The sequence below is a fragment of the Pseudomonas sp. PAMC 26793 genome (assembly GCF_000313235.1).
Lineage (GTDB): Bacteria > Pseudomonadota > Gammaproteobacteria > Pseudomonadales > Pseudomonadaceae > Aquipseudomonas > Aquipseudomonas yamanorum.
In genome coordinates, this window is the sequence record NZ_AMXG01000015.1 from 337,524 (window position 1) to 391,939 (window position 54,416).

60 protein-coding genes and 2 pseudogenes (2 of these 62 cut by a window edge) are annotated in these 54,416 nt (G+C 60.7%); 36 read left to right on the forward strand and 26 right to left on the reverse strand.

Going from position 1 to position 54,416, the window contains the following annotated elements:
- The 3 genes from D109_RS0104765 to D109_RS0104775 all read left to right on the forward strand — a co-directional run.
- A protein-coding gene (locus tag D109_RS0104765) for a Bro-N domain-containing protein (protein WP_017475904.1) crosses the window boundary here: on the forward strand, window positions 1-157 show its 3' portion. 374 nt of this gene lie to the left of the window's left edge; 157 of the gene's 531 nt are visible here — the last part of the coding sequence; its start codon lies off the left edge, out of view; it ends in the stop codon at window positions 155-157.
- A gap of 99 nt (window positions 158-256) precedes the next feature.
- On the forward strand, window positions 257-1,012 hold the full coding sequence (locus D109_RS1000000132550) for an HNH endonuclease (protein WP_081585318.1): 756 nt from the start codon (window positions 257-259) through the stop codon (window positions 1,010-1,012).
- 34 nt (window positions 1,013-1,046) lie between these two features.
- Window positions 1,047-1,688, forward strand: coding sequence for an HAD-IB family hydrolase (locus tag D109_RS0104775; RefSeq protein WP_017475906.1), 642 nt, complete (start codon window positions 1,047-1,049; stop codon window positions 1,686-1,688).
- A 41-nt stretch (window positions 1,689-1,729) separates the two neighbouring features.
- Here the strand turns inward: D109_RS0104775 and D109_RS0104780 are convergent, their stop codons facing one another.
- The 3 genes from D109_RS0104780 to D109_RS0104790 all read right to left on the reverse strand — a co-directional run bounded on the left by D109_RS0104780 (window position 1,730) and on the right by D109_RS0104790 (window position 3,610).
- Window positions 1,730-2,134: a type II toxin-antitoxin system VapC family toxin gene (locus D109_RS0104780; RefSeq protein WP_026077784.1), complete on the reverse strand. Its 405-nt coding sequence runs from the start codon at window positions 2,132-2,134 to the stop codon at window positions 1,730-1,732.
- A complete protein-coding gene (gene vapB, locus D109_RS0104785; RefSeq protein WP_008432930.1) occupies window positions 2,127-2,366 on the reverse strand; it encodes a type II toxin-antitoxin system VapB family antitoxin in 240 nt (79 codons plus the stop codon). Before vapB ends, D109_RS0104780 begins: the two co-directional genes overlap by 8 nt.
- Window positions 2,367-2,650: 284 nt before the next feature.
- Window positions 2,651-3,610 (reverse strand): LysR family transcriptional regulator, encoded by a 960-nt coding sequence (locus tag D109_RS0104790; RefSeq protein ID WP_017475908.1) that lies wholly within the window; start codon window positions 3,608-3,610, stop codon window positions 2,651-2,653.
- Window positions 3,611-3,872: 262 nt separating this feature from the next.
- Here D109_RS0104790 and argH point away from each other — a divergent pair, with 262 nt between their 5' ends.
- The 6 genes from argH (at window position 3,873) to D109_RS0104820 (ending at window position 10,282) form a co-directional block, all read left to right on the forward strand.
- Window positions 3,873-5,300 carry an argininosuccinate lyase gene (gene argH / locus D109_RS0104795; RefSeq protein WP_017475909.1) on the forward strand — a complete coding sequence of 476 codons (1,428 nt, stop codon included), beginning with the start codon at window positions 3,873-3,875 and terminating at the stop codon, window positions 5,298-5,300.
- Between the two features lie 138 nt (window positions 5,301-5,438).
- A complete protein-coding gene (locus D109_RS0104800; RefSeq protein WP_017475910.1) occupies window positions 5,439-6,317 on the forward strand; it encodes an amino acid ABC transporter permease in 879 nt (292 codons plus the stop codon).
- A 23-nt stretch (window positions 6,318-6,340) separates the two neighbouring features.
- A complete protein-coding gene (locus tag D109_RS0104805; protein WP_003211502.1) occupies window positions 6,341-7,105 on the forward strand; it encodes an amino acid ABC transporter ATP-binding protein in 765 nt (254 codons plus the stop codon).
- Window positions 7,106-7,130: 25 nt separating this feature from the next.
- Complete coding sequence (locus tag D109_RS0104810; RefSeq protein WP_017475911.1) at window positions 7,131-7,952, forward strand: ABC transporter substrate-binding protein; 822 nt, start codon at window positions 7,131-7,133, stop codon at window positions 7,950-7,952.
- A 148-nt stretch (window positions 7,953-8,100) separates the two neighbouring features.
- Window positions 8,101-9,270, forward strand: coding sequence for an MFS transporter (locus D109_RS0104815; protein WP_003211499.1), 1,170 nt, complete (start codon window positions 8,101-8,103; stop codon window positions 9,268-9,270).
- A 64-nt stretch (window positions 9,271-9,334) separates the two neighbouring features.
- Complete coding sequence (locus D109_RS0104820; RefSeq protein WP_017475912.1) at window positions 9,335-10,282, forward strand: hypothetical protein; 948 nt, start codon at window positions 9,335-9,337, stop codon at window positions 10,280-10,282.
- Here the strand turns inward: D109_RS0104820 and D109_RS0104825 are convergent.
- Window positions 10,279-11,085, reverse strand: coding sequence for a sulfite exporter TauE/SafE family protein (locus D109_RS0104825; RefSeq protein WP_017475913.1), 807 nt, complete (start codon window positions 11,083-11,085; stop codon window positions 10,279-10,281). The two genes, D109_RS0104820 and D109_RS0104825, sit on opposite strands and share 4 nt — an antisense overlap.
- A gap of 115 nt (window positions 11,086-11,200) precedes the next feature.
- Here D109_RS0104825 and D109_RS0104830 point away from each other — a divergent pair, with 115 nt between their 5' ends.
- Together D109_RS0104830 and D109_RS0104835 are read left to right on the forward strand one after the other, a co-directional pair.
- On the forward strand, window positions 11,201-11,971 hold the full coding sequence (locus D109_RS0104830) for a helix-turn-helix domain-containing protein (protein ID WP_017475914.1): 771 nt from the start codon (window positions 11,201-11,203) through the stop codon (window positions 11,969-11,971).
- 103 nt (window positions 11,972-12,074) lie between these two features.
- Complete coding sequence (locus D109_RS0104835) at window positions 12,075-12,455, forward strand: helix-turn-helix transcriptional regulator (protein ID WP_026077785.1); 381 nt, start codon at window positions 12,075-12,077, stop codon at window positions 12,453-12,455.
- A 17-nt stretch (window positions 12,456-12,472) separates the two neighbouring features.
- On the opposite strand, the pseudogene D109_RS0104840 reads toward D109_RS0104835, so the two are convergent.
- The 3 genes and pseudogenes from D109_RS0104840 to D109_RS0104850 all read right to left on the reverse strand — a co-directional run.
- Window positions 12,473-12,706 (reverse strand): annotated as a pseudogene (locus tag D109_RS0104840) (helix-turn-helix domain-containing protein); the annotation flags it as partial.
- Between the two features lie 34 nt (window positions 12,707-12,740).
- Window positions 12,741-13,514, reverse strand: coding sequence for a hypothetical protein (locus tag D109_RS1000000132555; RefSeq protein WP_081585319.1), 774 nt, complete (start codon window positions 13,512-13,514; stop codon window positions 12,741-12,743).
- 113 nt (window positions 13,515-13,627) lie between these two features.
- Window positions 13,628-14,686, reverse strand: a complete 1,059-nt coding sequence (locus D109_RS0104850) for an MBL fold metallo-hydrolase (protein WP_017475918.1) — start codon at window positions 14,684-14,686, stop codon at window positions 13,628-13,630.
- 124 nt (window positions 14,687-14,810) lie between these two features.
- Between D109_RS0104850 and D109_RS0104855 the strand changes: the two genes are divergently transcribed.
- The 4 genes from D109_RS0104855 to D109_RS0104870 all read left to right on the forward strand — a co-directional run bounded on the left by D109_RS0104855 (window position 14,811) and on the right by D109_RS0104870 (window position 18,832).
- Window positions 14,811-15,431: a TetR/AcrR family transcriptional regulator gene (locus tag D109_RS0104855; protein ID WP_017475919.1), complete on the forward strand. Its 621-nt coding sequence runs from the start codon at window positions 14,811-14,813 to the stop codon at window positions 15,429-15,431.
- A 188-nt stretch (window positions 15,432-15,619) separates the two neighbouring features.
- The gene (locus D109_RS0104860; RefSeq protein WP_017475920.1) at window positions 15,620-16,678 is read left to right on the forward strand and encodes a diguanylate cyclase; all 1,059 of its coding nucleotides are present in this window, start codon (window positions 15,620-15,622) and stop codon (window positions 16,676-16,678) included.
- 238 nt (window positions 16,679-16,916) lie between these two features.
- A complete protein-coding gene (locus tag D109_RS0104865) occupies window positions 16,917-18,236 on the forward strand; it encodes a PAS domain-containing methyl-accepting chemotaxis protein (protein WP_017475921.1) in 1,320 nt (439 codons plus the stop codon).
- An 80-nt stretch (window positions 18,237-18,316) separates the two neighbouring features.
- Complete coding sequence (locus D109_RS0104870; protein ID WP_017475922.1) at window positions 18,317-18,832, forward strand: DUF1003 domain-containing protein; 516 nt, start codon at window positions 18,317-18,319, stop codon at window positions 18,830-18,832.
- 89 nt (window positions 18,833-18,921) lie between these two features.
- Here the strand turns inward: D109_RS0104870 and D109_RS0104875 are convergent, their stop codons facing one another.
- A complete protein-coding gene (locus D109_RS0104875; RefSeq protein WP_017475923.1) occupies window positions 18,922-19,806 on the reverse strand; it encodes a LysR family transcriptional regulator in 885 nt (294 codons plus the stop codon).
- A gap of 79 nt (window positions 19,807-19,885) precedes the next feature.
- On the opposite strand from D109_RS0104875, the gene D109_RS0104880 reads away from it, so the two are divergent.
- Window positions 19,886-20,581, forward strand: a complete 696-nt coding sequence (locus tag D109_RS0104880; protein WP_017475924.1) for a CTP synthase — start codon at window positions 19,886-19,888, stop codon at window positions 20,579-20,581.
- Window positions 20,578-20,901, forward strand: coding sequence for an antibiotic biosynthesis monooxygenase (locus tag D109_RS0104885; protein WP_017475925.1), 324 nt, complete (start codon window positions 20,578-20,580; stop codon window positions 20,899-20,901). The genes D109_RS0104880 and D109_RS0104885 overlap by 4 nt, the downstream gene beginning before the upstream one ends.
- Before the next feature lie 205 nt (window positions 20,902-21,106).
- Here the strand turns inward: D109_RS0104885 and D109_RS0104890 are convergent, their stop codons facing one another.
- The gene (locus D109_RS0104890; protein WP_017475926.1) at window positions 21,107-21,430 is read right to left on the reverse strand and encodes a DUF2025 family protein; all 324 of its coding nucleotides are present in this window, start codon (window positions 21,428-21,430) and stop codon (window positions 21,107-21,109) included.
- 231 nt (window positions 21,431-21,661) lie between these two features.
- Here D109_RS0104890 and D109_RS0104895 point away from each other — a divergent pair, with 231 nt between their 5' ends.
- Both D109_RS0104895 and D109_RS0104900 read left to right on the forward strand, forming a co-directional pair.
- Window positions 21,662-22,789 carry a glycerophosphodiester phosphodiesterase gene (locus tag D109_RS0104895; RefSeq protein WP_017475927.1) on the forward strand — a complete coding sequence of 376 codons (1,128 nt, stop codon included), beginning with the start codon at window positions 21,662-21,664 and terminating at the stop codon, window positions 22,787-22,789.
- On the forward strand, window positions 22,790-23,467 hold the full coding sequence (locus D109_RS0104900; RefSeq protein ID WP_017475928.1) for an AraC family transcriptional regulator: 678 nt from the start codon (window positions 22,790-22,792) through the stop codon (window positions 23,465-23,467).
- Here D109_RS0104900 and D109_RS0104905 read toward each other — a convergent pair.
- Window positions 23,408-24,337, reverse strand: coding sequence for a sterol desaturase family protein (locus D109_RS0104905; protein WP_017475929.1), 930 nt, complete (start codon window positions 24,335-24,337; stop codon window positions 23,408-23,410). The genes D109_RS0104900 and D109_RS0104905 overlap by 60 nt on opposite strands.
- Before the next feature lie 140 nt (window positions 24,338-24,477).
- Between D109_RS0104905 and D109_RS0104910 the strand changes: the two genes are divergently transcribed.
- Both D109_RS0104910 and D109_RS0104915 read left to right on the forward strand, forming a co-directional pair.
- Window positions 24,478-24,783: a PepSY domain-containing protein gene (locus D109_RS0104910; RefSeq protein ID WP_017475930.1), complete on the forward strand. Its 306-nt coding sequence runs from the start codon at window positions 24,478-24,480 to the stop codon at window positions 24,781-24,783.
- 185 nt (window positions 24,784-24,968) lie between these two features.
- A complete protein-coding gene (locus tag D109_RS0104915; protein WP_017475931.1) occupies window positions 24,969-26,141 on the forward strand; it encodes a GAF domain-containing sensor histidine kinase in 1,173 nt (390 codons plus the stop codon).
- Here D109_RS0104915 and D109_RS0104920 read toward each other — a convergent pair whose 3' ends face one another.
- Complete coding sequence (locus tag D109_RS0104920) at window positions 26,142-27,770, reverse strand: methyl-accepting chemotaxis protein (RefSeq protein ID WP_026077786.1); 1,629 nt, start codon at window positions 27,768-27,770, stop codon at window positions 26,142-26,144.
- A 279-nt stretch (window positions 27,771-28,049) separates the two neighbouring features.
- Between D109_RS0104920 and D109_RS0104925 the strand changes: the two genes are divergently transcribed.
- Entirely contained in the window at window positions 28,050-29,072 is a 1,023-nt protein-coding gene (locus D109_RS0104925) for a transporter (protein WP_017475933.1), read from the forward strand.
- A 214-nt stretch (window positions 29,073-29,286) separates the two neighbouring features.
- Window positions 29,287-30,903, forward strand: coding sequence for an inorganic phosphate transporter (locus D109_RS0104930; RefSeq protein ID WP_017475934.1), 1,617 nt, complete (start codon window positions 29,287-29,289; stop codon window positions 30,901-30,903).
- Window positions 30,904-31,028: 125 nt separating this feature from the next.
- Here the strand turns inward: D109_RS0104930 and D109_RS0104935 are convergent, their stop codons facing one another.
- The 3 genes from D109_RS0104935 to D109_RS0104945 form a co-directional block, all read right to left on the reverse strand.
- Entirely contained in the window at window positions 31,029-32,003 is a 975-nt protein-coding gene (locus D109_RS0104935; protein WP_017475935.1) for a biotin-dependent carboxyltransferase family protein, read from the reverse strand.
- Window positions 32,000-32,878: an allophanate hydrolase subunit 1 gene (locus tag D109_RS0104940; RefSeq protein WP_017475936.1), complete on the reverse strand. Its 879-nt coding sequence runs from the start codon at window positions 32,876-32,878 to the stop codon at window positions 32,000-32,002. Before D109_RS0104940 ends, D109_RS0104935 begins: the two co-directional genes overlap by 4 nt.
- 76 nt (window positions 32,879-32,954) lie before the next feature.
- Window positions 32,955-33,713 carry a 5-oxoprolinase subunit PxpA gene (locus D109_RS0104945; protein WP_017475937.1) on the reverse strand — a complete coding sequence of 253 codons (759 nt, stop codon included), beginning with the start codon at window positions 33,711-33,713 and terminating at the stop codon, window positions 32,955-32,957.
- Between the two features lie 433 nt (window positions 33,714-34,146).
- Between D109_RS0104945 and D109_RS0104950 the strand changes: the two genes are divergently transcribed.
- Window positions 34,147-35,064: a LysR family transcriptional regulator gene (locus tag D109_RS0104950; RefSeq protein ID WP_017475938.1), complete on the forward strand. Its 918-nt coding sequence runs from the start codon at window positions 34,147-34,149 to the stop codon at window positions 35,062-35,064.
- Here the strand turns inward: D109_RS0104950 and D109_RS0104955 are convergent.
- The gene (locus tag D109_RS0104955) at window positions 35,061-35,957 is read right to left on the reverse strand and encodes a LysR family transcriptional regulator (RefSeq protein WP_017475939.1); all 897 of its coding nucleotides are present in this window, start codon (window positions 35,955-35,957) and stop codon (window positions 35,061-35,063) included. The genes D109_RS0104950 and D109_RS0104955 overlap by 4 nt on opposite strands.
- A 112-nt stretch (window positions 35,958-36,069) precedes the next feature.
- Here D109_RS0104955 and D109_RS0104960 point away from each other — a divergent pair, with 112 nt between their 5' ends.
- Window positions 36,070-36,828 (forward strand): SDR family NAD(P)-dependent oxidoreductase, encoded by a 759-nt coding sequence (locus D109_RS0104960; protein ID WP_017475940.1) that lies wholly within the window; start codon window positions 36,070-36,072, stop codon window positions 36,826-36,828.
- Window positions 36,829-36,885: 57 nt separating this feature from the next.
- Entirely contained in the window at window positions 36,886-37,794 is a 909-nt protein-coding gene (locus tag D109_RS0104965) for a LysR family transcriptional regulator (RefSeq protein WP_017475941.1), read from the forward strand.
- Here the strand turns inward: D109_RS0104965 and D109_RS0104970 are convergent.
- The gene (locus D109_RS0104970; RefSeq protein ID WP_017475942.1) at window positions 37,781-38,221 is read right to left on the reverse strand and encodes a multidrug/biocide efflux PACE transporter; all 441 of its coding nucleotides are present in this window, start codon (window positions 38,219-38,221) and stop codon (window positions 37,781-37,783) included. The genes D109_RS0104965 and D109_RS0104970 overlap by 14 nt on opposite strands.
- Window positions 38,222-38,310: 89 nt before the next feature.
- Between D109_RS0104970 and D109_RS0104975 the strand changes: the two genes are divergently transcribed.
- Complete coding sequence (locus tag D109_RS0104975; protein ID WP_017475943.1) at window positions 38,311-39,165, forward strand: LysR family transcriptional regulator; 855 nt, start codon at window positions 38,311-38,313, stop codon at window positions 39,163-39,165.
- Window positions 39,166-39,310: 145 nt separating this feature from the next.
- Here the strand turns inward: D109_RS0104975 and D109_RS0104980 are convergent, their stop codons facing one another.
- Genes D109_RS0104980 through D109_RS0104995 form a run of 4 tightly spaced genes read right to left on the reverse strand, consistent with a single transcriptional unit; the run spans window position 39,311 to window position 41,864 of the window.
- Entirely contained in the window at window positions 39,311-40,537 is a 1,227-nt protein-coding gene (locus D109_RS0104980; RefSeq protein ID WP_017475944.1) for an RNA polymerase sigma factor, read from the reverse strand.
- Entirely contained in the window at window positions 40,534-41,016 is a 483-nt protein-coding gene (locus D109_RS0104985) for an SRPBCC family protein (protein ID WP_017475945.1), read from the reverse strand. Before D109_RS0104985 ends, D109_RS0104980 begins: the two co-directional genes overlap by 4 nt.
- Window positions 41,017-41,045: 29 nt before the next feature.
- Complete coding sequence (locus D109_RS0104990; RefSeq protein ID WP_017475946.1) at window positions 41,046-41,390, reverse strand: YciI family protein; 345 nt, start codon at window positions 41,388-41,390, stop codon at window positions 41,046-41,048.
- Between the two features lie 42 nt (window positions 41,391-41,432).
- A complete protein-coding gene (locus D109_RS0104995; RefSeq protein WP_017475947.1) occupies window positions 41,433-41,864 on the reverse strand; it encodes a nuclear transport factor 2 family protein in 432 nt (143 codons plus the stop codon).
- Between the two features lie 146 nt (window positions 41,865-42,010).
- Here D109_RS0104995 and D109_RS0105000 point away from each other — a divergent pair, with 146 nt between their 5' ends.
- Complete coding sequence (locus D109_RS0105000) at window positions 42,011-42,496, forward strand: N-acetyltransferase (protein ID WP_017475948.1); 486 nt, start codon at window positions 42,011-42,013, stop codon at window positions 42,494-42,496.
- Window positions 42,497-42,516: 20 nt separating this feature from the next.
- Complete coding sequence (locus tag D109_RS0105005; RefSeq protein ID WP_017475949.1) at window positions 42,517-43,122, forward strand: pyridoxamine 5'-phosphate oxidase family protein; 606 nt, start codon at window positions 42,517-42,519, stop codon at window positions 43,120-43,122.
- A gap of 46 nt (window positions 43,123-43,168) precedes the next feature.
- Here the strand turns inward: D109_RS0105005 and D109_RS0105010 are convergent, their stop codons facing one another.
- Complete coding sequence (locus D109_RS0105010) at window positions 43,169-43,654, reverse strand: GyrI-like domain-containing protein (RefSeq protein ID WP_017475950.1); 486 nt, start codon at window positions 43,652-43,654, stop codon at window positions 43,169-43,171.
- A gap of 196 nt (window positions 43,655-43,850) precedes the next feature.
- Between D109_RS0105010 and alaC the strand changes: the two genes are divergently transcribed.
- The gene (gene alaC / locus D109_RS0105015; protein ID WP_017475951.1) at window positions 43,851-45,068 is read left to right on the forward strand and encodes an alanine transaminase; all 1,218 of its coding nucleotides are present in this window, start codon (window positions 43,851-43,853) and stop codon (window positions 45,066-45,068) included.
- 120 nt (window positions 45,069-45,188) lie between these two features.
- Here the strand turns inward: alaC and D109_RS0105020 are convergent, their stop codons facing one another.
- Together D109_RS0105020 and D109_RS0105025 are read right to left on the reverse strand one after the other, a co-directional pair.
- A complete protein-coding gene (locus D109_RS0105020; protein ID WP_017475952.1) occupies window positions 45,189-46,544 on the reverse strand; it encodes a GntP family permease in 1,356 nt (451 codons plus the stop codon).
- Between the two features lie 84 nt (window positions 46,545-46,628).
- Window positions 46,629-47,162 (reverse strand): gluconokinase, encoded by a 534-nt coding sequence (locus D109_RS0105025; protein ID WP_017475953.1) that lies wholly within the window; start codon window positions 47,160-47,162, stop codon window positions 46,629-46,631.
- 212 nt (window positions 47,163-47,374) lie between these two features.
- Between D109_RS0105025 and D109_RS0105030 the strand changes: the two genes are divergently transcribed.
- From D109_RS0105030 to D109_RS0105055, 6 genes are all read left to right on the forward strand, one after another.
- Window positions 47,375-48,406: a LacI family DNA-binding transcriptional regulator gene (locus D109_RS0105030; protein ID WP_177325501.1), complete on the forward strand. Its 1,032-nt coding sequence runs from the start codon at window positions 47,375-47,377 to the stop codon at window positions 48,404-48,406.
- Window positions 48,407-48,748: 342 nt separating this feature from the next.
- A complete protein-coding gene (locus tag D109_RS0105035) occupies window positions 48,749-48,985 on the forward strand; it encodes a DUF6124 family protein (RefSeq protein ID WP_017475955.1) in 237 nt (78 codons plus the stop codon).
- A 198-nt stretch (window positions 48,986-49,183) separates the two neighbouring features.
- On the forward strand, window positions 49,184-49,816 hold the full coding sequence (locus D109_RS0105040) for a glutathione S-transferase family protein (RefSeq protein WP_017475956.1): 633 nt from the start codon (window positions 49,184-49,186) through the stop codon (window positions 49,814-49,816).
- A gap of 16 nt (window positions 49,817-49,832) precedes the next feature.
- Window positions 49,833-50,570, forward strand: coding sequence for an NAD(P)-dependent oxidoreductase (locus D109_RS0105045; protein ID WP_017475957.1), 738 nt, complete (start codon window positions 49,833-49,835; stop codon window positions 50,568-50,570).
- An 11-nt stretch (window positions 50,571-50,581) separates the two neighbouring features.
- The gene (locus D109_RS0105050; protein WP_017475958.1) at window positions 50,582-51,991 is read left to right on the forward strand and encodes an MFS transporter; all 1,410 of its coding nucleotides are present in this window, start codon (window positions 50,582-50,584) and stop codon (window positions 51,989-51,991) included.
- 135 nt (window positions 51,992-52,126) lie between these two features.
- A complete protein-coding gene (locus D109_RS0105055) occupies window positions 52,127-52,639 on the forward strand; it encodes a hypothetical protein (RefSeq protein WP_017475959.1) in 513 nt (170 codons plus the stop codon).
- Window positions 52,640-52,777: 138 nt separating this feature from the next.
- On the opposite strand, the gene D109_RS1000000135195 is transcribed toward D109_RS0105055, so the two are convergent.
- The 3 genes and pseudogenes from D109_RS1000000135195 to D109_RS0105065 all read right to left on the reverse strand — a co-directional run.
- Entirely contained in the window at window positions 52,778-53,350 is a 573-nt protein-coding gene (locus D109_RS1000000135195) for a methyl-accepting chemotaxis protein (protein WP_256219477.1), read from the reverse strand.
- 18 nt (window positions 53,351-53,368) lie between these two features.
- Window positions 53,369-54,097 (reverse strand): annotated as a pseudogene (locus D109_RS1000000135200) (PAS domain-containing protein); the annotation flags it as partial.
- A gap of 167 nt (window positions 54,098-54,264) precedes the next feature.
- On the reverse strand, window positions 54,265-54,416 hold the final stretch of the coding sequence (locus D109_RS0105065; RefSeq protein WP_017475961.1) for a LysR family transcriptional regulator. Its footprint extends 718 nt past the window's final position; 152 of the gene's 870 nt are visible here — the last part of the coding sequence; its start codon lies off the right edge, out of view — the gene reads right to left on this strand; its stop codon occupies window positions 54,265-54,267.

Below are 54,416 nucleotides of genomic sequence, written 5' to 3' on the forward strand. Positions count from 1 at the left end.
GTCGTTAAATCTGCTGCACTGGCAAGATGAGGGCTGGATACGGCTTCGGGATATGCCGCATATGTTGGTGAATCCCACCTACCGAAAGGCGTCAGCAAGGACTCCGTGGTGGCGAAAGTTCACTCAGGCGCTCCGAATGAGGCAGCGAACTTCCTGATATTGGCGACACCACAATCCCAGTGAGCCGTAGGAAATTTCATAGACGTAATAATGGCCACTCAGTATCGTCCGAGGGTTTTCTACCCTCGGCGGCTGTATGGACACACAAAAAGGCAATATCGGATGGACCGATGAGGAGCTTGAAGCTTCCGTCGACGCTTATCTAAAAATGTTAAAGCTGGAGAACGCTGGCCAGCCGTTTAAAAAGTCAGCGGAGCACGAGCTTTTGCTGGCTGGTGCTCTGAGCGCTCGTTCCAAAGCGTCGGTCGATTACCGTATGCGCAATATTTCTGCCGTGGTTGAGACGCTGAATCAAAAGCCGATTACTGGCTACACTGCTGCACATAATGTCGGCTCGAGAATAGTTTCTCGTATTCGTCGAATGCTCGCAGAGCGGGGAATCGTTGAATCTGAAGACAATGCCCCAACGTTTGATGAAGAGACACTTGAGTGGCGTGCGGCAAAGCTTCAAAGCAAACCCATCAAGACTAAACCTGAAGGCATCGCAATGCCGCAACAGGTCAGCACCACCAGCACATCCTACGTACGCGATCCGGTGGTGCGGGCGTGGGTACGTCAGCAGGCGGAAGGCAAATGCGAAGGTTGCGGCTCGGATGCCCCATTTAAGCTAGATAACGGTCAGCCATTTCTCGAAGTACATCACGTCAGGCACCTCGCCCAGAAGGGTTCGGATTGCACTAGCAATGCTGTAGCCTTGTGTCCCAATTGCCATCAGCGTTGTCACCGGTCGAGTGACCGGGATGCTTTTACCGAAGGGCTTTACTCGAAAATCGGAAGATTGATACGAGAGCAAAATCCTGAGGTCACAGCAAATGCACCTTCCAAAAAATAGTAGATAGGACCGAGACCCGCCCGTGAACCCAGACATGCTCGAATCCGGCCCCTTGGATGCCAAAGTACTCTCCGTCTTTGACTTCGACGGCACCCTGACCCACCACGACAGCTTCGTGCCGTTCCTGAAGTTCGCCTTTGGTAAAGGCGAGTTCATGCGCAGGATGGTGAAGCTGGCGGTGCCTGGCGCGCAATTTCTGTTGCGGGTCATTAGCCGTGATGAGCTCAAGGCGCAGTTGATCCGCACCTTTATGACCGGCGTGGACAAGGCGTGGGTTCAGCAGAAAGCTGAAGCGTACTGCCAGGCGTATTGGAACAAGTTGATGCGCCCAACCGGGCTGCAATCGGTGGCCGATGAGGTGAAGTCCGGGGCGGTGGTGACGCTGTGTTCGGCGTCGCCGGCGTTGGTGTTGCAGCCGTTTGCGGATCGGCTTGGGATCCGGTTGATTGGTACTGAGCTTGAGGTGGTGGACGGGGTGTTGACGGGCAAGCTCACAGGGAATAATTGCCGGTGTGAGAATAAGGTGCTTCGGCTTGAGGCGGTTTATGGGGATCTGGGGGAGTATCGGCTCAGGGCCTGGGGTGATACGCGCGGGGATCGGGAGTTGTTGGCGGCGGCGCAGGATGCGCATTTTCGGCATTTTCATGCGAAGAAGAAACGAATCAAGCAACGCTGAATCACCTGGACGATCTATCTGTGTGCCCTGGATTGACCGCCCTAGGCGGCGATCCAGTTTTCCACGATCAAGCCATTCACTCGCTTGAACTCACCTTCGTTGTTTGTCACCAAGACCAATCCTGAGCTTCTGGCGTGGCCCGCAATGTGCAGGTCATTTACGCCGATTGGAGTGCCCTTCTTTTCGAGATCGGAACGGATCGAGCCGTAGTGAAAAGCGGCCTTGTCATCGTAGTGAATGACGTCAAGCCGGGAGATGAAGTCCTCCACCGCTCGAGTATTTTTCTCAACAAACTGGCTCTTTTCGGCACCGTGCATCAATTCTGCAAGGGTGATCGAAGAGATCACCATACGCCCTACATTCGCATTGAATTTTTCCAGTATTTCCATAGGCCGACGCTTGATGATGTAGATCACGATGTTCGTATCAAGCATGTACTTAATCATCAAAGGACTCTCGCTCTTGCTGGGTTTGGTCGGCGCGCTCCTCCATAAAGTCATCAGATACCGATTCGCTTGCAAGGAAAAAGCTGTCCCACGTGTTTTCAACCGGCGAAATAATCAGTTCGCGCCCCACGGCACGCACCTCGACAGTTTTCACCCCGGCGGGAAAACGCATGTCAGCAGGGATGCGGATATTTTGTGTACGGTTGTTGGTGAAGATCGTTCCAGTAGACATAAGGAACACCTCTCTAGGCTTGGAAAGACAGGTAAGAATGATAGTTTGCAGATGCTCTATTGCATAGCTCTATAGCAGCTACCCGACGAGCGTAGCCGAACAGGTAGCTGTTGGTAGCGGCGCAGGAAGCGCATTTTCATGCGAAGAAGAAGTTGGGCAAGTTGCGGCGGTGATGCGGGTGGATAGGGGCTGCGGGTAGACCGAGTTGATCCCATCGCAGCCTCGCTGGGGCTCGACAGCTCCCACAGGGGATCTCTGTAGGTTCTAAGGGTGGTGGGAGTTCGTTAGATTGGCGCTTTGAGATCCACGCCTAGTGCCGTTGCGAAGGCTTTGACCAGCGGGCTTCGTGGGGCGTTGTGGCGCAGGATGAGGTTGAACGGTGTGCTCAGGTGGATCTGCTCCGGGCATAACACGCGCAGGCGCCCTTCCCTCACCAGCGGCGCGGCGTAGTGTTCCGGGAGGAAGCCCAGGAAGCGGCCGGTGAGGATGAGGATGGCGACGGCTTCTACCTGGGAGGCCGAGGCGGACTGGCTGTCGTAGCTGACGAAGTTGGCCTTGTCGCTGTGGATCGCGTAACGATGGTTGACCACTTCGTGCTGGCGCAACACATCTGCGTTGATGTCACTCGCTTCAAACAGCGGATGTCCGACGGCGCAGTACGCGTGGGACCTTTCTTCGTACAGCGGGAAATAATCGAATTCTTCCCGCCGCTGGTACACCGGGACGATGCCGACAATCAGCCGCCCTTCCACCACGCCCCGTTCAACTTCGTCCAATTGCGAGGCATGTAGGCGTAATCTTATTTTTGGCGCTTCTGTATGTAATTTTCCCAGTGCTTTAATCAGCGGCGAATTAACGTCAGAGACGGTGTTATCAATAACACCCACACTAAGGTCGCCAATCAGTTCGTTCTGTGCCGAACTAAGCTTGTCTCTGAAACTGTCTACCGAGGCAAATAATTCAATGGACGCTTGATAGACTAATTTGCCTTCTTCGGTCAGGCCAAATCCTTCGCGCCCTCGCGTACACAGACGCATGCCGATGCGAATTTCCAGGTCGGAAATCTGTTTGCTGATTGCCGCCAGGCCCACGTTCAGCTCATTCTGCGCCGCGCTGAAGCCGCCCGCTTCGACCACAGCCTTGAACACCCGCAGCAATTTGAAGTCCAGGCCGCTGAGTTGCAGGGGCGGTCTTGTGCCGGGTTTGGGCGGTATGTTTCCAGAATTGGAAAGTGGGGTTTCCATAATACGTGTTGACCTCAAGTGCCATATTCAACAGGCTTTGACCTACTCCATGAACATCGCCGGGCGGCAATAATGAACATACTTAACCGCCCTTGGCAACCTTGAATATAGCGGGTTGAACAGCTCTTACCGGCTGATTTAACGCCCATAAGAACCTGACACTTCGATCAGGACTTTTCGTTTTGCTACTGCCCTCCGAATCCATAAGGCCAAGCCACGTCCACCGGGCTTGTCACTTCTAAAAACAAGCGTGAGGAATACCATGTCTCAGCCCACCGATCGCCTCTGGGGTGCTCGTTTCAAGTCCGGCCCGTCCGCTGCTTTGGCGGCGCTGTCCCGTTGCCCCGAGCGCTATTTTCGCCTGACGCCCTACGACCTGGCCGGCTCCCGGGCCCATGCCCGTGAGTTGCAGCGGGCCGGGTTGCTGGATGAGTCGGAAACCTTGCGCACCCTGGAAGCGCTGGACCGCATCGGTGAGGACTTCGCCGCAGGCCGCCTGCACCCGACGCTGGATGACGAGGATGTGCACACCTTCATCGAGCGGGTGTTGACCGAGCGTTTGGGCGCCTTGGGCGGCAAGTTGCGCGCCGGGCGTTCGCGCAATGACCAGACGGCCAACGATTTGCGCCTGTTCCTGCGGGATCACGCGCGCACCATCACCACCGAGGTGTTGGGGTTGCAGCAGGCGCTGGTGGACCAGGCCGAGCAGCATATCGAGAGCCTCTGCCCGGGCTTCACCCATTTGCAGCAGGCGCAGCCGATTGTGTTCGCCCATCACTTGCTGGCTCATGCGCAATCGATGCTGCGGGATGTGCAGCGCCTGGTGGATTGGGATGCGCGTACGGCGTTGTCGCCGTTGGGTGCTGCGGCGATGGCGGGCTCGGCGATTGCGCGCCAGCCGGAGCATTCGGCCAAGGAGATGGGTTACACCGGGCCATGCGAAAACTCGATTGATGCTGTAGCCAGTCGTGACCACGTGGCGGAATTTCTGTTTGTGGCGGGCATGCTCGGGGTGAATATTTCACGGCTGTCGGAGGAGTTTTGCCTGTGGTCGTCTCGGCAGTTTCGCTGGGTGCAGTTGGATGATGCCTACGCCACTGGTAGCTCGATCATGCCGCAGAAGAAGAACCCGGACATTGCCGAATTGGCGCGGGGTAAAGCTGGGCGCTTGATTGGCAACCTGACCGGGTTGATGTCGACGCTCAAGTCGTTGCCGCTGTCGTACAACCGCGACTTGAGTGAAGACAAGCACAGCGTGTTGGACAGCGTGGATACCTTGCTGCTGGTGCTGCCGGCGATGGCCGGGATGGTCGCGACGATGAAGGTGCAGGTGGAAGAGCTGCGGCGCCAGGCGCCGATGGGTTTCACCCTGGCGACGGAGGTGGCGGATTGGTTGGCCACTCGTGGTGTGCCGTTCAAGGAAGCCCATGAGATTACCGGCGCCTTGGTGCAGGCCTGTGAGAAGCATGAGATTGAATTGTGGGAAGCCTCGCCGGCGTTGCTGGCGGAGGTGGATACACGGCTGACGCCGGAAGTGCGTGAGTGCCTGACCCTGGAAGCGGCGATTGCGGCGCGCAGTGGTTGGGGGGGGACGGCGCCGGAGCGGGTCAGAGAGCAGATTGGGCGGTTGAAGGTGGCGTTGGCTGCGCAACAGAAGTGGGCAGAAACCTACACCGGCTTTCGAATTTAAAGATCGTTCCCACGCTCTGCGTGGGAACGCCTCTTGTGACGCTCCGCGTCACGCTTTTGGGACGCAGAGCATCCCTTGCTGCATTCCCACGCAGAGCGTGGGAACGATCAGTGTATTCAGTTGTTTTGGAGAGTCACCATGAAACAAACCCCGGCAGAGCGCTTGCAAGCCGAGCGCCAGCAGACCGAGAACCAGTTCGATATCACGAAGTACGAGCATGTGCCCCGTCGCTATTACGGTCGGATGGTGTTCGCCACTTTGATCGTGCTCGCACTGGCCGCCTTGTTGCGGGCATTCGCCAATGGTCAGATCGAATGGTCCTACATCGGTCAGTTCCTCACGTCCGAGGCGATCATCTGGGGCCTGGTGAACACCATCATCATGTCGATCCTGGCCATGGCGCTGGGTGTGGTGATCGGGGTGATCACGGCGATCATGCGCATGTCGGCAAACCCGATCCTGCGCTACGTGGCCATCACCTACACCTGGCTGTTTCGTGGCACGCCGCTGATTCTGCAGCTGCTGCTGTGGTTCAACCTGGCGCTGATTTTCCCGGTGATCGCGATTCCCGGCCTGTTCAGCATCGACACCGTAGACCTGATGACGCCGTTCGTGGCCGCCCTCCTCGGCCTGAGCATCAACCAGGGCGCCTACACCGCTGAAGTGGTGCGCGCCGGCCTGTTGTCGGTGGACACCGGCCAGTACGAAGCCGCCAAGTCGATCGGCATGCCGAGCCTTCAGGCGCTGCGTAGGGTGATTCTGCCCCAGGCGATGCGGGTGATCATTCCGCCTGTAGGCAATGAGTTCATCAGCATGGTGAAAATGACCAGCCTGGCGAGTGTGATCCAGTACTCGGAGCTGCTGCACAACGCGCAAAACATCTACTACGCCAACGCCCGGGTCATGGAGCTGCTGATTGTTGCCGGCATCTGGTACCTGGCGGTGGTGACTGTTCTTTCATTCGGTCAGAGCCGCCTCGAGCGTCGTTTTGCCCGCGGCGCCGGCAAGCGTTCGTAAGCCCTGACTGAGGAGATTTGCCCATGAGAAGCATCGTCAAGGCCGTGAACCTGAACAAGTATTACGACCAGTATCACGCGCTGCAGGACATCAACCTGGAAGTCGAACAAGGCGAAGTGCTGTGCATTATCGGCCCGTCTGGTTCCGGCAAAAGTACCCTGCTGCGCTGCGTCAATCAGCTGGAAAAAATCGACAAGGGCGGCCTGTGGGTCGACGGCGAACTGGTGGGTTACCGGGTGGTCGGCAACAAGCTGCATGAGTTGAATGAATCACAGATCGCCCGTCAGCGCCTGGCCACCGGCATGGTGTTTCAGCGCTTCAATCTGTTCCCGCACATGACCGTGTTGCAGAACATCATCGAGGGCCCGTGCCAAGTGCTTAAGCGCTCGCCCAAGGAAGCCACCGAGGACGCCCTGGAGTTGCTGGCCCGCGTTGGCCTGGCGGACAAGCGCAATGCCTACCCGGTGGAATTGTCCGGCGGCCAGCAACAGCGTGTGGCGATTGCCCGTGCGTTGGCGATGCGTCCCAAACTGATGCTGTTTGACGAACCCACGTCAGCCCTCGACCCGGAGCTGGTAGGAGAAGTGCTGTCGGTGATGCGCGATTTGGCCACCACCGGCATGACCATGATTGTGGTCACCCATGAATTGGGCTTCGCCCGCGAAGTGTCCAACCGCATGGTGTTTATGGATGCCGGCCAGATTGTGGAAGCCGGCAGCCCTGAAGAAATTCTAATAAGCCCACAAAACCCGCGTACCCAAAGCTTTATTTCTGCCGTTCGCACTTAACTAAAAAACTAACGAGAACGCCCCCATGAAAAATCTGTTTCTTCCAAGTTTGCTCGTAGGCCTGATGGCCTCCACTTCGGTTTTGGCGGCATTGCCGGCAGCGATCAAGGACAAGGGTGAGATCAGCGCGGCCATCGTGCCGAACTACCCGCCGATGGATTTCAAGGACACCGCCACCAACAAACTCACCGGCCTGGACTTTGACCTGGGCAACGCCCTGGCCGAGCGCCTGGGGGTGAAGATCAAGTGGCAGGAAACCGGCTTCGAACAGATGCTCAGCGGCCTGACCACCAAGCGTGTGGACATTGTGCTGTCGGGCATGACCGACACCGCCGAGCGCCAGAAGTCGGTGACCTTCATCGATTACTTCACCAGCGGCCCGCAGCTGTACACCCTGGCCAAGCGCGAAGACCTCAAGGAATTGACTGACCTGTGCGGTAAAAAAGTCGGCACCAGCCGACGTACCACCTGGCCGTCGGAAATTGCCGCGTGGAGCAAGGAAAACTGCGAAAAGGCCGGTAAGCCAGCCATCGTGGTGATTGGCACCGAGGGCTCGGCGGATGCGCGGGCACAGTTGCAGCAGAACCGTCTGGATGCGGCGATGCAGGGCAGTGAAACCATTCCTTACCTGATGTCGCTGGACAAGGGTAAGTACAAGCCGGTGGGCCTGGCGATTTCCAAGCAGTTCACGGGGCTTGGGATTGAGAAGAGCAATACTGAGTTGGTCACGGCCATCAGTGAGGCACTGCAGGGCATGATCGATGATGGGACCTACGGCAAGATCCTGAAGAAGTGGGACCTGGAGCAGGGTGCGGTTGAGAAGATCAGCATCAATGCCGGCCAGTAACTCGATCTAAATGTGGGAGCGGGCTTGCTCGCGAATGCGGTGGATCAGCCGGTACAGTTGGCACTGACACACCGCATTCGCGAGCAAGCCCGCTCCCACACTGGATCTTCATCGCTTTGAAAAAAAGAATAAGGACATCCGCCCCATCGTGGCCACGTACTCCCTGGTAATCCGCCGCCTGATGATCTGCTCGGTGACCATCGTCGTCAGCCGCGCCATGACCAGCCCGTTGCTCGCCCTGTTGCTCAGCACCCGCCTGGGCCTCAACCAGCAGGACATCGGCTTGCTGATGGGCATCGCCGTGTTCATCGCCACCCTGCTGGGCCTCTACGGTGGCTACATCATCGACCGCCTGGAAAAGCGCAAGCTGCTGATCCTGGCGATGCTCTCCAGCTCCATCGGTTTTCTGTTGCTGACCTTTGCCAGCAACCTCTACCTGACCACCCTGACCCTGGTGATCACCGAAGCTGCTTCGGCGCTGTTCCTGATCGGCTCCAAGGCGATCATCAGCGAGAACCTGCCGGTGGGCCAGCGGGCCAAGGTGTTTTCCCTGCGCTACACCCTGACCAATGTCGGCTACGCCACCGGCCCGATGCTCGGCGTGGTGATTGCCGGCCAGATGCCCCTGGCACCGTTCCTGATCGCCAGCGCGATTGCCTTTGGCAGCCTGTTCCTGATGATCGGCATCCCGCCGACCCAACGCGACGACAGCAACAAACCCTTAAGTTTTCTCAGCACCCTGCGGACCCTGCGCAGCGATCGCACCTTGATCCTGTTTACCAGCGGCAGCCTGTTGAGCACCATTGTCCACGGGCGCTACACCCTGTATCTGTCGCAGTTTCTGCTGGTGGCCTACAAGCCGGAAAACGCGCTGAAAATTCTCTCTGCGGTGCTGGCGTGCAACGCCATTACGGTGATCCTGATGCAGTACCAGATCGGCCGCTTCCTCAAGCGCGAACAACTGCGCTACTGGATCGTGCTCGGCACCTCGCTGTTTATTGCCGGGTTGATCGGCTTCAGCATGGCGGACGGCTTGGTGTCGTGGTGTGTCGCGATGTTTGTGTTCACCCTCGGGGAAATGATCATCTACCCCTCCGAATTCCTGTTTATCGACACCATCGCCCCGGACGCCCTGCGCGGCAGTTATTACGGCGCACAAAACCTGGCGGCATTTGGCGGCGCCTTGAGCCCGGTGATCTGCGGCTACCTGCTGATCAATGCATCGCCCGCCTCGATGTTCTATGTACTCAGCGGGCTGACGGCGGTGGGAGGCACCTTGTGTTTCCTGAGTGGCCGGCGTGTGGTGGTCCGTGCGTAATTTCTACTGATATTTGCTCGATATCCCGCTATTAATAGCGAAATCTCTCACGGACCCGAGCCCCATGAAATTCGACACGGCCTACAGCCTGAGTCTCGACGACAAGCTGTCGATCTATGACGTGCGCGACCTGAATTTCGACGAAACCGCCGCCTTCGACTCCGACAAGGACAGTTTCCTGTGCCCCAACGATGAATGCCGGGCAGCGTTCCAAGCGGGCAATGTGTTGGGCACCTTCAACGCAAAAAACGTCAATTACCTGCGCACGCCCCACTTCAAGAACATCCCCAGTACCCGGCATATCGAGGGCTGCCGTTACGCCAGCCGCCATGCCGGAAAAGGTGAAGCAGAGGATGGGCCGGAGGAAAATTTCCCGTCGGAATTTGTCCTGACGCGACGCCAGTACGAACGCAAAACCCCGGTCATCGGTGCCGAGGGCGGCACCCCACAAGAACCACCGAAAACGCCGGCAACCCGCAATGCCTTGTCTCACAGCTCAACTGACACCACCCCGGACAAGACCAGCGTCTTCGCCCACCCGGTGGAATGCTACGTATCGAATATCGACGACAAGGACAAGCTGAAAAGCATGCCCTTGAAGATCGGCGATCACACCGCGACCTACTGGACGTTTTTCAAGAAGATCGAATACCTGCAAGACAACAAAGGCCTGATCTACTGGGGCAAGATCAAGGAGATCAAGGACTACACCAGCAGCTTTCGCATCGACTTCGAAAAGAAGGCCTGGCTCGACAAGAAGCCCTACTCCATCAATGTTTACCTGAGCAAAAAACTGATCGAAAACTACCGCAAGCGCAAGGCGTTCCTGGAGCAGATCAAGGCGGCGGTGGACAGTGATCGAACGTTGTATTGCTTCTTCTACGGGGTGACGCCGGAGCTGAAACAGGTGCCAAGCAAGAAAAACCCCGAGCAGACGTTCGGGGTGTTCAGTGCCAATATCGAGAACCTGGATCACCTGATTATCCGCGAGGCGCCGGGGTTGGAAACCTAGAGCGGCATGCTCACCATCACCACGCCCAACAACCCGATATACACCCGCGCATGCAGTGCATCCGGGATGCGGCCGATCCACGGTGTGGCCAGGCGAATGCCCAGCAACGAACCCACGGTGAGGATGGCAAACGCCAGCAAGTCGACATAGCCGACAAACCACGCGCCCAATTCCACCTTGGCGAATCCTGCCATGAGCATGTAGGTAAACGTACCGGCCAACGCCACCGGAACACTCAAGGGGTTGGCCATGGACGTGGACTGGGACATGCTCAAGCCGCAACGGCGCAACAGTGGCACGGTCATCACGCTGCCGCCCACCCCGAGGAAGGTGGCGATCACACCAATGGCGATGCCGCCGCCCGTCACTTCCGTGCCGCTCAGGCGTCGTGGCTGGAGCCTGTCGTCCTGGCTGAGAAAGCCCCTGCGCAGCAGGCAATCGACGATGGTGACGGCCAGGTAGGCGATAAAGGCGTACCGCATGAAATCGCCACTGGCGAACATCGCAGCACCGGCGCCCAGCACGGCGCCGATCCCAATGTACCCGCCCAACGGCCACAGGTAATGGCGAATCAGATTACCTTTGCGACGGTGTTTTCCGGTGGCGATCAGCGCGTTGACGATCATCACGCAGGTGGAGGTGGCGACTGCGATATGCATCGCCGATGCACTCACGCCCGCGTCGTGGCTGAGCTTGAGCATGCCGTACAGCAACGGCACCACTACGAACCCGCCGCCGAAGCCGAACAGCACCGCCGTCACGCCGGTCATGCAGCCGAACAGTGCCAGTAATAGATAGAACATCGAGAATCGCCTTCAGCCTCAGGGAGAGCCGTCGACGATAAAGATTCAAGGCTTGGCCCGCTTGCGCAAGTCGGCCAATAATGTGCTAGATATTGCCACTTCCGGAATCAGCTCCATGCGCAACGTTTCCATCGCTCAACTCGACCTGACGCCGCGAACGGTGGTGGCAATCGGCACCGATTATCCCCACGGCTATCTGCTCAAGCGCCACAGCCACCGGCGCGGGCAGTTGTTGTATGGCGCCACCGGGGTGATGCAAGTCAGCACCCAGCAAGGCAACTGGGTTGTGCCGCCCCAGCGTGCGGTGTGGATTCCCGCCCAGGTGCCCCATGAAGTGCTGATGATCGGTGTGTCGACGCGCAGCCTGTATATCGAACCGCACGCGGTCACCGACTTGGGCGCCAGCTGCCACGTCATCAACGTTTCACCTCTGATGCGCCAGTTGCTGATGGAGGCGGTGGAGTTGCCGCGGGAATACGACGAGACTGGGCGCGACGGTACGCTGGTCAACCTGCTGTTGCATGAACTGGCCCGCGCCACGCACTTGCCCTTGCATATCCCGCTGCCGGAGGACCCACGCCTGCTTGCCCTATGCCTGGCGTTCCTGCAGCGGCCGGACGTGCACCAGTCACCGATTCAGTGGGCTGAACAATCGCACCTGAGCCTGCGCACCTTCAGCCGGCATTTTCGCCAACACACCGGCTTGAGTTTCGTGCAATGGCGCCAACGAGCCTGCGTGGTGCAGGCCCTGGCACGCCTGGCCAGCGGCGAGACCGTCACCCGGATCGCCCTGGACCTGGGCTATGAAAACCCGGCGGCGTTTTCCAGCATGTTTCGGCGAGTGCTTGGCCAGTCGCCGAGCACCTACCTGGACGGGGCGAAATAGACCGGCGGCGACCCTGTCAAAACAATCCAGTTGATGAGCGGTAGAAACAACTGTACAAAAACACAGTATAGTTTGCCTTCCCCGTCGAACCTGGAGAAAGCCCATGTCCTCTCTGGCAATGAGCAACACCGTAGAACAGCAGATCGTCCTTCATCAATTCACCCCACGGCACAGCGTCCAGGCCCGCCTGATGCTGGGCTGGAGCCGGGAAGACCTGGCCCGGGAAGCGGATGTGGAAGTGGACGCCCTTCAACGTTTTGAAAGCCATGGCGATGTGGACGATGAAGTCCGCCTGAGTGTGGCGTTTCGTCTGGAGGCTGAAGGGTTGGTGTTTTTCCCGGGGTTTGCGCCGGGTTGGGGGATGAATGTGCGGGGCCGCGCCAGCACTCCGGCACAACCTGCCACCAAAGGAATCATCTCCCGGTTTCTGGATTCAACAGCGGCATCCATTGACCCAACAACACCTCAGCCCAATGGTGCGTAGCGCGCAAGGCCATCAACTTACGCCTGCAACTGCAACGCCCGACGGATCATTTGTGGCCGCTGGCCAAACGCCCGCAAAAAGGCCCGACGCATGCGCTCCGGGTCACCGAATCCCGTCTCCCGGGCGACGACGTCGATGGAGTGGCTGCCGGATTCCAGCATCAAGCGCGCAGCTTCAATGCGCAGGTGTTCCACCGCCTTGGCCGGGGATTGGCCGGTTTCGGCGCGGAACAGTCGGCTGAATTGGTGTAAACGCAGGCTTCTGATTGCCTGGGAGGCCTGTTCATCATCGCGGCGTCTGCGCCGACAATACCAACCGACAGCCTTGCGCCAGCGCTGCCAGACCATCGCCGGCCCAATAAGCGCCATAGAACCACACAAACGTTGAAACCCCATCCGGGCCAGTACCGGTGGGTAGACGTATCCTTGGGTTACCCGCAGTGGCTGCTTGATGAAAGGCGGCACTTTGCGCATCGGACACCAACCCATCGAGCCGATTTTCCGTAACCCTATCGTTAATTTCGTTGCCAGGGTCCAGGGTGAAATGACGCGTGTCATCCGTCAGCCGAGCATGCACGGGCACCAACTCCGCACCGGCTGTACGCAGTACGTTCAGTACCTGAGCAAAGTGCGCGCTGTGTTCGATCGTTTCCCGAACATCACCTGCAACATATTCACTGGCAAAACCAATGCGGCTGCCCGCCAACGGCCGTGTGTTGATCAGATGACCCGCATCGGCGACTGGCGGGACCTCCACCATCACCGGCCCCTCAGGGTCGACACCGCTGAGGGCGATCAGTGATAACGAAGGGTCGCGCACGGTGCGCATCATGGGGCCGGGGATATCGAACCGGGGGCCGTAGCCGCTCGGGGAGTCAAACTCCAGGCCGCTCGGGTGATCGATGGAGCTGACGATTGCACCGCCCATATCAGCGCCAAACACGACGCCCTTGCTGACGGTCGGAGCGCAAGCCGGGGAAACAGAACGGTCCCCCGAGACTGTCTGTTTAAACAGACAGAACACGCCCGACGCCGTGACCTTCCTACTCTTGTCGTCCATATACGCCCACGCCTCGAAACTGATCTTCGAAGGATGATTGCATCCTTTTATCGAGACGGCTGTAGGTCGGAAACAACCTGCAACTCAGCAGTGGGACTGCATCTAAATAGCTATCACCCGCCGACGTGTTGCTCGTTACCTGCGTGCTCGACTTCCAGCCACCAGGCCTGACCGCGCTCCGGCTGATTGAGCATGAACGCCTGCCCCATCGCCGGCGTGGTGATCGACACATTACGCTCCCACGCCAGCGCCATGATCCGGTCGAACGGTTCGTGCCACGCATGAAACGCCAGGTCAAAGGTGCCGTTGTGGATCGGCAGCAACCAGCGGCCCTTCAGGTCGATATGCGCCTGCAGGGTTTCTTCCGGTTGCATGTGAACGTGGGGCCAGTCGACGTTGTAAGCACCGGTTTCCATCAGGGTCAGATCAAACGGACCGTACTGCTCGCCGATGCGCTTGAAGCCTTCGAAATAGCCGGTATCGCCGCTGAAGAAAATCCGCCGCGGACCGTCGATCATCACCCACGAACACCATAGCGTCTGGTTGCCATCGAACAGGCCACGCCCGGAAAAGTGCTGGGCCGGCGTGGCAACAAAGCGAATCCCGTCCACTTCAGTGCCCTGCCACCAATCCAGTTGCCGCACCTTGCTGGCATCCACGCCCCACTTGACCAACGTATCGCCCACGCCCAGCGGCGCGAGGAAAAAGCGGGTCTTGTCCGCCAGTTGCACTACTGCCTTATGGTCCAGGTGGTCGTAGTGATTGTGGGAAAGGATAACCGCCTCGATCGGCGGCAGGTCTTCAAGACTGATCGGCGGTTGGTGGAAACGCTTGGGGCCGGCCCAACTGAACGGCGAAGCACGCTCGGCGAACACCGGGTCGGTCAGCCAGAACTTGCCGCGCATTTTCAGCAGGACGGTGGAGTGCCCAAGGCGGAACACGCTGTGGTCGGGGGCGGCGAACAGTTGCTCACGGGTCAGCGGCTGCACCGGGATCTCACCCACCGGCCGCGTGCTGCGGGGCTTCTGGAAAAGCATCTTCCACATGATGCCCAAGGTCTTGCCCAAGCCGCCATGCTGGATGGGCTTCTGATTGGTGAAGTGACCTTGCTGTTGTTCGGAAGACTTGGGCGCTGAAGAAGAACTGTCGAGACGGGTTGAGATCGTGGCCATTACCGAGGAACTCCTGCAGACTGCTCTTTAAATTACACTGCACAGTGTAGTTTCTAGATTGCAACAAAACCCGGAGCAAGTAAACTACCGAGTGTAATTTTCCCTTCAGAGCCGAAATCCCCCCATGACTGCACCTCAGCGCCTCACCGACCGTAAACGCGAAGCCATCGTGGCAGCCGCCATCGCCGAGTTTCGTGACAACGGTTTCGAGGTCACCAGCATGGACAAGATCGCCGCCACCGCGGGGGTTTCCAAACGCACGGTGTACAACCATTTTCCCAGCAAGGAAGAACTGTTCGCCGAGATCCTGCATCAACTGTGGGCCAGCAGCGTGGCGCAACTGGACGTCAGCTACGCCAGCGACCGCCCGCTGCGTGAGCAACTGCGCGGGTTGCTGCAGGCCAAGATGGCGATGATGTCGGACGCCAACTTCCTCGACCTGGCCCGCGTGGCGATTGCCGCCACTATCCACTCGCCGGAACGCGCCCAGGACATGGTCAACCGCCTGAGCAAGCGCGAAGAAGGGTTCACCCAATGGGTGCGCGCCGCCCAGGAAGACGGCCGGCTGCGTTGCACCGACCCGTGCTTCGCCGCCCACCAGGTGCAAAGCCTGCTCAAGGCTTTTGCCTTCTGGCCACAGATTACCCTCGGCCAGCCAACCCTGGACGCCGACGCCCAGGCGAACGTCATCGAGTCGGCCATCGACCTGTTCCTGGCGGGCTATGAGGTCGTGCCGCAGCACTGACCTGTTGCAGGAACGACATCCAAGGTCGTTTTTTGTCAGATTCGCCCTGTGCCCTTTGCAAATGGCTTGGAAGGACACTGATTATTCCCACGCGAATAACTGACAATATTCACACGTATTATCCGACCAGTGGTTTTCCCGATCACGTGTGCCGTCGTACCTGCAAAAAAGAATCGACCCAGGAATTTATGGAAAACCAACGAGGCAAAGGGCTGTCATTTGCCAGACGTATCTACAGGCCAAGGATCATCGGCCTGGGCATCGGCTGCATCAGCGTCATCGCTGCGCTTTACCCACTGCACATGCCTGGCTGGGTCTGGGCGTTGCTGCTGTTCAATGGTTTTGGTTGGGCGCACCTGGCGTATCAACTGTCCACTCGCTCCGACTTCCCCTACAAGGCGGAACGACGAAACCTGCTGTACGACTCGTTGCTCGGCGGATTCTGGGCGGCCACCACCCAATTCACGCCCCTCACCGCCGTGACCATCCTGTCGATGATGACCATGAACAACGTCGCCGCCGGCGGCAAACGCCTGTTCCTCCACGGGATAGTCGCGCAGCTGGTGGGCATCGGCGTGTCATGGCTGTTATTCGGCATCACGTTCAACCCCGACGTCAGCCTGGTCCAGGTCTACGCCTGCCTGCCCATGCTGACGCTGTATCCCATGGCGCTGGGCATGGTCTGCTACCGCCTGGCGATCAAGTTGTCGGAACACAAACGTGCCCTGAGCGCCCTGAGCCGCACCGACAGCCTTACCGGCCTGCTCAATCACGGTTCGTGGAAAGACCTGCTGCACCTGAAGTTTCACAAGTGCCAGCAACAACAGGTCCACGCCACTATTGCGCTGATCGACATCGATCATTTCAAGCAAATCAACGACAGCTACGGGCACATCATCGGCGACCAGGTTCTGCGCCAACTGAGCCTGGAGCTGCGCCGCAACCTGCGGGAAAACGACCTGGCCGGGCGTTACGGCGGCGACGAATTCTGTGTGATTCTTCCGGACATGCCCATGGAACAGGCGGCGCAAGTCATGGAACGCATGCGCGAGGTGTTCAGTAATTACCGTAACCCGGAAATCCCGGAGTTGCGGGTCAGCCTGAGCATTGGCCTGGCATCTTTTCAAAGCACCTTCACCGACGCGGCCATGTGGCTCAACGCAGCGGACCGCGCGCTGTATGCGGCCAAGGACACTGGCCGTAACCGCGTGAATATCAGCGACTATGTGGTCGCTCATAGCGCTTGAATCCCGCGAACTGCACCTCGTCTGAATTAAGCGCAGCTACCACCGACCGATAGCATAATGCCGCCATTGGTCGGTCGCCGTAGAACTTCTTGCCGACCATACGACTCAGAACCCGCTGTTCCACCCTCTGTCAGCACAAGGAAGCTGGCAATGAGCACGTTCGCCGTAGGCTTGAGCCATACGGTGGCAGGCGCCCCCATGGATACCCCTGACGCTTGCTTCCCCCGAGCACACGACCATGCTATTCAACGCCCATAAAAAAACCATCAGTACCTTGCAAGCCACCCTTGCCCAGCAAGCCAGCCTTCTCGACGCCATCGACCGCTCCATGGCAGTGATCGAATTCGACCTGCAAGGCACGGTCCTGCGAGCCAATGAGAACTTTCTCAAGGCCATGGGTTACACCGCCGATCAAGTGGTGGGCCAGTCCCACCGGCTGTTCTGTCCCCCGGCCTTTGCCCGCAGCGCCGAGTACGGCCAATTGTGGACACAACTGCGCAACGGCCAATTCCAGTCCGGCACCTTCGAACGGGTGACCAGCAGCGGCCAGCCGATCTGGCTGGAAGCCAGTTACAACCCGGTGCGCGACAAATCCGGCAACGTGGTGAAAGTGGTGAAGTACGCCATGGACGTCACCTCGAAAATGCAGGCGGAGAGCGAAGCCAACGCCAAGTTGCAGGCCATCGACCGCGCCATGGCGGTGATCGAGTTCAACCTCGACGGCACCATCATCAGCGCCAACCAGAATTTCCTGCAGCGCATGGGCTACAGCCTGGCGCAGGTCCAGGGCAAGCATCACCGCATGTTCTGCACACCGGAGCTGGCCAACAGCAGCGCCTACAGCGATTTCTGGCAACGGCTGAACCAGGGCGAGCTGTTCAACGGGCAGTTCGAACGCATTGACAAAAACGGCCATGTGGTGTGGCTGGAAGCCAACTACAACCCGGTGTACGACGCCAGCGGGCGCCTGTGCAAGGTGGTGAAGTACGCTTCCGACGTCACGGCCATGGTGGAAAAACACGCCGCCGACGCCCAAAGCGCGACCCAGGCTTATCACATCTCGCTGCAAACCCGGGACTTCGCCGAAAAGGGCGCCGAGGTGATCCAGCAGACCGCCACGGGCATGCGCGAGATTGCCGCCAACATCGACGGCTCTTCCGCGCTGATCGCCAAGCTGGGCGAGCGTTCGCAGCAGATCACCGCCATCGTCAACACCATTCGCGGGATCGCCGACCAGACCAACTTGCTGGCCTTGAACGCCGCCATCGAAGCCGCCCGCGCCGGCGAGCAAGGGCGCGGCTTTGCGGTGGTAGCCGATGAAGTGCGGCAGTTGGCGGCGCGCACCAGCGGCTCAACGGCGGAGATTTCGTCGATGATCGAGATGATCCAGAGCGAAACCCGCCAGGCCATCGACAGCATGGACGGCACCCGCGACCGCGCCGCCCAGGGCGTGGACCTGGCGAACCAGGCCGGCACCGTGATCCTGCAGATTCGCGAAGGCGCCAGCGAGGCGGTGCAGGCGGTGAGTGCGTTTGCCAATGAACGGGGCAACAGGTAAGCGACAGGCTTCTTCATGTGCCTGGTGGAGGGCTCGGTCTATAGTGGTGGCTTGTCTTACACCACGGATTCGAGCCCGCCATGACCCCGGACAAACCTGACGCCAAAGTTGACCACCTGCGTTTTCATCGTAAACACGCCCATCTCGAACCGACCTTCGGTAATGACACCTTTGCGCTGAAAGCCGAAGCCTTCGCGCGCTTCTTTGGCACCCCGACATTCCTGGGGGCGCAAACGGCAATCGTGATTCTGTGGGTCGTGCTTAACGTGACCGGCATCACGCACTTTGACGTGTATCCGTTCATTCTCTTGAACCTGGCGTTCAGCCTGCAATCGGCCTATGCCGCGCCGCTGATCCTGCTGGCACAGACCCGCCAGGCCGCACGGGACAAGGCCCAGTCCGACGCCGACGCCCAGCACCGCGAAGCCCTGGCCGTGGCCAACACCGAACGCCAGGCCCAGGCAGCGCAAACCACCAAGCAATTGCTGGAACTGCTGGAGCAGAACACCAAACTCACCGAGATGACCAAGCAACTGACCGAACGCATCGAAGGGTTGACCACCGAGATGCACGAGCACTTCGTGCGCAAAACCTGACCCTGCCACACATCCAATGTGGGAGCTGGCTTGCCTGCGATTGCATCACCGCGGTATGCCTGATGCACCGCAGCGCCTGTATCGCACAGTTAGTGATCCGGCAAGCGCACATGCTGGCCCAACTGATCGAATAACGTGACCACCGAGCGCAGCGCCCGGCAATCGGGGCGTGTCAGCAGCCACAGGGCCGTGTCATGCCCTACCAGCGGCGGGCTCAACGGTTGCAGGCCTGCGCCCAGCAAGTAATCCGGTAACGCCGCCACACCGAGTCCCGCGCGAACCAGCTCGGTCACCGAGACCATGCTGTTGCAGCGATAGGCCGGCATCACCCCGGGCAAGTGCTGGCGCCGCCAGGTGACGGTGGGATGGTCCGGCAGAAAGTCATCCGGCGCGATCCAGCTCAGGGCGGCCAGCTCCTTGCCTGCATGCTGGCGGGCATAGTCGGCACTGGCACACACCCGATACGACACTGTGCCCAGGCAACGTCCTACCAGATGCTCGGGCGGAGTCTTGGTCAGGCGCAGGGCGATATCCGCATCGCGGCGGCTGAGATTGGCAAAGTCATTGGAGGTGCTCAGTTCCAGGGTCAGCGCCGGGTAACCAGGCATAAACTGCGCCAGGGCCGGCAACAACAGTGACTGCAACACCGAATCCGTACAGGTCAGGCGTACCGTGCCGCTGATGACTTCACCGCCCTGCTCCACCCCCACACGCGCCGCCTCCAGTGCTTGTTCGGCACGTTCGGCCTGCTCGGCGAGCGTGGTGGCCAAGGTGGTGGGCAGGTAGCCGGCGCGGCTTTTTTCGAACAGCGGCTGGCCCAGCGCCGCCTCCAACCGCCGCACCGCGCGAAACACCGTAGACACATCCACCCGCAGCAACGCCGCCGCCCGTGCGAGCGTGCCACCCCGCACCAGGGCGAGAATCAGGGAAAGGTCGGGGTAGTCGATCTGATAGTGCGTGACTGCATTGAACATGTGGGCTAACGCCAATATTGATTGCGTGAACGCCAATCTATAGTGAGCGCCAGGACTCAACAAGCCACGGATACCCTTGATGAATAAAACCACCCTGCACTTGGCCCTGATCGGCGACTACGATCCACACGTCACCGCCCACCAAGCCATTCCCTTGGCGTTGCAACAGGCCGGCGCGGCGTTGGGCCTGACGGTGCGGTTCGACTGGCTGGCCACCGACACGATCAAATCCACCGAACACGTGCAGCATTACGATGGCTTCTGGTGCGTCCCCGCCAGCCCTTACCGTGATCTGGACGGCGCCCTGCTGGCCATCCGTTATGCCCGCGAACAGCGGCGCCCGTTCCTCGGCACCTGCGGCGGTTTTCAACACGCAGTGCTGGAATATGCCCGCAACGTGCTGGGCTGGGCCGACGCCGAACACGGCGAACTGGCCCCCGATTCGCCCCGTGCAGTGCTCACGCCCCTGACCTGTGCGCTGGTGGAAGCGACTGACACCCTCCGCTTGATGGCCTTTACCCGCATCGCCGAGGCCTACGCCACCCTGGATATCCATGAAGGCTACCGTTGCCGCTATGGCATCAATCCAGACTTCGAAAGCGCATTGCTGGAAGCCGACCTGATTGCCAGCGGCCATGACTCGGCGGGCGACCTGCGGGCGGTGGAGCTGCTGGACCATCCGTTTTTTGTCGCCACCCTGTTCCAGCCGGAACGTGCGGCCCTCAAAGGCATCACACCGCCGCTGGCAATTGCACTGCTGAAGGCCTGCGCATGATCGCCAACACGCCCAAGCCGCCGTACTACGCGGTGGTGTTCAGTTCCCTGCGCACTGAAGGCGACAACGGCTACGGGCAAGCCGCAGACCGCATGCTGGAACTGGCCCGGCAACAACCTGGTTTTCTCGGCGTGGAATCGGCGCGAGGGGAAGATGGCCTGGGCATCACGGTGTCCTACTGGAGCAGCGAAGCCGCGATCCTGGCCTGGAAGCAGCACGCCGAGCACACCGAGGTGCGCGAACAGGGGCGCTCCACCTGGTACTCGGCGTGCCATACACGGGTGTGCAAGGTGGAGCGGTCTTACGCGTTCGAGCGCTGAAACATCAGCCTGTGTAAAACACTCAATGTGGACAAGGGAGGCTCTGTGGTGAGGGAGCTTGTGTGGCGAGGGAGCTTGCTCCCGCTGGAGTGCGCAGCGCTCCCAAGATTTCGGGGCCGCTACGCAGCCCAGCGGGAGCAAGCTCCCTCGCCACAGCAAGCTCCCTCGCCACAAAAAGCGCTCCAGCCGCAGGGCTATGCGGCACTCAACTGACCAGACTGCGCACCGCGCTGATCTGCGGAATCTCCACCCGGCGCATGTACACCCGCAGCGGTTCCGTGATGTTGATGCGATCGTCGATGTTCTGGTCCAGCAGCAATTGGATCCGCTCGCGGGACAGGGTCATGGCCTGCTCGTCAACCGGCTGCCAGACAAACTCGGCGGTCGGGATGATGCCGTCGTCGGCCACGTCCATGCCGAAGGCGTCTTCGCTGAAACGGACGATGTACTGGTGGGTCTTGCGGTTCAGGCCGACAAAACCGTGCAGTTGGTCGGCGGCCTGGCAGATAAGCTCGGAGGTGATGCGCATGGTAAACCTCACTGAAAAGTCCTGTTTGGACTGGAAAGATGGTTTACACGCATGGCAGAAAGTCTGCCCTCTGATGGGGCAGCTGAGGGCAAGAGTACTGCATGGCACCGCACAAAAGTGCAGAAAAATGGCCCGTTAACACGTTAATGTCGGTTTGGTGATAGCGCCATTCGCAAGCAATTGTTAAAAAGGAGCCCTTCTCAAAGTTACCTCCACGAAAGGACTTCGCTTATGCCTGTCACGTTTACCAAGAGTGCCCTGCTGCTGGCCCTGATGCTGGGCCTTGGCCACGCACAGGCGGCAAGCCCGATCAGCCCTACCGAACTCGCGGCCAACGAAGGCATTCCAAACCCTGCCGTCATTGCCCACCGTGGCGCGTCCTACGACGCACCGGAATCCACCGCCGCCGCCTACAAAGTCGCGCGCGACCTGGGTGCCGACTACCTGGAAATGGACCTGCAACGCAGCAAGGACGGCGTGCTGTTTGCCCTGCATGACAACAACCTGCAACGCACCACCGACGTCGCCACCAAGTTCCCCGAGCGCAAGGACAGCCCGGCCAACGAATTCACCTGGGCCGAGCTTAAAACCCTGGACGCCGGCAGTTGGTTCAACGCCGCCTACCCGGATCGCGCACGCCCTGGCTTCGTGGGCTTGAAAATCCTCAGCCTGGACGAAATCATCAAGATTGCCGAAGGCAACCCGCAGCACAAACCCGGCCTGTACATCGAAACCAAAGAGCCGAAGCAATTCCCGGGTATCGAAGCCGACCTGAAGAACAAGCTGTTGGACAAAGGCTGGTTGAGCTCCACGGGCTCCAACCAGGCCCAGAAAAACATCGGCGTCGGCCAGGGCAAGGGCCGCGTCGTGCTGCAAACCTTTGAAAAGGACAGCCTGAAAGAACTGCAAAAAGAGATGCCCAACACCCCGAAAATCCTGCTGTTGTGGGTAGGTGAAGGCAGCATCGAGCCGAAATCCAAGGTGACCTTCGCCGAGTCCGGCGAGCCGAGCAAAGCCGCCTACTACGCCAAGCAGGAGCCGAAGGACGCCGCCGAGTTCGAAAAATGGGTCGACGAGGCCAAGAGCCTGGGCGCCATCGGTACCGGCCCTTCGGCACAGCTGACCAACCTGGGCGACCAGAGCTACTCCGACCTGGTCAAACCCGAGATGAACCAGTTGACCCACGACAAAGGCATGCTGGTGCACGTGTACACCGTGGATGAACCGGTGGACTTCGACAAGGTGATGAAAGCTGGCGTCGATGGCATCTTCACCAACCGCGCCGCCGAACTGCTGAAGTACTACAAGCGCTGGCCGTCCTCGAGTGTGGCCGACCTGCTGAAGGACAACGGTTACTGAGTGAGCCCCGAATGGTCAGGCCGCCTGTGGCTGGGGCCTGACTACGGGCTGATCCTGGGCATACCGGGGCGCACCACGCCCCATGCACACTATGCCCACCAGCTGATGTTCTCCCCGGGCGGGCCGATCACGGCCAGCCTCGATGGCCGTGTCACCACGGCCCATCGCCTGTTTATCCCCTCACGAATGCCCCACGCCCTCCTCCACACCCATAGTGAGGTGTTGATGGTGTATGCCGAACCCGGCGCGTTTGACCTCGACCTTTTGCAGGCCGCCCTGACCGACAGTGAACTGTCCCTGGAAGCACTCGAGCGCACACTGCGCCAATTGCCGAGACGCGCACTGGATGACGCCCGCGTGGAGCGCGCACTGTTGGCGCTGGATCAGCAACTGAGTGGCAAGGTCTCCGCTCACGCCCTGGCTCAGGCGGCGCATGTGTCGTTGAGCCAGTTGGAACGTTTGTTCGCCAATCAACTGGGTTTGCCCGTGCGCCGCCTGGTACTGTGGCGGCGCTTGCGGGTGGCACTGGGACTCGCGCTCGGCGGCAGCACCTTGACCGAGGCCGCCCATGGCGCCGGGTTCGCCGATTCGGCGCATTTTTCCCGGACCATGAAACAACTATTTGGCGTCACGGCAGGGGCGTCGTTGCGCAACCTGCGTGTACGAATCCTGGACTAGACCGACGGGCACCGGCGGCTCCTTGCTCAATCGCACCGTCCTGAACGGATCACGCAACTGCGCCACATACTCCCGCGGAAAATCCGGCCGGCTGCCAATCCCCAGGTCGCCCTGGCCCATTCGATAGTCAAGGCTGTAAAACGCCGTGCCCAACAGCCAGTCCCACAGATTGAAAAACAACCCGAAATTCACATCCCCTGCCCGACCATATTTCATGTGATGAAATCGATGCACCGGCGCCCAGGCGAACACCCAGCGCAGCGGCCCCAGGCGCATGTCGACATTGGAATGCTGCAACAGCAACTGAACGGCAATCGCCAGGGCCAGCAGCAGCGCAACGTCCGTGGGAATGCCCAGCAGGATCAGCGGCAACAAACCCGCCGTGGCCTCGAGCATCTGGTGCAACGGATGCTTCATCAAGCCATTGAAACCGTACAACCGCTGCACGCTGTGATGCACCGCATGCAGGCGCCACAAGGCCGCGACTCGGTGACTGGCGTAGTGCATCAGGGTGATGCCCGCATCGGCGATGAAGATCGCCAGCAGCAATTGCTCCCAGAGCGGCCACGCCCGCGGCCATACACCATCAACGGCCAGCAGCGCGGTCAATACCGGCAAGATCAACAAGCCCGCGGCATTGAGACCTTCGTTGACCACCCCATGAATCAGGTCGCGACGACGGTCACCCTGGTTGCGATTCCACTGCGGCTCGTAGGGCAACCACCACTCCGCAATAAACGACACCACCACCGCACAGACAACTACCAGCCCCAGCCACTGCGGCTCATCCACCTGCACCAGCCAGAGCGCCCACCCGATAAATCCCACCCAGAACAAGGGCGCGTACACCCAGGCCAATAACTGTTTCATCTGTGCCTCCCATGATTGAGACGCCAGCATGAAACCCCGCACTCGCCGCCGATTGAACAAACGGCGCAATGTTAAGGGTGAGTTAAGTTGCGCTGGTTAACCTGATCCCACTTAAACAGCTCACCCCAAAGGATCACACCATGAAAAACTTGACTGCTCTGTTCGCCGCTGCCGCCTTGACCCTTACCGCTGGCTTGGCCCAGGCCGATGTTCGCCCGGACCACATTCCGAGCCTGCTCAAGTCCGGCGCCATCATGGATTTTGAAAAGCTCAACGCCAAGGCAGTGGCCCAGCACAAAGGCGCGACCATCGTTGACACTGAACTGGAAGACAAAGCCGGCCGCCTGGTCTACGAGACCGAACTGCGTGACACCAGCAACGTGAAGTGGGACGTGAAGCTGGATGCGAAGACCGGCGAAGTCCTGGAAAACAAGCAAGACACCTGAGTCGAACCGCAAAAACGCCGCGCCGCCTTCGGGCCGCGCGGCTTTTTTATGCGCGCTCGTCGCCCGGAAGAGCAAATAGTCTAATTACTGTTAACGAATTTGTACCTTACGCCGCCAAGCTCGCTAGAATCCCAATCATCAGCCAAGGCACAACGCCAGCAGCATCAGGACCGAGACCGTTCGCCATGGGGCAAAAAGCCGTCGACATTGCCACCATTGGCCGAATCAGCGCCGTCCCGGCGATTCTCCAGGTGATCAGCGAAATGACCGGCTTGCGTTTTGCGGCCGTGGCACGGGTCACCGATGATTCATGGACCGCCTGCGCCGTGCGCGACCAGTTGGACTTCGGCCTGCCCGTGGGTGGCGAGCTGGACCTGACCACCACCCTGTGCCACGAAATCCGCGGCTCCCATGTCTCGATCGTGATCGACAAAGCCAGCGAAGACCCGCTGTACCGCGACCACCACACGCCGCGCATCTACCACTTTGAAAGCTACATCTCGGTGCCGGTGTTTCGCACCGACGGGCGTTTCTTCGGCACCATCTGTGCCCTGGACCCGAATCCGGCGCAACTGCGCAGCAGCACCATCCAGTCGACCATGGAGTCGTTTGCCCGGGTGCTGTCGCTGCAGATCGAAGCCGAAGAAAGCCTCCAACAGACCGAGGCCGACTTGCAGCAGGAGCGCGAAACAGCCGAACTGCGCGAACAATTCATCGCCGTGCTCGGCCACGACCTGCGCAACCCGCTGTTCGCCATCAACGTCGGTGCCGAACGCCTGCTGCGCAAGCACCCGGACCCGGCCACCGACTCGCTGGTGCGGCACATGCTGGCCAGCGGCCGCCGGGCCTCGCAACTGGTGGAGGACGTACTGGACTTTGCCCGCGGCCGAATGGGCAGCGGCATCCCGGTGAACATCGGCGAGTGCCCGGGGCTGGAAGACACCTTGCAGCACGTGGTGGACGAGGTGCAGCACGTGCACCCCAAGCGGCTGATTCACGCCCGCATCGGCAATCTCAACGGCGTGAAAGGCGACCGCGAGCGGCTGGCGCAATTGCTCTCCAACCTGGTGGCCAACGCCATCAGCCACGGCAGTCCCGAAGGGCCGGTTGAAGTCAATGCGCAGGTCAACGCCGGCACGTTTGAGTTAACCGTGAAAAACCTTGGGCTGATCAGTGATCAAGCCATGCCGCTGCTGTTCCAGCCCTACTCCCGACCGACGGGCGCCCAGCCCCAGGCCGGCCTGGGGCTGGGTTTGTACATCGTCAAACAGATTGCCGACGCCCATGGCGGGCGGCTGGAAGTGTCTTCCAGCGAGCAGGACGGCACGGTGTTCAGCTTCAGTTTGCCGACGGCCTGATCACGCGCTCAGTCGCGCTGTCACCTCGTTCAACTCCACCGACAAACTGCGCAGGTTCTGACTGGCTGCGTCGGTACGTTGCACGTTATCCAGATTGGTCGTGGCGACGGTGGTGATTTGCGTGATATTTCGCGAGATGTCCTCTGCCACCGAGGTTTGCTCCTCCGCCGCCGTGGCAATCTGGCGGTTCATGTCGCGGATGGCTTCCACCGCCTGGGTGATTTGGTTCAGCATCGCGCCCGCCTGGGACACTTTTTCCACACTCTCATCACTGCACGCCTGGCCACTGACAATAGCCTCCGCCGCATCCACCGCGCCCGTTTGCACCGCCCCGATAATCTGATTGATCTCGATGATCGACGCCGCCGTGCGCTGCGCCAGGCTGCGCACTTCGTCGGCGACCACGGCAAACCCGCGGCCCGCTTCCCCGGCACGCGCCGCCTCGATGGCTGCGTTGAGGGCCAGCAGGTTGGTTTGCTCCGCAATGCCACGGATCACTTCCAGCACCTTGCCGATGCGCACACTGTCGGTTTCCAGGCGCCGAATGATCGTGCCGGTGTTAAGGATCTCGTCGCGCATCCGGCCGATAGTGGCGATGGTCACCTTCATCACCTCGCCCCCCTCACGGGCCGAATGATCGGCTTCATCGGCAGCTCGGGAAGCACTCGCGGCGTGGCGCGCGACTTCCTGGGCGGTGGTCGACATTTCGGTCATGGCCGTGGCCACCTGATCGGTGCGGTCAAACTGCTCTGCGGTGCCCTTGGCCATCAACCCGGCAATCGCCCCCAGCTCGCCGCTGGCGCCCACCAGGTCAGTGGCACTGCGCTGCAAACGGCTGAAGGTTTCCGCGAGGAAGTCCCGCAACGTATTGGCGGCTGCGGCCAGGCGCCCCAGTTCATCTTCACGTTGGCTGGCCACTCGATTGGCAAAGCGCCCCTGGCTCAGTTGCGCGACGTACTCGATCAGCTCGCGGATCGGTGCAATCAGGTTGCGACTGATCAGCCACAGGCTCAGCAGGCCAATCAACACACCCGACAGCAACATCACCGCCACCCCCAACATGACCGTGCGATCGGCCTGGGTGCTGATCAGCAACGATTGCTGCGTGCCTTGGGCGTGCAACTCGCTGACCAATGCACTCATCTGCTCGCTGACGGCGCGGTCCACGCCCTTGACCGCGTTGTCGCCCGCCGCCGGATCCGCACCCGCCGCCAGGTAGGCATCGCGCCCTTTCTGATAGGCCACGCCCAACACCTGATGCTCCTGACGCAAAGCCTCAAGGCGTCGGCTCAAGGCCTGATCACTCTGGGTCTGGCTCACCAGGTGGCCGAGAATGCCTTGCACATCCCGTTGCCGATCCTGGAACTGCCCCCAGTACTTCTCCATGTCCTGGGGTTGTTTGCCACGTAACAAGACGTTCTTCCATTCCTGCACTTGCACCTTGAATTGCAGGTTCGCTTCATCGATCAATTGTGAAGTCTGCAACGGCCCTTCCAGCAAGCTGCGGTAACTCTGCACGCCACTGGAAAGAAAATGAAAACACGCCAGGGCGATCAACAGCATCGCCAGCAGGCTGCCACCGAGCAGCGACAAGATCTGTGCTCTCAAGGACTTTCGCAAAAGATTCATCGGGGAAAATCCTCGAAACAGGGAAAAGGGGAGCATGCCCGCCATGACGTCCCTGTCTGAAAAGACCGCCTCATCCACAGCGTTGCTTGCGCTTGAATCGGCCGTGCCAGACGCTTCTTGAGCCTATCGGACAGGCGGTGAAAAGCCTGTCAAAAGGCCACTATTGCACCACTTGCCTGCCGCTCTCAAAACCGTCACAAAACTGTCAACCAGACTTGCCATGATGCGCTCCAAGTGAACCTGTGAAATCTCCTACAGGCACTTTCCCTGCGAGCCTCCATGAACCACAGCATCGACCACAGCCACCAGGACTCCGACCTGTTTGGCTTGCTTTACGGTTTTCGTTTTCGCCCCGGTGAAAAGGGCGAACAGATTGACTCAGCCACTGCCCTGGCGGCCTTGCAGCAACCCGGTGATCCCGACGAATTTCTCTGGCTGCACCTGAACCTGGCCCACGCCGCCTGCGAGCGCTGGATGCAGGCGCACCTGAACCTGCCGGAAGAGTTCTTCGAGGCCTTGCACGAAGGCTCGCGCTCCACCCGCATCGAACACGTGGACTCGGCCTTGCTGGCGGTGGTCAACGACGTGGTGTTCAACTTCAGCAGCATGGTGTCTTCAGACATTTCCACCTTATGGGTGTGCGCCCGCAGCCGGCTGCTGATCAGCGCGCGCCTGCAACCGCTGCACTCGGTGGACAAGCTGCGCTCGTCGGTGAAGGCCGGTGAACACTTTCGCTCACCGCTGGAACTGCTGGTGCATTTGCTGCGGGATCAGGGCGAGGTGCTGACGCAGATCGTGCGCAAGACCAGCCTCAGCGTCGACCAGATCGAGGACCAGTTGCTGTCGTCGCGCCTGTCCACCAACCGCGCTGAACTGGGCGCCGCGCGCCGGGTGCTGGTGCGCCTGCAACGGCTGCTGGCCTTGGAGCCCGGCTCGTTGCTGCGATTGCTCAACCGCCCGCCGCAATGGTTGCAGAAGGAAGACGTGAAGGAGCTGCGCAAATCCACCGAGGAGTTTGCGCTGATCATCAACGACCTGATGGCGTTGGGCGAGCGGATCAAGCTGTTGCAGGAAGAGATCGCCGCCAACCTCAACGAGCAGAGCAACCGCACGCTGTTCACCCTGACCGTGGTGACGGTGCTGGCGTTGCCGATCAACATCATTGCCGGCTTTTTTGGCATGAACGTTGGGGGCGTGCCGCTTTCTACGGACCCTGAAGGCTTCTGGATTCTGGTGGCGCTGGTGGCGACGTTTACCCTGATTGCCGGGCGTTGGGCGTTTCGCAGGCGCAAGGATTATTGAATTTGAAATGCGATCAATGTGGGAGCTGGCTTGCCTGCGATAGCGGTGGTGACTGATACACCGCTATCGCAGGCAAGCCAGCTCCCACAGTTGATTGGCGGTGTTTTGTAGACCAGCGGCCATCCCAAATCTCGAAACACTGATTTACCGCAGCATCTCTGTAACATTCTGCAACGATCATGACCGACATCCTCCCCAAACTGGATGCTCCGGCATGGCCACCCCTTCCCTGACTGCCTCCACACACGCTTCCACCGCCGATCCCAAACCGCGCCTGGACAAGAAACCTGGCCTGGTGACGGTGATCGTTTTCTTCGCCGTACTCGCCATGGGCCTGTTGTTCACCGCCTACAGCCTGATGCACGACATGCACGAGCTGGGCACGGTGGTCACCACCTGGACGCCGTTCCTCCTGCTGGGTGTGGCGCTGTTGATCGCCCTGGGCTTCGAGTTCGTCAACGGTTTCCACGACACCGCCAACGCGGTGGCCACGGTGATCTACACCAATTCGCTGCCGCCGCATTTCGCGGTGGTGTGGTCGGGCTTTTTCAACTTCCTCGGCGTGCTGCTGTCCAGCGGCGCGGTAGCGTTCGGCATCATCGCCCTGCTGCCGGTAGAGCTGATTCTGCAGGTCGGCTCTTCCGCCGGCTTTGCGATGATCTTCGCGCTGTTGATCGCCGCGATCCTGTGGAACCTTGGCACCTGGTGGCTGGGGTTGCCGGCGTCGTCGTCCCACACCTTGATCGGCTCGATCATCGGCGTCGGCGTGGCCAACGCTCTGATGCATGGCCGTGACGGCACCAGCGGTGTGGACTGGGGTCAGGCGATCAAGATCGGTTACGCGCTGCTGTTGTCGCCGCTGATCGGCTTCGCCTTCGCCGCCCTGCTGTTGCTGGCGTTGCGGGCCTTCGTGAAAAACCGTTCGCTGTACAAGGCGCCAAAAGGCGACACCCCGCCACCTTGGTGGATTCGCGGCATGCTGATCGTCACCTGCACCGGCGTGTCGTTCGCCCACGGTTCCAACGACGGCCAGAAGGGTATGGGCCTGATCATGTTGATCCTGGTAGGCACCCTGCCGATGGCCTACGCGTTGAACCGCACCATGCCGGCGGGTGAGTCTTTGCAGTTTGCCGCGGTGGCCGAAGTGACCCAGGCAGCCCTGGTAAAAGCGGCGCCGCAACTGGCGCCTGCCGACTCGCGCGCCACCTTGTCGACCTACGTGCGCACCAAGGAAGCCACCCCAGAACTGGTGCCCGCCCTCGCCTCCATCACCGGGCATATCGGTGAAGAAGTGAAGAGCTACGGCTCCCTCGCCGCCGTACCGGCCGAGGCCGTGGGCAACGTGCGTAACGACATGTACCTGACCAGCGAAACCATCCGCCTGATGGACAAAGGCAAGGTCGGCAACTTCGACGCCGACACCCAGAACAAGCTGCAACTGTTCAAGCAACAGATCGACAACGCCACACGGTTTATCCCGCTGTGGGTCAAGATCGCCGTGGCCATCGCCCTCGGCCTGGGAACCATGGTCGGCTGGAAGCGCATCGTGGTGACCGTGGGCGAGAAGATCGGCAAGACCCACCTGACCTACGCCCAGGGCGCCTCGGCCGAGATGGTGGCGATGCTGACCATCGGCGCGGCGGACATGTATGGTTTGCCGGTGTCCACCACCCATGTGCTGTCGTCCGGTGTGGCCGGGACCATGGTGGCGAACGGGGGTGGGTTGCAGATGAAGACCATCCGCAACTTGCTGATGGCCTGGGTGCTGACATTGCCGGCGGCGATTTTGTTGTCGGGTAGCCTGTACTGGCTATTCACCCAATTGTTCTGACACAACCCGGATCAAAATGTGGGAGCGGGCTTGCTCGCGAAGGCGGTGTATCAGTCACCGGATGTATTGACTGACACTCCGCCTTCGCGAGCAAGCCCGCTCCCACATTGGGTTCAGTGGTGAGTTCAGGTGCTAAACAACCCACCCATCACCTTCAACCGCTTCTTGTACACCCGCCGCGCCTCCAGTGCCTCCTCCAGCGTCACCGCCACAAACCCCGCCCGCTGGTTCGGTTGCATCTGCCCGATCAAATCCAGGTCCGCACTGATTACCGTACCAATCATCGCGTAGCCACCGCCCGACACCGCGTCTCGGTGCAACACGATCGGCTCCAACCCGGCCGGCACCTGGATCGAGCCGATGGGGTAGCAACTGTCGACGATATTCGACGGATCAGACCCGGCACCAAACGGCTGTTCCCGCGGCTGAAAGCTCAGCGCGCTGCCGCCCTTGAAGCGATAGCCGATGCGATCAGCCTCCGAACCGACCGTCCAGGGCTCGGCAAAAAAGCTGATTTTGGCTCCGGGCGTCAGTCGCTCGTAATACAGCCCCGGCACCACCCGCAGCGTCACGTCTCCACCCACCGATTGGCGTAACGCCATGGGCAAACTGTTCCCCGCCCGGCCTTTGCCGCTGGGCTCGCCGACCGGCAGCTCATCACCTTCTACCAGTCGCCGCCCCTGAAACCCGCCCAACGCACCCAGGGTGTAAGTGGACCGGCTGCCCAACACCAGCGGCACATCAATCCCACCGGCCACCGCCAGGTAAGTCCGCGCGCCGGCCTTGGGAAATTCAAAGCGCAGCACTTGCCCGGCGCGCACTTCAAACGCGGTGTCCTGATGCACCACCACGCCGTCCAGGCGCGGCGACATCAGCGCACCGCACAGCGCCACCAGGGCGTCCTGCTGAAACTCCAGCTCCGGGCCGATCAGCGTGCATTCCAGCCCGGCGGCACCGATGGGGTTGCCCACCAGGTGGTTGGCCGCGCTCAACGCGTATTGGTCCAGGGCGCCGGACGGAGGGATGCCCAGGTGGTAATAACCTTCACGGCCCAGGTCCTGCACGGAGGTGGCGAGGCCGGGTTTGAGTACCTTGATCATGCCAGCGCCTCCTGCAGGGTTTTCGGGTAGCCAATGGGGTCGGCCAGAAAGGCATCCAGGGAAAATTCCACCGGGCGAATGCGCAGGTCGAAACGCCCGGTCTCCACTTCAGCCACCGCCAGATCGTAGGCATCACGGTCCACGGGTTTGAACTGCACGATGTCGCCGGGGCGGAAGAACACCATGTGCTCTTTCAGGTAAGCCAGTTGCTGCTGCGGGTCGTAGATCGGCGCCGGGGTGACGCCGAACATCTGATAGCCGCCGGCGCCGCGCACCGAATAAATACACCCGAAGCAGCCGCCGTGGCCGAGGGTCAATTTCGGCGTGTCGGTGCGTGGACGCAAATACTTGGGCACCTGCAACTGCCGCTCGCGTTCCACCATCTGGAACATGAACGGCAAGCCCGCCACAAACCCCACCATCGAGACAAACCACGGCGCGCCACTGTGGGCCGCGATAAACGCTTCCACGTCTGCCAGGCCGTTGATCCGCGCGGCGTATTCCAAATCGGTGCCGGTGGGGTCCTGATGGCGGTCGCGAAAACGCATCAGGGTTTCATGGGTCCAGGGGTCGTTGTACAGCACCGGGATTTCGATGATGCGGGTGTGCAAGGTGCGTTCGGCCACGGCTTGGGCTTCGGCGCTTTGCACCGCGTCCAGCAGCACGTGGGGCGCGATGCGGTCCGGGTCGAAGCGAATCTGGAACGAGGCATTTGCCAGGCAGACGTCCAGCACACCGTCCAGGGCCAGGCGCTCCACCGCGCGGGTGACGGCCATGCCCTTGAAGAAAGCCTCCAGGGACATGCTCTCGCTGACCTCGGCAAACAGGTGTTCATCACCGCCAAAGCTGTAGCGGATCGGGGAAGATTCGGCCATGTCTGTTCCTCTTGGAATCATTGTAGAAAGGCAGGCAAAAAATCAGAGAGACCCGGTGTCTGGGCACCGGTGTCGGTCAGCGAGGTGTGCGCACTTCAATCCCCGCCTGGTCCAACGCTTCGCGGGTGGCTTCCACCAATTCAAGGGCGCCCGGGGTGTCGCTGTGCAGGCAGATGGAATCGAACTCGATAAACAGGTCTTCGCCTTCAACCGTGCGCACCAGGCCGGTCTGGCAGGCACGTAGGACTCGCGCCGCAACCGTTGCCGGATCCAGCGCCCGCACATGACGGGTAAACACGATGGAACCCGTGAGATCGTACTCACGGTCGGCATAAAACTCCCGCACCACCGGCTGGCCCAGTTCCTTGGCAACGCGCCAGATCACCGAGTTGGGCATGCAGTACAGCAACAGCGTGGGCTCCAGGCGTTGCAGGTTTTCCACCAACAGCCGCGCCGCTTCTTCGTCCCGCGCCAGATGCATGTACAACGCGCCGTGGGGCTTGATGTGTTGCAGCGTCAGGCCCTGGGCCCGGGCGATCTCCCGCAGGGCGCCGAGCTGATAGAGCATGTCGTCCACCAGTTCCTGGGCCGGGGCGTTGATATGGCGCCGGCCGAAACCCACCAGGTCACGAAAGCCCGGGTGCGCGCCAATCGCCACACCCAGTTGCTTGGCGCGCTCGACGGTGCGGCGCATGGTGCCCGGGTCACCGGCATGAAAGCCGGTGGCGATGTTGGCCGAGCTGATATAGGCCATCAGCTCGCTGTCGACGCCATCGCCGATGGTCCAGGGGCCGAAGCCTTCGCCCATGTCCGAATTGAAATCCACTGCCTGCATCGGGGTCGCTCCATTGAAGTTCATGCCATGGAAATTAGGCTGCGGCTTGACCCCTTGGGAAGATCTATTATCAGATGGCCCATCTTCTGAAAATCAGATACCCGATACTGATCGTTCCCACGCTCCGCGTGGGAATACCGCCCTGGACGCTCTGCGTCCGCTTTTAAAATCGTGACGCAGAGCGTCACAGGATGCGTTCCCACGCAAAGCGTGGGAACGAGCGGAGAAACCAATGTCCCTGCCCTGCGCCAAATCCGCTACTTCGTCGCCACCGCCGAAATCGGCCAGATCTCCCAGGCGGCGATTCATACTGATCGTTCCCACGCTCCGCGTGGGAATGCCGCCCTGGACGCTCTGCGTCCCTTTTAAATCGTGACGCAGAGCGTCACAGGATGCGTTCCCACGCAAAGCGTGGGAACGAGCGGAGAAACCAATGTCCCTGACCCTGCGTCAAATCCGCTACTTCGTCGCCACCGCCGAAATCGGCCAGATCTCCCAGGCGGCGATTCACCTGAACATCTCCCAATCGGCGGTGACCACCGCGATCAAGGAGCTGGAAGCGATGCTCGGTGCGCAGCTATTCGTGCGCTCGGCCCAAGGCATGAGCCTGACCGATGCCGGGCGGCATTTTCTCAATCGGGCCTACGTGATTGTGCGCAGTGTCGACGATGCCCTGAACAGCCCGTTGCCGGACTACCGCGCCAGCGGCGTACTGCGGGTGGCCGCCAGCTACACCGTTCTCGGTTACTTCCTGCCGCACCATTTGCAGCGCATGGAACACTGGCACCCGGACGTGACCATCGAGGTCTTCGAACAGGAACGCCAGGCCATCGAACACGGCCTGCTCAACGGCCAGTTCGACATGGCCGTGGTGCTCACCGCCAACCTCACCCACCCGGATATCGTCTCGGAAATCCTCTTCAACTCCGAACGCCGCCTGTGGCTGCCCAGCCATCACCCGTTGTGCGAACGCCCCGCCGTGAGCCTCGCGGACGTGGCCCGGGAGCCGTACATTTTCCTCACCGTCGACGAGGCCGAACAAAGCGCCATGCGCTACTGGGAACAGGCCGGGCAAACGCCCAAGGTGCGGCTGCGCACCAGTTCGGTGGAGGCGGTGCGCAGCATGGTCGCCAACGGCAGCGGCGTGGCAATTCTGTCGGACCTGGTGCATCGCCCGTGGTCGCTGGAAGGCAAGCGCATCGAAACCGTGAGTGTCACCGACAAGGTCACGCCCATGAGTGTCGGGCTGGCCTGGCACCGCGAACGCGACTTCACCCCGGCGATGCAGGCGTTTCGTGATTATTTCCACGATGCCTTCCTGGCGCCGCAGCAGTTGTCAGCCCGGCGTTAAAGCCGGGATTGCAGGGTCGCCGCCAGCCAATCCATGAACACCCGCACCCGCTGCGGTAAATGCCGTTGGCCGGCGTACAGCAGGGATACGTCCAGCGCAGGTGCCGGATACTCCGGCAGCACCGCTACCAACTCACCACTGGCCAAGAGATCGACAATGCCCAGGACCGGCACCTGAGTCAGGCCAAACCCACCGATGCACGCCAGCCGATACGCGTCGGTGCTGTTGACGGTCACCCGCCCGGCCATGGGAACCCGGTGCACCTTGTTGCCCTGTACGTATTCAAACCCGGGCGAACGTGAGCCCAGCGGGCGTACGTAATGCACCAATTGATGGTGGGCCAAATCGGCGAGCGTCTTGGGCACGCCGTGACGTTGCAGGTAAGTCGCGCTGGCGCAATTGATCATCGTCATGCTGCCCAGCAACCGCGCCACCACCGACTGGTCCGGCTGCGCGCCAATCCGCAATACGCAGTCGAAACCTTCGGCCAGCAGGTCGACCTGGCGGTCGGTGCTGCTGATCTCCAGCTCGATCAGCGGGTGCAGGTCCATGAATTCCGGCAGGCGCGGCAGGATCAGTTCCCGGGCCATGACGTTGGGCATGTCCACGCGAATGCGCCCCGCCAGTTGCGCTTCATCCTGGCGAAACAAGCCTTCCAGCTCTTCCATATGGGACAGCAGATCCTTGCTGCGCTCATACAACACGCGCCCGTCCTGGGTGGCCTGGACCTTGCGCGTGGTGCGCTGCAACAGGCGCGCACCGACCAACGCTTCCAGGGCCTGCACATGCTCGGACACGGTCGAGCGCGGCAGGCCCAGGCTTTCGCCCGCCTGGGTGAAACTCGACAGCTCGGTGACGCGCACGAAGGTGCGCAGCAACTCAAGTTTGTTCATGGGATTGTTCGCCTTATCCGGCCAGTGATTCCGGTACGGCTCTATTTATCACGTTATGACCGGACAAATACACTCAGTCCCACGAACACTCACCCGCTCCGAGGGCTCCACCATGACCCGTAAAATCGCACTCATCACCGGCGCCAGCCGCGGCCTGGGCAAAAGCGCTGCGCTGCACCTGGCGGCACAAGGCGTCGACATCATCGGCACGTACAACAGCGCGGCGGACGAAGCCCAGGCGGTGGTCGCCCAAGTCGAAGCACTGGGCGGCAAAGCGGCGATGCTGCAACTGGACGTCAGCCAAAGCGCCACCTTCGATGCATTCACCGCCCAGGTCGGCACGGTGTTGAAGGACGTGTTCGGCCAGGCGCACTTCAACTTCCTGATCAACAACGCCGGGATTGGCGCCCACGCCAGCTTCGCCGAAACCACCGAGGCGCAGTTCGACCAACTGGTGGCGATCCACTTCAAGGGTCCGTTTTTCCTGACCCAGAAACTGCTGCCGCTGATCAGCGATGGCGGGCGCATCATCAATATCTCCAGCGGCCTCGCGCGCTTCAGCCTGCCGGGTTACTCGGCCTACGCCTCGATGAAAGGCGCGGTGGAGGTGCTGACTCGCTACCAGGCCAAGGAGTTGGGCGCGCGCGGGATTACCGTCAACACCCTGGCCCCCGGCGCAATCGCCACCGACTTCAGCGGCGGCGCGGTGCGGGACAACCCGGACGTGAACGCGATGGTCGCCAACAACACCGCACTCGGTCGCGCAGGCTTGCCGGATGACATTGGCGGGGCGATTTCCACCCTGCTGGCCGATGGCAGCAACTGGATCACCGGGCAGCGCGTCGAGGCGTCGGGCGGGATGTTTCTGTAACGCGCCGAGATTCTCCGCTAGCATCAATGCTTTCGGATACCTGACAGGCAATCACCCATGAGTTTTGATCCAGGACTGGCCGGCGGCATGGGCGTACTGGCCGCCGTGGTCGACAGCGGCAGTTTTGCCCGCGCCGCCGACAGCCTGGAGATGACGCCTTCGGGGGTCAGCCGGGCCATTTCGCGGCTGGAAAAACGCCTGGGCATTCGCCTGTTCGACCGCACCACTCGCTCGGTGCAATTGACCGACGAGGGCCGGCGTTTCTACCAGGAAATCGCCCCACTGCTGGCCGGCCTGGAAGAAGCCGCCAGCTCGGCGGCAGACAGCGCCCTGACCGTACGTGGGCGGTTGCGGGTGAACATCGACCCGTACTTCTCGCGGCTGGTACTGGGGCCGGTGCTCGGTGAGTTCATGAGCCAATACCCGCAGTTGCAGTTAGACCTGCACACGCGGGACCAGCTCGGGGACTTGGTGGCGGATGGCTTTGACCTGGCCATCCGTTTTGGCATTCCGCAATCGTCCTCGCTGATTGCCCGCAAGCTGATGGAAGTGCGGGTGCTGACATTGGCGTCGCCGACTTATCTTGAGCGGCATGGTCGCCCTTCACACCCCAAGGATCTGGAAGACGGCCAGCACGTGTGCATCGACTTTCGCGACTCCCAGACCGGCCGGCCGTTTGCCTGGGAATTCCACCGGCCCGGTGAGCAGGTCAACGTCGCCACCAGCGGGCGGCTGGTGGTCAACGATGCCGGGACCTTGTACAGCGTTTGCGAACACGGCCATGCAGTGGCGCAGATGCTCGACCTCGGGCTTGCCCCCGCGCTCGACTCGGGCGCGTTGGTCGAGCTGTTTTCCGACTGGCCCGATGAGCGCTTCCCGCTGTATGCCTTCTACCCGTCGCGGCATTTACCTGCGGCCAAGGTGCGGGCGTTCCTTGAGTTTGTGGCGTCCCTCAAACTTGGCTGAGCACGCGTTTTTGCATGATCTTTTCGCGCACTGCGTCATAACCCCAGTGATACACATAGGTGTACGGCAGGAAAAACAGCAGCACGCCGATGTCGAGGATAAACGCCTGCATCAGGCTGATGTTCAGCCACCAGGCAATCAACGGTACGGCGACAATGATCAGGCCGCCTTCAAACATCAGGGCATGCAGCACCCGAGTCCAGACGCCATTGGCCAGCTTCAGGCGCAACTTGAGGCGGTCGAACAGGCTGTTGAAAATGATGTTCCAGGTCAGCGCCATCAGGCTGATCGCCAGGGTCACCGTGCCCATTTCCACGACAGGCCGGTCCATGATCCAGACCAGCAGCGGCGTACAAATCAACAAAGCCAGGCCTTCAAAACCAATGGCTTGCCAAACGCGTTCAGTAATCGACTTGGTGGGTGTCATGACCCGTTCTCCGTGAGTGACGATGGTTGCCATCATTACCCTTTTACTCGATACTTCATAACCAATAACCATCGATCAAGGCGATAGTCATGGCCTCCCATGAAGTGCTTCAAGCGTTTGTGCAGGCGGCAACCCAAGGTTCGTTTTCAGCAGCGGCGCGCAAACTGGGCAAGAGCCAGTCCACCGTCAGCGCGGCGGTGGCCAGCCTGGAGATTGACCTGGACGTGGTGCTGTTTGATCGCAGCAGCCGCAAGCCGACGCTGACCCCGGCCGGGCATGTGCTGTTGCAACGCGCCGAGCAGGTGCTGGAAGCCAGCAGCCGCCTGGAGTTGGCGGCCAGCCAGTTGTCCCAGGGGTTGGAGCCGAAGCTGAGTATCGCCATGTCCGATACCTACCAGTCGGACCGTTTCGAAACCGCCCTCAGCGCCTTCGAACAGCGCTACCCGGACCTGGAGCTGGAATGCCTGATCGCCGAATGCGAGGACTTGATCGCCCTGGTGCAGAGCGGCCGGGCGCAGATTGCGTTTATCGAGAAGCAGGAGGTTTATCCGCCGGACCTCACCAGTACCGCCGTGGAAGAACGCACGGAAATCGCGCTGTTTGTCGCCCCCAAACATCCGCTGGCGAGCCTTAAGGACATCGATCAGCACACCTTGGAGCAACACCGCGAACTGCGCCTGGCGAGCATCATCAACCCGAATGAAACCCGAGGCCTAGGGCGTGTGTGGTCGGCGCCCAGTTATCTGATGCTGATGGAAATGGCACAGTTGGGTTTCGGCTGGGCACCATTGCCACGCTGGCTGGTGGAGCGGTTTGGCGGAGGTCACCTGTGTGAAATCAAGGCCCGAAGCTGGCCGCGCTCGGTGGCGGTGGATGCGCTGTGGTCACGCCAGCATCCGCCCGGCCCGGCAGGCAGTTGGCTGCTGGGCAAGATGCTGGAGTAACGCCGAAACATAAATTCGGAACAATGAAGATCAAATGTGGGAGCGGGCTTGCTCGCGAATGCGGTGGATCAGTCACTGAAATGTTGACTGACACACCGCATTCGCGAGCAAGCCCGCTCCCACATTTGGATCTCCAGCGCCTGCACTATTTGAGTTCGGCCAGACGCCCCTCGATAAAGCGCTTTTCCGGTTCTTGCTGGGTCAATACCAGCGCCCGCTCAAACGCCCGCCGCGCGTCCTCCACTCGCCCTAATCGCCGACAAAACTCGCCCCGTGCCGAGTGCGCCAGGTGATAGTCCACCAACTCCCCCCGCGCCAGAATCCCGTCCACCAACTGCAACCCCGCCAACGCCCCATCGCGCATTGCAACGGCCACTGCGCGATTCAGCTCGATCACCGGCGACGGCACCAACCCGAGCAACACGTCGTACAGCCCGACAATCTGCGGCCAGTCGGTCTCGTCAGCGCTCGCCGCCTCGGCGTGTACCGCCGCAATCGCCGCCTGCAGGCTGTAGGGCCCGAAGCGGCGTGTGGTCAGGGACTTCTCCACCAAGGCGCACCCTTCAGCAATCAACGACGCATCCCACAGCGAACGATCCTGCTCATCCAGCAACACCAACTCACCGCCAGCCGAGGTGCGTGCCGGGCGCCGGGATTCGTGGAGCAACATCAGCGCCAGCAAGCCCATTACTTCCGGCTCCGGCAACAATTCCATCAGCAATCGGCCCAGGCGAATGGCTTCGCGTGTCAGGTCTTCACGGGTCAGGTCGGCGCCCATGGACGCTGAATAACCTTCGTTGAACACCAGGTAAATCACCCGCAGCACACTGTCCAGGCGCTCGGGCAACTCCGCCAGGGACGGCACTTGATAGGGGATTTTCGCTTCGCGGATCTTGCCCTTGGCCCGCACGATGCGCTGGGCGATGGTGGCCGGCGTGGCGAGAAACGCCCGGGCGATTTCCTCGGTGGTGAGGTCGCAGATCTCACGCAAGGTCAGCGCCGCCTGGGCATCTGCTGCCAGCGCCGGGTGGCAGCAGGTGAAGATCAAACGCAGGCGGTCGTCTTCCACGTCTTCAGCGCTCCAGTCGGCCTCTTCCAATTCATCAGCCTGAGCCAGCAACTGGTTCTGATGCGCGGCAAACCGGGCCTGGCGGCGCAAACGGTCGATGGCCTTGAAGCGCCCGGTGGAGACCAGCCAGGCCCGGGGATTGTCGGGCACACCGTCTTGCGCCCAACGCTCCACCGCGACGAAGAACGCCTCGTGCAAGGCTTCTTCAGCAAGGTCGAAATCGCCGAGCAAGCGAATCAGGGTCGCGAGGATGCGCCGCGATTCGCTGCGATAAACCGCTTCGACCCGGGCCTGCACCGTCAATCGCGCAGGCCTTCGGTCACCAGCGTCACCAGCCGGTCGAGGCTCTGGCCCCAGCCCTCGTGAAAGCCCATGGCTTCATGGGCCTGCTTGGTTTCGGCGCTCCAGTGCATGGCGCGGGCGGTGTAGAGGGTTTTGCCGTCGACGTCTTCAAAGGTGACTTCGGCGGTCATGAACGGCTGGCCCGAGGGGATCCAACCGGGGGTGAACGCATCGGTAAACACCAGCCGACTGGGCGCAGTGATTTCGAGGAATACGCCCTGGGTCGGGTATTCGCTGCCGTCGGGCGCGCGCATCAGCGTGCGAAATTGCCCACCGACCCACAGGTCCATTTCGCACTCGGGGGTGGTCATGCCGTGTGGGCCCCACCACTGCTGCAACAAGGCCGGCTCGGTCCAGGCACGGAATACGCGGCTGCGAGGTGCGTCGATCAAGCGACTGATGGACAGTTCAAATTCGGCGGGCTTGGGTTGATTGCTCATGGGAAACCTCCTGAGTTTTATTGTTGTGATCAGAGATTCAATTCACGCACGGGGCGCACTTCCACACTGCCGACCCGGGCGGCCGGAATGCCACCGGCCACCTGGATCGCTTCATTCAGGTCCTTGGCTTCGATCAGGTAGAACCCGGCGAGCTGCTCCTTGGTTTCGGCAAACGGTCCGTCGGTGATCGACAGCTTGCCGTTGCGCATGCGTACCGTGGTGGCGGTGGTTACCGACTCCAGCGGTTCGGCAGCGAGCATCCGCCCGCTGGCCTGCACGGACTGGCCATAGGCAAAACATTCCGGGTCCTTGGGACTGTCGGGCGACTCGTGCAGCACCTGCTCGTTGCTATAGATCAGGCAGAGGTATTTCATGGGATTCTCCGTTTTCGGACACTCAACTATAGTCCCCGGCGATCAGGGTTCCAGCGCGAACAAGGTGGTGCCGGTGTGCATGTCGAACGGCGCCGACCAGTGCTCATGCACCACCTGCCAGTGGCCGTTGATACGCTGGTAACCGGCGGTCACCCGCATCCAGCACGCCTTCACCACACCGTCCGGCCCGGCGCCGCCACAACGCGCCAGCCAGAAGGCAAACGCACTCTCGGCGGCCGGCACAATGTGCAACTCATGAAACTCGAAAATACCCGGACCGGGGCAGACCTTCATGCACGCCTCCCAATGGGCGCGATAGGCGGCCTTGCCCTTGAATTGCAGGGCGCCTACGGCGTCGAACGAGACGATATCGTCGGCGTAGAAGCTGACAATACGCTCGATATCCTTGGCCATCACGGCTTGCTGCCATTGTTCGATCAAACGGCTGATATCGGTTTTAACCTGGGCATTCATGGCGATACTCCTCTTGGGAAAAATCACTGAAGACACCCTTAGTCGACTGGGATATCGGCCAATCGACAGTCCCGCAAAAAATAATTGCGATGACCGCAAACCCGCTAGAATCCGCGCTTCTTTGTAGGATTTCGGATGCTACGCCGATGGAAACTCGCCTCGTCGCCTATCAGACGTTGACTGCCCTGCAACAACAGCAACTCAACGCCCTTGAAGTGCATCCCGAGCAACTGGCGTTTTCCGGCGATATCTACTGTGCGCTGAACACCCTGCTGGTCAATCCGAATCCCGGCATCGCAGGCTTTGCGCTACTGGCCGACGACCTCCCCGTCGCCTTCCTGCTGCTCAAACGCCCGCCCTGCCTGCCCCATTGGGCGGATGAACACAGCGCCACGCTGCATGCGTTGCAAGTCGATCGCCATCAGCAAGGCCTGGGGTTTGGCAAAGCCTGCCTGCAAGCCCTCCCCGCCGCCGCGCGCCTGGTTTGGCCGCAGATCAAAGCGCTGGAGCTGTCGGTGGACACGGATAATGTGGCCGCGATGGGGCTGTATTTGCAGCAGGGCTGGGTGGACAGCGGGGAGGCGTATAAGGGGCGGATTGGGTATGAGCGCCGGTTGGCGTGGGTGTTTTAAACAATAAGGAGCTGGTGAAGATGCTAACAACCCTGGAACAACTCGAATCCCTCTACGGCCTCCCCCACGAACGGGCCGTGCGCAAGGAAATCCCGTTTCTCAACGAGGATTACCAGGCCATGGTCCGCGCTTCACCCTTGGTGGTGGTGAGTTCATCCGGCCCGGACGGCATCGACGGCTCACCCCGTGGCGATGTGCCGGGGTTTGTGCGAATCATCGACGAGCGCACGCTGGCGATTCCGGATCGGCCAGGGAATAACCGCCTCGACACCCTGCGCAATCTGGTGGTGGACCCGCGTATAGCGTTGCTGTTCATCATTCCGGGCATTGGCGAGACGCTGCGGGTCAATGGCCGGGCGCAGATTTCCATCGAGCCCGAGTTGCTGGAGAGCTTTGCGGTGAATGGCAAAGCGGCCCGCTCGGTGATTCTGGTGCAGGTGGAGGCGGCGTATTTCCATTGCTCCAAAGCCTTTGTGCGTTCCGATTGCTGGAACCCGGAAAAGCATCTGGATCGCTCGGCTCTGCCCAGCGCCGGGGCCTTTCACAAGCGCTTGAATGACGGGGCATTCGACGCCGAAGCCTATGACCGCGACATGCCGGAGCGGGTCAAGGCCACGTTGTATTGAGAGGCGGTGGCAGGAGCGAACAGGCTCGCTCCTGCCAGTGGCGCGATCAGGCGGATGCGGCGTTGATCGGGATCCAGATTTCCACGGAGCCCGTGCCTTTACCCACATCGAAGTCGGCGCTGTAGCGCTCAAAATCGGCCCCGACCACCTTGTACCCGGAGGCCGGCAGCCACTCGAACATGATGCGTTCATAGGTCTGCGCCAGCGCCTGCACCGGGCCAAAATGCGGGAACACGGCATAGCGGTGGGCCGGGATTTCAATCGACTGGAAGTTGCTCGGTAGATCGCCCTTGGCCGGCACTTCAACGCCGGCCAGGTAGTCGAATTCATCGTGTTTGGCGTTGTAGCACACGCCGTAGGTCACGCCGCCGACGCGCTTTTTGATCTCTTTGAAGCAGCTGTCGAACAACTCCCACAACTTGGGAATATCGCCAATCGTGGCTTTCGAATAACGCCCTTGCACACCCGCGATCACCAGGGCCTTGCCCTCTTCCATGCGCGGCTGTAACGGCAGTTTTGTCTGTTGATCCATCTGAACAGTCTCCTTCTTATGAGGGAACAAACCCGCGTCGAGTATAGGGGCATATCCCCGTCGCACTCCAAGCAGAAATTTTTCCCACAGCATCTGGACAATTGGCCATCATCGACCGTATTGTCTGCCCCGCAGGCCACCGCAGTGGCCGACGTCGCTCGGACGGTTCCGGGCGCTTACGTATTTCGAGGCAACAATGGCCGAACCCAGTTCGCCGCGCCGCTTTGCGCGCATAGATCGACTCCCCCCTTACGTGTTCAATATCACTGCCGAGCTGAAGATGGCTGCGCGTCGGCGCGGCGAAGACATCATCGACTTGAGCATGGGTAACCCTGACGGCGCCACGCCACCGCACATCGTGGAAAAAATGGTCACCGTCGCCCAGCGTGAAGACACCCACGGTTACTCCACCTCCAAAGGCATTCCGCGGCTGCGCCGGGCGATTTCGCGCTGGTACAAAGACCGCTATGAAGTGGACATCGACCCGGAAACCGAAGCCATCGTGACCATCGGTTCCAAGGAAGGCCTGGCGCATTTGATGCTGGCCACCCTGGACCAGGGCGACACGGTGCTGGTGCCAAACCCCAGCTACCCGATTCACATCTACGGTGCCGTGATTGCCGGCGCCCAGGTGCGTTCGGTGCCGCTGATTCCAGGCGTGGATTTCTTCGCAGAACTGGAACGCGCCATTCGTGGCTCGATTCCCAAGCCGAAGATGATGATCCTCGGCTTCCCGTCCAACCCCACCGCGCAGTGCGTGGAGCTGGACTTCTTCGAACGGGTGATCGCCCTGGCCAAGCAGTACGACGTGCTGGTGGTGCATGACCTGGCCTACGCCGACATCGTCTACGACGGCTGGAAAGCCCCCTCGATCATGCAAGTGCCGGGCGCCAAGGACATCGCGGTGGAGTTTTTCACCCTGTCCAAGAGCTACAACATGGCCGGCTGGCGCATTGGTTTCATGGTGGGCAACCCGGAACTGGTCAACGCCCTGGCGCGGATCAAGAGTTACCACGACTACGGCACCTTCACCCCGCTGCAAGTGGCGGCGATTGCGGCGCTGGAAGGCGATCAGCAGTGCGTGAAAGACATTGCCGAGCAGTACCGCCAGCGTCGCAACGTGCTGGTGAAAGGTCTGCATGAGCTGGGCTGGATGGTCGAGAACCCGAAGGCGTCGATGTACGTCTGGGCGAAGATCCCCGAGGCATACGCCGCGATGGGGTCGCTGGAGTTTGCCAAGAAGCTGCTGCTTGAGGCGAAGGTGTGTGTGTCGCCGGGGATTGGTTTTGGTGAGTATGGCGACGATCACGTGCGCTTTGCGCTGATCGAAAACCAGGACCGGATTCGCCAGGCGGTGCGGGGCATCCGGGCGATGTTCCGGGCGGATGGGCTGGTCAAGAAAGCTGACGCCTGACCCGATGATCGTTCCCACGCTCTGCGTGGGAATGCCGCCTTGGACGCTCTGCGTCCGCTTGTGACGCGGAGCGTCACAGGATGCGTTCCCACGCGGAGCGTGGGAACGATCACTTACCGCCTAGACCACCAGCGACAGCAACATGATGAAGCCCAACGCCACCACCGACAGGATGGTCTCCATCGCCGTCCAGGTCTTGAACGTCTCGGCCACGGTCATATTGAAGTACTGCTTCACCAGCCAGAACCCCGCATCGTTGACGTGAGACAACACCAGCGAGCCCGCCCCCGTCGCCAACACCAGTAACTCGCGGTTCACCCCCGGAATCATCCCCACCACCGGCACCACAATGCCGGCACCGGTAATGGTCGCCACCGTCGCAGAGCCCGTGGCCACACGAATCACCGCCGCCACCAGCCAGGCCAGCAGGATCGGGTTGATCTGCGCGGTCACCGCCATCTGGCCGATTACATCACCCACGCCGCTGGTCACCAGCATCTGCTTGAAGCCACCACCGGCACCGATGATCAGGATGATCGCGGCAGTGGGCGCAAGGCTCGCGTCGAGCAGCTTGAGGATTTGCTTGGAACCGATGCCCTGGCGATGGCCAAAGGTGTACAGCGACAGCAGCAAGGCCAGCAGTAACGCGGTGATCGGGTGACCGATCATGTCCATCCAGTTGCGGATCACATGGCCGTCCGGCAGGGCGACGTCGGCGAAGGTTTTCAGCAGCATCAGGAACACCGGCAGCAGCACGGTGATCAGGGTGATGCTGAAGCTCGGCAGGGTCTTGGATTCCGGTTGCTCACTGGCCAGTTGGTCCACCAGTTCCTGGGACGGGTTGCCCGGGATGTACTTGGCGATAAACGAACCGTAGAGCGGGCCGGCGATGATGGCCGTAGGCAGCGCGACAATCAGGCCGTAGAGAATGGTCTTGCCGATGTCAGCCCCAAACACGCCAATTGCCAGCAACGGGCCCGGGTGCGGAGGCACCAGGCCGTGCACTGCCGACAGGCCAGCCAGCAGCGGGATGCCGATCTTAATCAGCGACACGCCCGTACGGCGCGCAACGATAAACACCAGCGGGATCAGCAATACAAAACCGATCTCGAAGAACAGCGGAATGCCCACCAGAAACGCGGCGAACATCATTGCCCACTGCACCTTCTCCTTGCCGAAGGCCCGCACCAGGGTTTGCGCGATCTGATCGGCACCGCCGGAATCGGCCATCATCTTGCCGAGCATCGTACCCAGCGCGAGGATAATCCCGACAAAGCCGAGCACCCCGCCGAAGCCGTCCTGGAAGGCCTTGATGATCTTGTCCACGGGCATGCCCGAGGTCAGGCCGAGAAAGCCTGCGGCGATGATCAACGCAATGAACGGGTGGACTTTGAACCGGGTGATCAACACGATCAGGCCGATGATGGTCACCACTGCATCGAGCAGCAGATAGGTATCGTGGGACAAGCCAAACATGGGGGTCTCTCCTGTTTGTTGTTGTTATTAAAGCCGGTAAAAAATTCAGTGCAGGCGGACAGCGCTATCTTGTCCGGCAAAAAATTATTTGTTTGGTTCAAAGCCGTGTTTCAGCCACCAGGCATTGGTTTGCTCAGCGAGTTCTTCAACGCTGTCTTCACTGGCGTTCAGCGCCAGGGTCAACGGCTCGCCCACCGGGGATTCAAGGGTGGCGAACTGGCTGTCTATGAGGCTGGCCGGCATGAAATGGCCGGGGCGATGGGACACGCGGTCGGCGGCGACTTCGCGGGTCAGCTCCAGAAACACAAACCCCAGGCCCGGCGCGGCTTCACGCAGGTGGTCGCGGTATTTCTTTTTCAGGGCCGAACAGGTGAGCACGGGGTGCTCGCCGGCTTTGAGCGAGCGGCGCAGTTCATCGCACAGGATGTCGAGCCAGCCGGCGCGGTCTTCGTCGTTAAGGGGATGGCCGGCGCTCATCTTCTCGATGTTCGCGGCGGGGTGAAAGCTGTCGCCTTCGATGGCGGTGGCGCCGTTCAGCAGGCACAGGGCCTCGCTGACGCTGGACTTGCCACAGCCGGAAACACCCATGATCACGAGGGCAGTAACAGGTTGACTCATGAAACACCTCAAGACGCAGATAGCGCTACCTTTGCACGCTGTAAGGCTAGTGCAAAAACAGGCTTTTCCCGCGCCGTCTTGTCATTTTTATGGAGTGACGCGTGCATCTGCTCCAAAGGTTTGAACGGGAACAGGCATCCCGACGTTCAAGAATTTGCAGGGTCTTGGAGACAGCGCTACCTTAGTGCCTCGATTTTTGTTTGGCAAGCCGCCTGATGACTCCCAAGAACGATAAAAATACCCGCACCACGGGCCGCCCTACCCTCAATGAAGTGGCCCGCCTGGCTGGCGTCAGCCCGATTACCGCCTCCCGGGCCTTGCGCGGCATCAGCACCGTGGCCACCGAGCTGGTGGAAAAAGTGCAAAAAGCCGCTGCCGAACTGAGTTACGTGGTCAACCCGGCCGCCCGTGCCCTGGCGTCGGCCCAAAGCCAATCGGTGGTGGTGTTGGTGCCGTCGCTGTCCAACCTGCTGTTTATCGAAACCCTCGAAGCCATCCACCAGGTGCTGCGGCCCAAGGGCTTTGAAGTGCTGATCGGCAACACCCACTATTCCCGCGACGAAGAAGAAGACCTGCTGCGCAACTACATGGCCTACCAGCCACGGGGCTTGCTGCTGACCGGGTTTGACCGTACGGAGAGTGCCCGGCGCATGGTGGAGTCGAGCAACGTGCCGTGTGTATACATGATGGATTTGGACCCGAATGCCGGCCTCAACTGTGTAGGCTTCTCGCAGATGAACGCCGGGGAAACGGCGGCCGCGCATCTGATCTCACGGGGTCGCAAGCGCTTGGCCTACATCGGCGCGCAACTGGACCAGCGCACGTTGTTGCGCGGTGAGGGTTTTCGGCGCGCTCTGCAACAGGCGGGGTTGTATGACCCGGCGCTGGAAGTGCTGACGCCACGTCCGTCGTCGGTGGGCCTGGGTGGCGAGTTGTTCCTGCAGTTGCTGGCCAGCCATCCGGATGTGGACGCGATCTTCTTTGGCAACGACGATCTGGCTCAGGGCGCGTTGCTGGAGGCGTTGCGCCATGGCATCAAGGTGCCGCAGCAGATCTCGGTGCTGGGCTTCAACGACCTGCCCTCGTCCTCGTTCATGGTGCCGCGGTTGAGCAGCATCAGTACGCCACGGGAAGCCATTGGCCGACGCGCCGCTGAACATCTGCTGACGGTGATGGCCGGCAACAAGATCGCCCGGCCAGTGGTGGACATGGGGTTTGAGTTGAAGGTGCGCGAGAGTACCTAGGCGGTAGCTGTAGGAAGTGACTGGTGTTGATGCCGGCGCCTTGCTCCGTTGCCTACAGGTACGTCAGAATCCGCCGGCTTGTGCGCCTGGGTAGGGCTCTCTAAGGTTGCCCGGTCGCTGAATTTCTCAGTGATCGGGTTTAGTAGCCCGAGCAGCCCCATACAAATGTGCATGAGCTTCATCTGTCGGACTTACCTGTCTGTGCTTGATGGTGGCTGTGCGCAGGGCGCCCTCGTGGCGCGCCGGGTTTTTGTGTGGGTCTACCGGTCTACTAACCTGCGTGCAGCCGCCACCCTTTCGTTTAGTAGCGATCAGGTGGTGGCCCAGTTAGAGATCCTACCTATGTTCAAAGCAACTCCAAATCCTCCCGCCTTATTCACCGTCAGCCCCGACGCCAACAGCGAAAGCCTGATCGCCAACAGCTACGAGACGTTTTCCTCGGTCAGCACGTTATTGCTCGACCTGTCTGATGAACTCACCGGCAAAGACCGCGACACGGCATTGGCGATTCACCAACTGAGCGAGTTGGGCGTATTGCTGATGGGCAAGCTGATGGACCAGGAATCACCACTTATCTAACAGACCGCACGCGGTCAAACTGTGGGAGCGGGCTTGCTCGCGAATGCGGTGTGTCAGCGGACCGTTCCATCACTGATACACCGCATTCGCGAGCAAGCCCGCTCCCACATTTTTGATCCTGCCCACTTAACACCTCGCCGTGCCTTCTGGCCCCTGCTAAATTGCCCCCTGCCTTCTCACCCTCGTCAGGAAAGCACCATGGGCCATTCGCTGAAAATCCTGGGTCGCACTTCTTCCATCAACGTGCGAAAAGTCCTGTGGACCTGCCAGGAACTGGATATCCCCTACGACCGCGAAGACTGGGGTATCGGTTTCACGCCCACCCAGTCCCCTGAATTCCTGGCACTGAACCCCAACGCCCAAGTCCCGGTACTCGTGGAGGATAACGGCGTGCTGTGGGAATCCAACACCATCTGCCGCTACCTCGTGAGCCTGCACCAACGCCACGATCTGTTGCCCGTCGAGCCGGCGGCCCGTGCCAGGGTCGAGCAATGGATGGACTGGCAAGCCACCGAACTCAACCCGTCGTGGGGCTACGCCTTCCACGCCCTGGTGCGCAAGAACCCGGACTACCAAGACCCGCAACGCATCAAAGCCGGGGTAAAAAGCTGGAACGACAAGATGGGCCTACTGGAACAGCAACTGATCAAAACCGAAGCCTATGTGGCCGGTAACGATTTCACCCTGGCCGACATCCTCATCGGCCTGTCGGTACACCGCTGGCGGATGACGCCCATGGAGCGTCCGTCCTACCCGGCCGTCAGCGCCTACTACGAAACCCTCAGCCAGCGCCCCGGCTTCAAGACCTTCGCCCTCGACGGTCATAACTAAAAACAAGGACCACACAATGAACGGACTCAACGTACTACTCACCGGTGCCTGCGGCCGCATTGGCAAGACGTTTTTCGAAGCCTCGAAAGACCGCTACCGCTTCACCCTCACCGACCGCATCGAGCCGGATTTCGCCCTCGGCGAACACCGTTTCATCCACGCCAACCTGAGCGACAAAACCGCTCTCGCCGCCCTGCTCGATGGGATTGACGTGATCGTGCACCTGTCGGGCATCCCCCACGCCAGCGCCACCTTCGACGAGTTGCTGCCCAACAACATCCTGGCCACCACCTACCTGTTCGAAGCCGCCGTGGCCGCAGGTGTGAAACGCCTGGTGTTCGCCAGCAGCGCCCAGACCATCGAAGGCTACCCGGTCGACCGGCAAATCACCCCCGGCATGCAGGTGATGCCCGCCAACCTGTACGGCGTGAGCAAATGCTACGGCGAAGCCCTCTGCGGTTTTTACGCGGCCAAAACCCCGCTTTCCACCATCGCGCTGCGCATAGGTGCGTTTGAATTCCCCGAAACCCACGAGCTGAACAACGCCCGCGACCTCAGCGCCTGGCTCAGCCCCCGCGACGCCGTACAACTGCTGCAACGCTCGGTGGAAACCATCGGGGTGAAACACCTGATCGCCCACGGCATTTCCAATAACCGCTTCAAACGCCTGGACCTCAGCGAAACAACCCGTGTGCTGGGTTACCAACCGGTGGATGATGCGTTCCAGGAATTCGAGATCCCGATCACTTACTGAGTCTTCTGCCCATGTCTTCACCCTCCCCTGCAGACGGCATCGACCCGATCCGCGCCGCGCATATCAGTGCGCGCATCGATCGGTTGCCCGCCGTCGCCACCGTTTGGCGCCTGGTGGCGCTGCTGTCGATTGGCGGTTTTTTCGAGCTGTATGACCTGTTCCAGACCGCCTACATCAGCCCCGGCCTGATCAGTGACGGGATTTTCCATACCGGCAGCCAGGGCGTGTTCGGCTTTTCCGATCAGGCGGCCTTTGCCTCGGCGACCTTCCTCGGCCTGTTCCTCGGCGCCAGCCTGCTCAGCCCGATTGCCGACCGCTACGGGCGCCGGGCGATCTTCACCTTTGCGTTGATCTGGTACACCGTTGCCACCGTGTTGATGGGCATCCAGACCTCCGCCCTGGGCATCATCTGCATGCGCTTTTTGGTGGGCATTGGTTTGGGGATCGAGCTGGTCACTATCGACGCCTACCTCTCGGAGCTGGTGCCCAAGCGCATGCGCAGTTCGGCGTTTGCCTTCGCGTTTTTCATCCAGTTCCTGTCGGTGCCGGCGGTGGCCTTGATGTCGTGGTGGCTGGTGCCCCAGGCGCCGTTCGGGATGTCCGGCTGGCGCTGGGTGGTGGTGAGCAGTGCGGTGTTTGCGCTGTTTATCTGGCAACTGCGCAAGCGCCTGCCGGAGTCACCGCGCTGGCTCGCGCAAAAAGGCCGCTTCGACGAGGCCGGGCAGATCATGGACAGCCTCGAAGCGCGCTGCCAGAAAGACCACGGCAAGCCACTCGATGAGCCGGAACCGCAAGCCGTGAGCGTGCAGGGCCAAGGGCGATTTGCCGATATCTGGCAACCGCCGTACCGGCGCCGGGCGTTGATGCTGATTGTGTTTCATGTGTTCCAGGCCATCGGCTTTTTTGGTTTCGGCAACTGGCTGCCGGCGCTGCTCTCGGGCCAGGGCGTGAGCGTCACTCACAGCTTGGGTTATGCCTTCATCATCACCCTCGCCTACCCGCTGGGGCCGCTGCTGTTTGTGAAGGTGGCGAACCGTTTTGAAAACAAATGGCAGATTGTCGGCTCGGCCCTGGGGGCGGTGATCTTTGGCAGTTTGTTCGCGCTGCAAACCACCGCCGTGGGGCTGGTGATCTGCGGGGTGATGATCACCTTCTGCAACGCCTGGCTGAGCTTCAGTTATCACTCCTACCAGAGCGAACTGTTCCCCACCAATATCCGCGCCCGGGCGGTGGGGTTCTGCTATTCGTTCAGCCGGTTGTCCACGGTGTTCAGCAGCTTGTTGATCGGCGTGATTCTCGAACACCTCGGCACGCCGGGCGTGTTGGCGTTTATCGCCAGCAGCATGTTGATCGTGATGATCACCATCAGCTGGTTCGGCCCGCGCACCCGCAACCTGGCGCTGGAGAACATTGCCCACTAGCGGCAAACCCTGGCCGTCGGCACGCCAAGGCTTGCCGACGGTGGCGGCCAAAAGCCCCGTAAACACGGGGCCACACCATTGGGCACGCTAATTGCTCCTCCTGTGGCACCGCCCACATCCACAGGTGTCCTGATCATGCTGATCAACAACAATCCCCAGGCTCAGTCGACGATCCAACGCATCAAGCGCGCAGACATGGACCCGGCCAACGCTGCCGCCAGCGCGCTGTACAGCGGTGCTGCGCAAAACGCGCAGGGTGCCGGTGCCGCCGGCGTGTCCACCACCCAGGCCGCCGCCGATGCCAAGGCTGACAACATCGATGCGGCCTTTGCCAAGACCCGCGTGCAGTTGCAGGCCACCACCGCGACCACGTCGAGCACTGATGTGCCCAAGACCGACTCCACCACATCGGCCCGCAGTGACTTCACCGACTACATGAAGAAAAGCCCGGCCGAGCGCATCCGCGAGCAACTGCTCAAGGAACAGGGTTTGACCGAAGAAGATGTGAAAAACCTGCCACAGGAAAAGCAGGACGCCATTTCCAAGGAAGTGGCCGCACGCCTGAAGGACCAGCAGGCGCAGCAGGTAGCGGCGAAAACCGCTGACCCGCAGGCGCAGACGGTGAAAGAGACCCTGGCTGCGATCTAAGCCACGCGCAATGATCGTTCCCACGCTCCGCGTGGGAATGCAGCCCAAGACGCTCTGCGTCCGCTCTTGAAGTCGTGACGCAGAGCGTCACCGAATGCATTCCCACGCTGAGCGTGGGAACGATCTGTTAACGGTGTGTTACTGCAACTGCAGTGTCGAGTTGAACTGACTGATCGCATCCACCACATGCCGTGACCCTTCCTGAATCTCCAGGATCACCTGCCCCGCCTCATTCGCCAGCTCCACCCCAAGCCCCGTGCGGCTCAAGCTCGACTGCATGCTCGACACCGCGCTGATCGACAGGTCGTGGTTCTTGCGCACCACGTCCACAATCTCGATCGTCGCCTGGCTGGTTCGCGCCGCAAGGCTGCGCACCTCATCCGCCACCACCGCAAACCCGCGCCCATGTTCACCCGCCCGGGCCGCTTCGATCGCGGCATTGAGCGCCAGCAGGTTGGTCTGGTCAGCAATGCCGCGGATGGTCTGGACGATACTGCCGATAATGTCCGACTGCTTGCTCACCGCATCGATGCTCACGGCGGCCTCATTCAGGTCTCGGGAAATTTCTTCGATGATCTGCACGGTCTGCTGCACCACTTCCGACCCCTTGCGGGCGCAGGCGTCGTTCTGCACCGAGGTGGCGTGGGCCGAGTCGGCGGCGGTGCGCAAGGTGGTGACCTGCTCGGTGATGTCACTGGCGAACTTCACCACTTTGTACAGGCGCCCGCTGGCATCGAAGATCGGGTTGTAGGAGGCTTCCAGGAACAGCGTTTGGCCGAATTTGTCTTTGCGCTCAAACCGATGGGAGTGATATTCGCCGCGATTGAGCGAAGCCCAGAATGCCTTGTAGGCCGGCGAATCGGTCTCACCGCGATGACAAAACATACTGTGGTGCTGGCCCACGATTTCACCGAGGGAATACTTCACTGTCTTCAGGAAGTTGTCGTTGGCATTCAGAATCTGGCCTTGCGGAGTGAATTCAATCACCGCCATGGAGCGGCCGATGGCGTCGATCAGGCTCTGGTTCTCATGCTCGCGGTGAATCCGCGCCGAGATGTCCGAGGCCACCTTGATCACGCTCTGCACCTGGTTGTCGGAATCGACCACCGGCATGTAGCTGGCTTCCAGCCACACCTCCTGGCCATGTTTATTCAGCCGCATGAAGGTGCCGCTGAGGGGCTCGCCCCGCGCCAGGTCGCGCCAGAGCTTGGCGTAGGCGTCGGTATGGGTGTAGGCCTCTTCGCAGAAAATCCGGTGATGCTTGCCGCGAATCTCTTCGGCACTGTAGCCCATGGTCTTGCAGAAATTTTCATTGGCATCCAGCACGATGCCGTTGCGATCAAACTCGATCATTGCCATGGAACGGCTGATGGCGGCCAATTTGGCCTTGGCTTCGGTAAGGGCACAGGAGAAACGTTCGATTTCCAGCAGGTCGGATTTGTGTTGGCGGTTGAACATGACAGATCACCCTTTATTTTACCGACGCCCACGCGGGCGGATTCCATTCACGGTTTGAATCTTGATCTCAGACCTTTATGGGGAAAACCATCCGAAACGCTTTATATGCCATGCGTCATCAACGGTTCTGAGTGAGCATAGACAGGCGTTGGCGCTATGCAAGGCCACTAGTCAGCCAGCATTTGCAGCAAGGCAGTAACCGCTGCGGAGGGCGGTTGATGGCGCGAAGTCACCAACGCAAACTCGCGGTGCACCGGCTCCGTCAGCGGCATCACGCGCAAGCCATTGCGTTGGGCAGGCAGGGTCATCTCGGGTACCA

What these genes read in the sequence shown, in the direction of transcription:
- D109_RS1000000132550 (WP_081585318.1), top strand. Translation starts at nt 257, where the DNA reads ATGGACACACAAAAAGGCAATATCGGATGGACCGATGAGGAGCTTGAA.
- D109_RS0104775 (WP_017475906.1), top strand. Translation starts at nt 1,047, where the DNA reads ATGCTCGAATCCGGCCCCTTGGATGCCAAAGTACTCTCCGTCTTTGAC.
- D109_RS0104780 (WP_026077784.1), bottom strand. Translation starts at nt 2,134, where the DNA reads ATGATTAAGTACATGCTTGATACGAACATCGTGATCTACATCATCAAG.
- vapB (WP_008432930.1), bottom strand. Translation starts at nt 2,366, where the DNA reads ATGTCTACTGGAACGATCTTCACCAACAACCGTACACAAAATATCCGC.
- D109_RS0104790 (WP_017475908.1), bottom strand. Translation starts at nt 3,610, where the DNA reads ATGGAAACCCCACTTTCCAATTCTGGAAACATACCGCCCAAACCCGGC.
- argH (WP_017475909.1), top strand. Translation starts at nt 3,873, where the DNA reads ATGTCTCAGCCCACCGATCGCCTCTGGGGTGCTCGTTTCAAGTCCGGC.
- D109_RS0104800 (WP_017475910.1), top strand. Translation starts at nt 5,439, where the DNA reads ATGAAACAAACCCCGGCAGAGCGCTTGCAAGCCGAGCGCCAGCAGACC.
- D109_RS0104805 (WP_003211502.1), top strand. Translation starts at nt 6,341, where the DNA reads ATGAGAAGCATCGTCAAGGCCGTGAACCTGAACAAGTATTACGACCAG.
- D109_RS0104810 (WP_017475911.1), top strand. Translation starts at nt 7,131, where the DNA reads ATGAAAAATCTGTTTCTTCCAAGTTTGCTCGTAGGCCTGATGGCCTCC.
- D109_RS0104820 (WP_017475912.1), top strand. Translation starts at nt 9,335, where the DNA reads ATGAAATTCGACACGGCCTACAGCCTGAGTCTCGACGACAAGCTGTCG.
- D109_RS0104825 (WP_017475913.1), bottom strand. Translation starts at nt 11,085, where the DNA reads ATGTTCTATCTATTACTGGCACTGTTCGGCTGCATGACCGGCGTGACG.
- D109_RS0104830 (WP_017475914.1), top strand. Translation starts at nt 11,201, where the DNA reads ATGCGCAACGTTTCCATCGCTCAACTCGACCTGACGCCGCGAACGGTG.
- D109_RS0104835 (WP_026077785.1), top strand. Translation starts at nt 12,075, where the DNA reads ATGTCCTCTCTGGCAATGAGCAACACCGTAGAACAGCAGATCGTCCTT.
- D109_RS1000000132555 (WP_081585319.1), bottom strand. Translation starts at nt 13,514, where the DNA reads ATGGACGACAAGAGTAGGAAGGTCACGGCGTCGGGCGTGTTCTGTCTG.
- D109_RS0104850 (WP_017475918.1), bottom strand. Translation starts at nt 14,686, where the DNA reads ATGGCCACGATCTCAACCCGTCTCGACAGTTCTTCTTCAGCGCCCAAG.
- D109_RS0104855 (WP_017475919.1), top strand. Translation starts at nt 14,811, where the DNA reads ATGACTGCACCTCAGCGCCTCACCGACCGTAAACGCGAAGCCATCGTG.
- D109_RS0104860 (WP_017475920.1), top strand. Translation starts at nt 15,620, where the DNA reads ATGGAAAACCAACGAGGCAAAGGGCTGTCATTTGCCAGACGTATCTAC.
- D109_RS0104865 (WP_017475921.1), top strand. Translation starts at nt 16,917, where the DNA reads ATGCTATTCAACGCCCATAAAAAAACCATCAGTACCTTGCAAGCCACC.
- D109_RS0104870 (WP_017475922.1), top strand. Translation starts at nt 18,317, where the DNA reads ATGACCCCGGACAAACCTGACGCCAAAGTTGACCACCTGCGTTTTCAT.
- D109_RS0104875 (WP_017475923.1), bottom strand. Translation starts at nt 19,806, where the DNA reads ATGTTCAATGCAGTCACGCACTATCAGATCGACTACCCCGACCTTTCC.
- D109_RS0104880 (WP_017475924.1), top strand. Translation starts at nt 19,886, where the DNA reads ATGAATAAAACCACCCTGCACTTGGCCCTGATCGGCGACTACGATCCA.
- D109_RS0104885 (WP_017475925.1), top strand. Translation starts at nt 20,578, where the DNA reads ATGATCGCCAACACGCCCAAGCCGCCGTACTACGCGGTGGTGTTCAGT.
- D109_RS0104890 (WP_017475926.1), bottom strand. Translation starts at nt 21,430, where the DNA reads ATGCGCATCACCTCCGAGCTTATCTGCCAGGCCGCCGACCAACTGCAC.
- D109_RS0104895 (WP_017475927.1), top strand. Translation starts at nt 21,662, where the DNA reads ATGCCTGTCACGTTTACCAAGAGTGCCCTGCTGCTGGCCCTGATGCTG.
- D109_RS0104905 (WP_017475929.1), bottom strand. Translation starts at nt 24,337, where the DNA reads ATGAAACAGTTATTGGCCTGGGTGTACGCGCCCTTGTTCTGGGTGGGA.
- D109_RS0104910 (WP_017475930.1), top strand. Translation starts at nt 24,478, where the DNA reads ATGAAAAACTTGACTGCTCTGTTCGCCGCTGCCGCCTTGACCCTTACC.
- D109_RS0104915 (WP_017475931.1), top strand. Translation starts at nt 24,969, where the DNA reads ATGGGGCAAAAAGCCGTCGACATTGCCACCATTGGCCGAATCAGCGCC.
- D109_RS0104920 (WP_026077786.1), bottom strand. Translation starts at nt 27,770, where the DNA reads ATGAATCTTTTGCGAAAGTCCTTGAGAGCACAGATCTTGTCGCTGCTC.
- D109_RS0104925 (WP_017475933.1), top strand. Translation starts at nt 28,050, where the DNA reads ATGAACCACAGCATCGACCACAGCCACCAGGACTCCGACCTGTTTGGC.
- D109_RS0104930 (WP_017475934.1), top strand. Translation starts at nt 29,287, where the DNA reads ATGGCCACCCCTTCCCTGACTGCCTCCACACACGCTTCCACCGCCGAT.
- D109_RS0104935 (WP_017475935.1), bottom strand. Translation starts at nt 32,003, where the DNA reads ATGATCAAGGTACTCAAACCCGGCCTCGCCACCTCCGTGCAGGACCTG.
- D109_RS0104940 (WP_017475936.1), bottom strand. Translation starts at nt 32,878, where the DNA reads ATGGCCGAATCTTCCCCGATCCGCTACAGCTTTGGCGGTGATGAACAC.
- D109_RS0104945 (WP_017475937.1), bottom strand. Translation starts at nt 33,713, where the DNA reads ATGCAGGCAGTGGATTTCAATTCGGACATGGGCGAAGGCTTCGGCCCC.
- D109_RS0104950 (WP_017475938.1), top strand. Translation starts at nt 34,147, where the DNA reads ATGTCCCTGACCCTGCGTCAAATCCGCTACTTCGTCGCCACCGCCGAA.
- D109_RS0104955 (WP_017475939.1), bottom strand. Translation starts at nt 35,957, where the DNA reads ATGAACAAACTTGAGTTGCTGCGCACCTTCGTGCGCGTCACCGAGCTG.
- D109_RS0104960 (WP_017475940.1), top strand. Translation starts at nt 36,070, where the DNA reads ATGACCCGTAAAATCGCACTCATCACCGGCGCCAGCCGCGGCCTGGGC.
- D109_RS0104965 (WP_017475941.1), top strand. Translation starts at nt 36,886, where the DNA reads ATGAGTTTTGATCCAGGACTGGCCGGCGGCATGGGCGTACTGGCCGCC.
- D109_RS0104970 (WP_017475942.1), bottom strand. Translation starts at nt 38,221, where the DNA reads ATGACACCCACCAAGTCGATTACTGAACGCGTTTGGCAAGCCATTGGT.
- D109_RS0104975 (WP_017475943.1), top strand. Translation starts at nt 38,311, where the DNA reads ATGGCCTCCCATGAAGTGCTTCAAGCGTTTGTGCAGGCGGCAACCCAA.
- D109_RS0104985 (WP_017475945.1), bottom strand. Translation starts at nt 41,016, where the DNA reads ATGAGCAATCAACCCAAGCCCGCCGAATTTGAACTGTCCATCAGTCGC.
- D109_RS0104990 (WP_017475946.1), bottom strand. Translation starts at nt 41,390, where the DNA reads ATGAAATACCTCTGCCTGATCTATAGCAACGAGCAGGTGCTGCACGAG.
- D109_RS0104995 (WP_017475947.1), bottom strand. Translation starts at nt 41,864, where the DNA reads ATGAATGCCCAGGTTAAAACCGATATCAGCCGTTTGATCGAACAATGG.
- D109_RS0105000 (WP_017475948.1), top strand. Translation starts at nt 42,011, where the DNA reads ATGGAAACTCGCCTCGTCGCCTATCAGACGTTGACTGCCCTGCAACAA.
- D109_RS0105005 (WP_017475949.1), top strand. Translation starts at nt 42,517, where the DNA reads ATGCTAACAACCCTGGAACAACTCGAATCCCTCTACGGCCTCCCCCAC.
- D109_RS0105010 (WP_017475950.1), bottom strand. Translation starts at nt 43,654, where the DNA reads ATGGATCAACAGACAAAACTGCCGTTACAGCCGCGCATGGAAGAGGGC.
- alaC (WP_017475951.1), top strand. Translation starts at nt 43,851, where the DNA reads ATGGCCGAACCCAGTTCGCCGCGCCGCTTTGCGCGCATAGATCGACTC.
- D109_RS0105020 (WP_017475952.1), bottom strand. Translation starts at nt 46,544, where the DNA reads ATGTTTGGCTTGTCCCACGATACCTATCTGCTGCTCGATGCAGTGGTG.
- D109_RS0105025 (WP_017475953.1), bottom strand. Translation starts at nt 47,162, where the DNA reads ATGAGTCAACCTGTTACTGCCCTCGTGATCATGGGTGTTTCCGGCTGT.
- D109_RS0105035 (WP_017475955.1), top strand. Translation starts at nt 48,749, where the DNA reads ATGTTCAAAGCAACTCCAAATCCTCCCGCCTTATTCACCGTCAGCCCC.
- D109_RS0105040 (WP_017475956.1), top strand. Translation starts at nt 49,184, where the DNA reads ATGGGCCATTCGCTGAAAATCCTGGGTCGCACTTCTTCCATCAACGTG.
- D109_RS0105045 (WP_017475957.1), top strand. Translation starts at nt 49,833, where the DNA reads ATGAACGGACTCAACGTACTACTCACCGGTGCCTGCGGCCGCATTGGC.
- D109_RS0105050 (WP_017475958.1), top strand. Translation starts at nt 50,582, where the DNA reads ATGTCTTCACCCTCCCCTGCAGACGGCATCGACCCGATCCGCGCCGCG.
- D109_RS0105055 (WP_017475959.1), top strand. Translation starts at nt 52,127, where the DNA reads ATGCTGATCAACAACAATCCCCAGGCTCAGTCGACGATCCAACGCATC.